General features: G+C 72.3%; 37 protein-coding genes and 1 pseudogene (1 of these 38 only partly in view). 19 read left to right on the plus strand and 19 right to left on the minus strand.

Features of this window, described 5'->3' with window-relative positions:
- A protein-coding gene (locus HHX30_RS24355) for an acyl-CoA dehydrogenase family protein (protein ID WP_169984283.1) crosses the window boundary here: on the minus strand, positions 1 to 1,158 show its 5' portion. Its footprint begins 15 nt before the window's first position; 1,158 of the gene's 1,173 nt are visible here — the first part of the coding sequence; its start codon is at positions 1,156 to 1,158; its stop codon lies off the left edge, out of view.
- Positions 1,158 to 2,237, minus strand: a complete 1,080-nt coding sequence (locus tag HHX30_RS24360) for an acyl-CoA dehydrogenase family protein (RefSeq protein WP_169984284.1) — start codon at positions 2,235 to 2,237, stop codon at positions 1,158 to 1,160. The genes HHX30_RS24355 and HHX30_RS24360 overlap by 1 nt, the downstream gene beginning before the upstream one ends.
- A gap of 210 nt (positions 2,238 to 2,447) precedes the next feature.
- On the opposite strand from HHX30_RS24360, the gene HHX30_RS24365 reads away from it, so the two are divergent.
- The 3 genes from HHX30_RS24365 (at position 2,448) to HHX30_RS24375 (ending at position 4,428) form a co-directional block, all read left to right on the plus strand.
- On the plus strand, positions 2,448 to 3,104 hold the full coding sequence (locus tag HHX30_RS24365) for a TetR family transcriptional regulator (protein ID WP_169984285.1): 657 nt from the start codon (positions 2,448 to 2,450) through the stop codon (positions 3,102 to 3,104).
- 180 nt (positions 3,105 to 3,284) lie between these two features.
- On the plus strand, positions 3,285 to 4,133 hold the full coding sequence (locus HHX30_RS24370) for a hypothetical protein (RefSeq protein WP_169984286.1): 849 nt from the start codon (positions 3,285 to 3,287) through the stop codon (positions 4,131 to 4,133).
- A 124-nt stretch (positions 4,134 to 4,257) separates the two neighbouring features.
- On the plus strand, positions 4,258 to 4,428 hold the full coding sequence (locus HHX30_RS24375) for a hypothetical protein (protein WP_169984287.1): 171 nt from the start codon (positions 4,258 to 4,260) through the stop codon (positions 4,426 to 4,428).
- Here the strand turns inward: HHX30_RS24375 and HHX30_RS24380 are convergent.
- Genes HHX30_RS24380 through HHX30_RS24395 form a run of 4 tightly spaced genes read right to left on the minus strand, consistent with a single transcriptional unit; the run spans position 4,388 to position 7,983 of the window.
- Positions 4,388 to 5,101 carry a VOC family protein gene (locus HHX30_RS24380; protein WP_169984288.1) on the minus strand — a complete coding sequence of 238 codons (714 nt, stop codon included), beginning with the start codon at positions 5,099 to 5,101 and terminating at the stop codon, positions 4,388 to 4,390. The genes HHX30_RS24375 and HHX30_RS24380 overlap by 41 nt on opposite strands.
- Complete coding sequence (locus tag HHX30_RS24385) at positions 5,088 to 5,873, minus strand: alpha/beta fold hydrolase (protein ID WP_169984289.1); 786 nt, start codon at positions 5,871 to 5,873, stop codon at positions 5,088 to 5,090. Before HHX30_RS24385 ends, HHX30_RS24380 begins: the two co-directional genes overlap by 14 nt.
- Complete coding sequence (locus HHX30_RS24390; protein WP_169984290.1) at positions 5,873 to 6,802, minus strand: Rieske 2Fe-2S domain-containing protein; 930 nt, start codon at positions 6,800 to 6,802, stop codon at positions 5,873 to 5,875. The genes HHX30_RS24385 and HHX30_RS24390 overlap by 1 nt, the downstream gene beginning before the upstream one ends.
- Entirely contained in the window at positions 6,799 to 7,983 is a 1,185-nt protein-coding gene (locus HHX30_RS24395) for an FAD-dependent oxidoreductase (RefSeq protein WP_169984291.1), read from the minus strand. Before HHX30_RS24395 ends, HHX30_RS24390 begins: the two co-directional genes overlap by 4 nt.
- A 117-nt stretch (positions 7,984 to 8,100) precedes the next feature.
- On the opposite strand from HHX30_RS24395, the gene HHX30_RS24400 reads away from it, so the two are divergent.
- The gene (locus HHX30_RS24400) at positions 8,101 to 9,264 is read left to right on the plus strand and encodes a cytochrome P450 (protein ID WP_169984292.1); all 1,164 of its coding nucleotides are present in this window, start codon (positions 8,101 to 8,103) and stop codon (positions 9,262 to 9,264) included.
- Positions 9,265 to 9,276: 12 nt separating this feature from the next.
- Here the strand turns inward: HHX30_RS24400 and HHX30_RS24405 are convergent, their stop codons facing one another.
- The 3 genes from HHX30_RS24405 to HHX30_RS24415 are packed head-to-tail and all read right to left on the minus strand — an operon-like array spanning position 9,277 to position 11,499.
- Positions 9,277 to 10,134 (minus strand): ABC transporter permease, encoded by an 858-nt coding sequence (locus HHX30_RS24405; RefSeq protein WP_169984293.1) that lies wholly within the window; start codon positions 10,132 to 10,134, stop codon positions 9,277 to 9,279.
- On the minus strand, positions 10,134 to 11,078 hold the full coding sequence (locus tag HHX30_RS24410; protein ID WP_169984294.1) for an ABC transporter ATP-binding protein: 945 nt from the start codon (positions 11,076 to 11,078) through the stop codon (positions 10,134 to 10,136). The genes HHX30_RS24405 and HHX30_RS24410 overlap by 1 nt, the downstream gene beginning before the upstream one ends.
- 28 nt (positions 11,079 to 11,106) lie before the next feature.
- Complete coding sequence (locus HHX30_RS24415; protein ID WP_211592441.1) at positions 11,107 to 11,499, minus strand: hypothetical protein; 393 nt, start codon at positions 11,497 to 11,499, stop codon at positions 11,107 to 11,109.
- Positions 11,500 to 11,798: 299 nt separating this feature from the next.
- On the opposite strand from HHX30_RS24415, the gene HHX30_RS24420 reads away from it, so the two are divergent.
- Genes HHX30_RS24420 through HHX30_RS24430 form a run of 3 tightly spaced genes read left to right on the plus strand, consistent with a single transcriptional unit; the run spans position 11,799 to position 14,070 of the window.
- Positions 11,799 to 13,049 carry a cytochrome P450 gene (locus HHX30_RS24420; protein ID WP_169984295.1) on the plus strand — a complete coding sequence of 417 codons (1,251 nt, stop codon included), beginning with the start codon at positions 11,799 to 11,801 and terminating at the stop codon, positions 13,047 to 13,049.
- Entirely contained in the window at positions 13,046 to 13,888 is an 843-nt protein-coding gene (locus HHX30_RS24425) for a methyltransferase domain-containing protein (RefSeq protein WP_169984296.1), read from the plus strand. The genes HHX30_RS24420 and HHX30_RS24425 overlap by 4 nt, the downstream gene beginning before the upstream one ends.
- Positions 13,885 to 14,070, plus strand: coding sequence for a hypothetical protein (locus HHX30_RS24430; protein ID WP_169984297.1), 186 nt, complete (start codon positions 13,885 to 13,887; stop codon positions 14,068 to 14,070). The genes HHX30_RS24425 and HHX30_RS24430 overlap by 4 nt, the downstream gene beginning before the upstream one ends.
- Before the next feature lie 71 nt (positions 14,071 to 14,141).
- On the opposite strand, the gene HHX30_RS24435 is transcribed toward HHX30_RS24430, so the two are convergent.
- The 5 genes from HHX30_RS24435 to HHX30_RS24455 are packed head-to-tail and all read right to left on the minus strand — an operon-like array spanning position 14,142 to position 23,919.
- Complete coding sequence (locus tag HHX30_RS24435) at positions 14,142 to 17,117, minus strand: NHLP bacteriocin export ABC transporter permease/ATPase subunit (protein WP_169984298.1); 2,976 nt, start codon at positions 17,115 to 17,117, stop codon at positions 14,142 to 14,144.
- Positions 17,114 to 19,366 (minus strand): NHLP family bacteriocin export ABC transporter peptidase/permease/ATPase subunit, encoded by a 2,253-nt coding sequence (locus tag HHX30_RS24440; RefSeq protein ID WP_283246857.1) that lies wholly within the window; start codon positions 19,364 to 19,366, stop codon positions 17,114 to 17,116. Before HHX30_RS24440 ends, HHX30_RS24435 begins: the two co-directional genes overlap by 4 nt.
- An 11-nt stretch (positions 19,367 to 19,377) precedes the next feature.
- Positions 19,378 to 20,190, minus strand: a complete 813-nt coding sequence (locus HHX30_RS41925) for a biotin/lipoyl-containing protein (protein WP_169984300.1) — start codon at positions 20,188 to 20,190, stop codon at positions 19,378 to 19,380.
- Positions 20,187 to 21,647 carry a SagB family peptide dehydrogenase gene (locus tag HHX30_RS24450; protein ID WP_169984301.1) on the minus strand — a complete coding sequence of 487 codons (1,461 nt, stop codon included), beginning with the start codon at positions 21,645 to 21,647 and terminating at the stop codon, positions 20,187 to 20,189. The genes HHX30_RS41925 and HHX30_RS24450 overlap by 4 nt, the downstream gene beginning before the upstream one ends.
- Before the next feature lie 16 nt (positions 21,648 to 21,663).
- Positions 21,664 to 23,919, minus strand: coding sequence for a TOMM precursor leader peptide-binding protein (locus tag HHX30_RS24455; protein ID WP_169984302.1), 2,256 nt, complete (start codon positions 23,917 to 23,919; stop codon positions 21,664 to 21,666).
- A gap of 436 nt (positions 23,920 to 24,355) precedes the next feature.
- On the opposite strand from HHX30_RS24455, the gene HHX30_RS24460 reads away from it, so the two are divergent.
- Together HHX30_RS24460 and HHX30_RS24465 are read left to right on the plus strand one after the other, a co-directional pair.
- Complete coding sequence (locus HHX30_RS24460) at positions 24,356 to 27,187, plus strand: AAA family ATPase (RefSeq protein ID WP_169984303.1); 2,832 nt, start codon at positions 24,356 to 24,358, stop codon at positions 27,185 to 27,187.
- A gap of 167 nt (positions 27,188 to 27,354) precedes the next feature.
- Positions 27,355 to 28,554 carry a cytochrome P450 gene (locus HHX30_RS24465; protein ID WP_169984304.1) on the plus strand — a complete coding sequence of 400 codons (1,200 nt, stop codon included), beginning with the start codon at positions 27,355 to 27,357 and terminating at the stop codon, positions 28,552 to 28,554.
- 122 nt (positions 28,555 to 28,676) lie between these two features.
- Here the strand turns inward: HHX30_RS24465 and HHX30_RS24470 are convergent, their stop codons facing one another.
- The gene (locus tag HHX30_RS24470) at positions 28,677 to 29,000 is read right to left on the minus strand and encodes a hypothetical protein (protein WP_169984305.1); all 324 of its coding nucleotides are present in this window, start codon (positions 28,998 to 29,000) and stop codon (positions 28,677 to 28,679) included.
- A 105-nt stretch (positions 29,001 to 29,105) separates the two neighbouring features.
- Between HHX30_RS24470 and HHX30_RS24475 the strand changes: the two genes are divergently transcribed.
- Positions 29,106 to 30,917 carry a hypothetical protein gene (locus tag HHX30_RS24475; RefSeq protein WP_169984306.1) on the plus strand — a complete coding sequence of 604 codons (1,812 nt, stop codon included), beginning with the start codon at positions 29,106 to 29,108 and terminating at the stop codon, positions 30,915 to 30,917.
- Between the two features lie 26 nt (positions 30,918 to 30,943).
- Here the strand turns inward: HHX30_RS24475 and HHX30_RS24480 are convergent, their stop codons facing one another.
- Positions 30,944 to 31,969, minus strand: coding sequence for a GDP-mannose 4,6-dehydratase (locus HHX30_RS24480; protein WP_169984307.1), 1,026 nt, complete (start codon positions 31,967 to 31,969; stop codon positions 30,944 to 30,946).
- A 255-nt stretch (positions 31,970 to 32,224) separates the two neighbouring features.
- On the opposite strand from HHX30_RS24480, the gene HHX30_RS24485 reads away from it, so the two are divergent.
- The 3 genes from HHX30_RS24485 to HHX30_RS24495 are packed head-to-tail and all read left to right on the plus strand — an operon-like array spanning position 32,225 to position 35,269.
- Positions 32,225 to 33,466 carry a glycosyltransferase family 4 protein gene (locus HHX30_RS24485; RefSeq protein ID WP_169984308.1) on the plus strand — a complete coding sequence of 414 codons (1,242 nt, stop codon included), beginning with the start codon at positions 32,225 to 32,227 and terminating at the stop codon, positions 33,464 to 33,466.
- Between the two features lie 31 nt (positions 33,467 to 33,497).
- Positions 33,498 to 34,211, plus strand: a complete 714-nt coding sequence (locus tag HHX30_RS24490) for a methyltransferase domain-containing protein (RefSeq protein WP_310741983.1) — start codon at positions 33,498 to 33,500, stop codon at positions 34,209 to 34,211.
- Positions 34,208 to 35,269: a prenyltransferase gene (locus HHX30_RS24495; protein WP_169984309.1), complete on the plus strand. Its 1,062-nt coding sequence runs from the start codon at positions 34,208 to 34,210 to the stop codon at positions 35,267 to 35,269. The genes HHX30_RS24490 and HHX30_RS24495 overlap by 4 nt, the downstream gene beginning before the upstream one ends.
- Positions 35,270 to 35,290: 21 nt before the next feature.
- Here HHX30_RS24495 and HHX30_RS24500 read toward each other — a convergent pair whose 3' ends face one another.
- Positions 35,291 to 35,671: a helix-turn-helix domain-containing protein gene (locus tag HHX30_RS24500; protein ID WP_169984310.1), complete on the minus strand. Its 381-nt coding sequence runs from the start codon at positions 35,669 to 35,671 to the stop codon at positions 35,291 to 35,293.
- 98 nt (positions 35,672 to 35,769) lie between these two features.
- On the opposite strand from HHX30_RS24500, the gene HHX30_RS24505 reads away from it, so the two are divergent.
- Entirely contained in the window at positions 35,770 to 36,177 is a 408-nt protein-coding gene (locus HHX30_RS24505; protein WP_169984311.1) for a RidA family protein, read from the plus strand.
- A gap of 20 nt (positions 36,178 to 36,197) precedes the next feature.
- On the opposite strand, the gene HHX30_RS24510 is transcribed toward HHX30_RS24505, so the two are convergent.
- On the minus strand, positions 36,198 to 36,827 hold the full coding sequence (locus HHX30_RS24510; protein WP_249350372.1) for a class I SAM-dependent methyltransferase: 630 nt from the start codon (positions 36,825 to 36,827) through the stop codon (positions 36,198 to 36,200).
- Positions 36,828 to 36,908: 81 nt separating this feature from the next.
- Here HHX30_RS24510 and HHX30_RS24515 point away from each other — a divergent pair, with 81 nt between their 5' ends.
- The 5 genes from HHX30_RS24515 to HHX30_RS24535 all read left to right on the plus strand — a co-directional run bounded on the left by HHX30_RS24515 (position 36,909) and on the right by HHX30_RS24535 (position 40,801).
- Positions 36,909 to 37,373 (plus strand): pyridoxamine 5'-phosphate oxidase family protein, encoded by a 465-nt coding sequence (locus tag HHX30_RS24515; RefSeq protein ID WP_169984312.1) that lies wholly within the window; start codon positions 36,909 to 36,911, stop codon positions 37,371 to 37,373.
- A gap of 38 nt (positions 37,374 to 37,411) precedes the next feature.
- The gene (locus tag HHX30_RS24520; protein ID WP_169984313.1) at positions 37,412 to 37,606 is read left to right on the plus strand and encodes a ferredoxin; all 195 of its coding nucleotides are present in this window, start codon (positions 37,412 to 37,414) and stop codon (positions 37,604 to 37,606) included.
- 40 nt (positions 37,607 to 37,646) lie between these two features.
- Positions 37,647 to 38,732, plus strand: a complete 1,086-nt coding sequence (locus HHX30_RS24525; protein WP_169984314.1) for a Zn-dependent alcohol dehydrogenase — start codon at positions 37,647 to 37,649, stop codon at positions 38,730 to 38,732.
- Positions 38,733 to 38,803: 71 nt separating this feature from the next.
- Complete coding sequence (locus HHX30_RS24530; protein WP_169984315.1) at positions 38,804 to 39,298, plus strand: MSMEG_6728 family protein; 495 nt, start codon at positions 38,804 to 38,806, stop codon at positions 39,296 to 39,298.
- Positions 39,299 to 39,355: 57 nt separating this feature from the next.
- Entirely contained in the window at positions 39,356 to 40,801 is a 1,446-nt protein-coding gene (locus HHX30_RS24535; RefSeq protein WP_211592443.1) for an ATP-binding protein, read from the plus strand.
- 72 nt (positions 40,802 to 40,873) lie between these two features.
- On the opposite strand, the pseudogene HHX30_RS24540 reads toward HHX30_RS24535, so the two are convergent.
- Positions 40,874 to 41,038 (minus strand): annotated as a pseudogene (locus HHX30_RS24540) (sugar phosphate isomerase/epimerase); the annotation flags it as partial.

The following is a 41,038-nucleotide window of genomic DNA, read 5'->3' on the forward strand; positions in this document are numbered from 1 at the left end:
GGGCAGGCCGAGGCCGAGCATCGCGATCAGCTCGCGCTGCACCTCGTTGACGCCGCCGCCGAAGGTGAGCACGAGCGCGCCCTTGGCGCCCCGGTCCACCCGTACGGCCAGGTCCCGGGTCTCCTCGTCGTACGGGTCGCCGAAGCGGGCCAGCGTGTCGCCGACGATGCGGCCGACCTCCTGCATCCGCTCCGAGGCGTAGATCTTGGTGGCCGACGCGTCGGGCGCGCCCAGCCAGCCGAGGTCCATCGATGCCGCGACCTGCCAGTTCAGCAGCTCGTTCGTGCGGAAGTAGACGTACACCTCGGCGACGGCCCGCCGTACGCCGGGGTGATCCCACAGCGGCGCGCCGTCACGGCCCCGGCCGGTCTTCGCCCAGCGGGTGAAACGGTCGAGGGTGTGCCCGATGTTGCCGGCCGGCCCGAGCGTCACGCGCTCGTGGTTGAGCTGGCTGACGATCAGGTCCCAGCCCTTGTTCACCTCGCCGACGACCATGTCGAGCGGGACGCGCACGTCCGAATAGTACGTCGCGTTGGTGTGGTGGCGGCCGTCCATGGTGATGATCGGCGTCCAGGAGAACCCGGGGTCCGCGCAGTCGACGATCATCATGGTGATCCCGCGGTGCTTCTTCGCCGCCGGATCGGTGCGCGCGGCCAGCCAGACGTAGTCGGCGTGGTGCGCGCCCGAGGTGAACACCTTCTGCCCGTTCACCACGTAGTGGTCGCCGTCCGGCACCGCCGTCGTCCGCAGCGAGGCCAGGTCGGTGCCCGCCTCCGGCTCGCTGTAGCCGACGGCGAAGTGGCACTCTCCGGCCAGGATGCGCGGCAGGAAGAACTCCCTCTGGGCGTCCGTGCCGTACTGCATGATCGTCGGGCCGACCGTCTGCAGCGTGATCAACGGGTAGGGCACCTCGGCTCGGGTGACCTCGTTGGCGAAGATCTGCTGCTCGACCGGGCCGTAGCCGCCCCCGCCGTACTCCTTCGGCCACCCGAGGCCGAGCTTGCCGTCACGGCCCAGCCTGCGGCAGTGCGCCATGTACGCCTCGCCGAACGGGTCCCGGGCGATCTCGGCGCGCTGCTCGCCGGTCAGGCAGGTCGCGAAGTAGTCCCGCAGCTCGTCGCGGAGCCGCCGCTGCTCCGTCGTCAGGTCGATGAACATCAGACCAGGGCTCCGATCAGGTCGAGCTGGGCCTGCTCGCCGCCCAGCAGGTGGGCGAGGTGCGTGCCCAGGCCGAAGTAGCGGTGCAGCGGATAGGTCAGGTCGAGGCCGATGCCGCCGTGCAGGTGCTGGCAGGTGTAGAGCGCACGCACGGCGTCTCCGGCCGCGTTGCGGGCGGCGACGGCCAGGTCACGCGCCGCGGGCAGCCCCTCGGTCAGCCGCCACACCCCCGTCCACATCGCCACGTCGAGCGCGCGTGAGGCGATGTAGACGTCGGCGATCTGCATGGTCACGGCCTGGAACTCGGCGAGCACCCGGCCGAACTGCCTGCGCGCGGCGATGTGGCCCTTGGTGAGCGCGAGCGCGCCGGCCAGGACTCCGGAGGCGGTGGCGGTCACGCCCGCCAGGGTGTTCAGCCGCAACGCGGCGACGGCCGCGCCACCCGCCGCCTCGCCCGCCTCCCCTACCATCTCGCCCGGTGTGTCCTCCAGGACGACCGCGGCCGCGGGCTCCCCGGCCGGCGACGTGACCGGCAGCAGTCGCGCGTCCCCCGGCCGTACCAGGTACAGCCCGAGGCCGTCGGCGGACCGCGCGGGCACGAGGATGGCCGACGCCTCGGCGGCGTACGGGACGATCCCGGGCCGTCCGGTGATCCTTCCCTCTCTGGCGATCGCGGCCGGTGGGTCGCCCGGGGCCGCCCCCGCCTCGCGGAAGGCGACGGTCAGCACCTCCTCCCCCTCGGCGAACGGCGCGAGCGCCCGCCGCTGGTCGCGGGAACCATGCCCGGCGACGGTCAGCGCGGCGATCAGGCCGGGCAGCACCGGGACCGGCGCGACGCGGGCTCCCGCCTCCCGCAGGATCACCGCCGCCGCGAGCGGGCCGAGCCCGGCTCCGCCCGCCTCGGGCGGCAGGCACGCGCCGAGCAGGCCCGCCTGCGCCAGTGCCTTCCACGCCGCCGCGTCGTACGGCCGGCCGCCGCGCTCGTGCGCCTCGATCCTGGCCTGGTCCGCCTCCCGGTCCAGCACCGACGCGGCCAGCGCCCGCAACTCCGCATGGGTCTCGTCGAGATCGAAGTCCACCGGACCTCCCGGGTGTTCCGCGGATCTGCCTGCGGGGGTGAGACACCACCCCAAACCGGAAACTAGAACAGATTCTAATATCTGTCCATAGGGCGGCCGGCGAACCGGCGGCGACACGCGACGGAAACACAACGGTCATATGCCCGTCAGCGCTTTTTGTGACTGGCGGGTAACCATCCGGAAGGAGCGGAAATCAGATAACGTGTTCCTATGCGCACTTCGCATGCTCTCGCCGACGCTCCGCCACCGCTCCCCGAAGGCCCCTCCGGCGTGGGCGGCCATCCGGCCCCGGCGACTCCCGGGGTCCGCACCCGGAGCCAGCACCAACGGCGCCGGCGCATCGTTCAGGCGGCGGCCGCCCTCGCCTCCCGCGGAGGCGTCGAGGCGATGCAGATGCGCACGGTCGCCGAGCGCGCCGGCGTCGCCCTGGGAACGCTCTACCGCTACTTCCCCTCGAAGATGGACCTGGTCGTGGCGGTGGTCGGCGAGGAGATCGACCTGCTGGAATCCAGCATGGACAGGCGTCCGCCGACCGCCGAGAACCCGGCCGGCCGCGCCGTCGACGTGCTGATGCGGGCCACGCGGGGTTTGATGCGCGAGCCGGAGCTCGCCGACGCGCTCATCCGCTCCCTGATCATGGCCGAGGTGGAGGCGCCGTTCGGCGACCGGATGGCGAGCCTGCTGCTCCGCGTCGCCACCGACGGCCGCACGGTGGACATCCCCGCGGACGACCAGCTCGCGCTCACCGGCTCCCTCGCGGGCGTCTGGGTGCAGGAGTTGCTGGAGATGCTGCGCGGACGGCGCACCTACGAACAGATCCAGCACCGCATCGAGATCGCCGCCGAGCGGCTACTGGCGGGTTTCTAGATTTCCTTTACCGGCCGGTGAGACTTCGCATCCGCCCGGTGACACGACGTCGATAACCGCAGGTAAGACGGCGATGTCAGACGAACCTGCCACTAGAACAAGTTCCAGCCTTATTGGAATAAAATTCCAATCACGGGAAAGCGCCTGGACCGGGTGCCCGGGTTCTGCTTCCATGGCAGGGTGACGCGCACCCCCGAGATCCCGGCGGCCCGGCGGGACGCCGCCACACCGCGCACCGCCTCCCTCCGCGCCGCCTGGGGGCCGCTGGCCCTGTCGTACGCCACGGCGCAGTTGGTCGAGGTGTTCCTGCACGAAGGGTCGCACGCGCTGGCCGCCCGCGCGATGGGGTTCCATCCTGCCATCGGCCAGTTCGTCGAGTTGCACGTGCCCTCGGCGGAACGGGCGCAGGAGGCGCTGGTGGCCGCCGCGGGCCCGGTCGGCAGCCTCGTCACCGGCCTCGTCTGCTGGGCGCTGTACCGCCGCCGCGGGCCCTCCTATCCCCGGCTGCTGCTGATGTGGCTGGCGATGACCGGCGTCGCCGCGTTCCTGGGCTACCTGGTGGTCATGCCGTTGCTCGCACCGGGCGACACCGGCGTCCTGGCCCGCCTCTACCACGTGCCCGTCGCCGTCCAGTTCCTCGTCGCCGCCGCCGGGATGGCTCTGCTCTATCTGGTCACCCGGCCGCTCAGCCGGATGTACCTCGACTCGCTGCCCGCGAGCGTGCCGCTGGACACCCCGCGCGACCGCAAGGCGGCCGTGACCCGCCTGTGGGTCCCCTACTTCCTGGGCCTGGCGCTGCTGGTGCCCGCCGCCCTCGGCGGCGACCCCGAGGTGGTCTTCTACGGCATCCTCGGCTGCTGGGGACCGGGAATGGCGCTGGTCGGATTCATGACGCCCAATGCGGGCCGGCCGTACGAACGGCGGGAGAGGACGGAAACGGACTGGCGGCTTCCCGTGTGGGCGTTTCTCGCCTATGCGGCGGTGGTCGCGTTCTATCTGCTCGTGCTGCGGCCCGGCCTGCATATCTGACGACGGAAATACGCATACGTACGTCCCCGCGATCCCGATGCGTAATAACCGGAATCACGCTGGACGGCCCACCGGAAATGCCCGATGATGCGTTCGCCGAATTCTTTTCCCTCGGGGAGACGCCATGGGACTGCGCAACATCCGCCTCATCGTGCCGCTGGTGTACGCGATCGCGGTCGTCGTGTCACTGATGATCGACAGGACCGTGGGCGCGGTCGTCGTGGTCGTGGGGGCGATCCTCGTGGCCGCGTTCTTCATCTGGTTCCGCCCGCGGAGCGGGGCCGGCCGTCCCTGACGCCGAACAGCGCGCCCCAAGGGTCGCGCAACACCGCCTCGCGGCCGTCGTGCCCCTGCCCGGCCACGCTGCCGCCCGCCCGTTCGGCGGCTGAGACCGCCGAGGGCACGTCGTCCACGAGGAAGTAGGACACCCACTGCGGGGACGCCCCGTGCGGCATCCCGCGCACCTCCCGCCCGGGCGGCGTCTCCTCGCCGAAGAGCCCGGCGTAGAAGACGCGGGCCGCGGCGGGGTCGGCCGCCCACAGCTCGTGGCCGCAGGTCGCGCCGGACTCGTCGACCAGCACGATGCCCTGCGCCCAGTGCCCCTGCCAGAAACCGACCGACGCGCCCGCCGGGTCGACCGCGAACAGGAACCGCCCGTTCGCGCCGGCGCCGAGCGGCCCGAACACCACGGTGCCGCCCAGGGCCGCCACCCGCCCGGCCACCGCCTCGGCGTCCTTCGCCGCCAGGTAGGTGTTCCAGGCGGCCGTCATCCCCCGTCCCCGCGGCACCTGGCCGAACCCGCCGACGACCTCCCCGCCCCGCCGCGCCAGGCGGTAGCCGTACTCCTCGGGCTCGTCGAACGTCCAGCGGAACAGGCCCGCGTAGAAATCGCGCGCGCCATCGGGGTCGGCCGCCATGTAGTCCACCCAGCAGGGCGCGCCCTGCGCGTACGTCTCACGCCTCGGCACCGTCTCGGCTCCTTTCCAGGTGCGGCCGGATGAGCCGCGCGGCGGCCTCCGGGCGCTCGATCATGCACAGGTGACCCGCGTCGGCCATCCGCGCCACCCGGCACCGCGGAACCACCGCGCCCAGCCGCTCGGCGTTGGCCGCGAACGTCGGCATCTCGGCGTCCCCGACGAGGACCAGCGTGTCGGCCCGGATCGCGCCGAGCGCCCGGTCGGTGTGCGTGTGCCGGTGGAAGGCCGCCATCGCGCCCGTGCGCAGCTCGTCCCAGCCGTGTCTGGCGATGACCGACCGCAGGCTCGCCCGCAGCCGGGGGTGCGCCTGGGTGCCCCGGAAGATGTCGGGCGGCGAGGACATCCACACGTCCGCCAGGGCGGCGCCGTCGGCGCCGGCCCGCCGCAGGGCCATCAGCTCGCGGTAGCGCGGGGCCGTCCCCGCCTCGCTGGGGGCGCCCGCGATGGTGGGCGCTCCGACGACGAGACGTCGTACGACGTCGGGCGCGTCGATGGCGAGCTGGATCCCGGCCAGCGACCCGAAGGACAGCGCGACGACGTCGTGCGCCCCCTCCGCCCGCGCGACGGCCGCGAGCTCGTCGGCCAGACCCGGCAGCGTCGTGCCCGGCGGCATCGGGCCCGACCCGCCGTGGCCGGGCAGGTCGACGCCGACGTGCCGCCTGCCGGGCAGCAGCGCCCACAGGTCGCGCCAGGTGGAGGAGTCCATCGTGTAGCCGTGGATCCACAGCACGGCCGGGCCGGCGCCGCTCGCGTGCACCCGCATCACGCCGCTCCCCCCGCCCCGGTCGTGGCAGGGGCTCCGGGATGCGCGACGGCGCCGAAGGTGGCGCAGAACCGGCGGAAGGCCAGCACGGGCCGGTCGCCGGCGTCGTACCGCTGCGGCGCGCCGGGATCGAGATGGTCCCAGACGACGCGGTCCTGCTCGAAGGCGTACCGCGCGCCGTGGACCAGCGCGTCGAGCGCCTCGGCCCGCTCCGGCGGCAACGCGATGGCGACCCGCCCGACGCAGCCCTCGGGAGTCGGCACGGCACCCGTGATGATCGTGTACGGCGCGTCCGCGGTGCCCAGTTCCGTCACCACGAGGCTGGGGCTGAAGGCCCGGGCGTAGAACCGTGAGGCGAAGTCGAGGCGGCGCTCCCGCTCCCATGGCGGGGCCTTGGTGCGGAACTCCCCCTCGATCGCCAGCTCGCCGTCGGGGCCGGGCGCGACGCGCATGCCGATCACGCGCGGCACGAGGTGGACCTGGTGGAAGTGCTCCGCGTCGAAGGCGTTCTCCACCACGTACTCCGAGGGGACCGCCACCGGCTGGATCACCGCACCGACGACCAGGTTGCCGTCCGCCACCTCTTTGATGGTCCGCTGGAAGCCCCGGTCGTCGTCCGCGGACAGCCGCACGAACACCGCCGCGCCCGCCCGCTCGACGGCGTACTCGGCGACCGACCAGCGCCTGGCCGTGTCCCCGAGCGCCACCCGCTTGCCGTGGAAGGGGCAGATGACGCAGTCACCGTCCAGTTTGCCGCCGTGGCCGAGCGACGCCCCCCGGTGCGGGCACAGCCCGTCGAACACGCGGACACCCGACCCGTCCCGTACGGCGAGCAGCCTGCGCCCGCCGAGCCGCAGGGGCGTCAGTCCCTCGGCCAGCTCCTCCTCGAACGCCAGCAGATACCAGCCCGTGTGCACCGCAACACTCATCGCCCTACCGCCTCCAGGACCTCTCCGGCCGCGCGCCTTCCGCTGGCCATCGCCGCCTGCACCATCGGGACGCCGGCCGCCGTGGCCTCGCCCGCGAAGAACACCGTTTCGCTCACCGGTTCCGCCCAAGCGGCCCGCGCCCACAGGGCGCCGACGCGGGGGTAGGTGAACGCCCCTGTCGCCCAGGCGTCCGCGCCCCAGTCGGCCGCCTCGACGTGCTCGGGCCGGGCGTCCCCGGCCCAGGGCAGCACCCGGCCCAGCGGGGGCGGTCCCTCGCGCGCCGCTTCGCGCGCCCGCGCGGCGGCCCCGGCCTTGGCCACCACCAGGACCCGTGTGCTGCCTGCGGTGGAGGTCACGAATCCCAGGCCGCCCTCGGCGTCGAACACGACGGCCGACTCCGGGGCGGGCCGGCAGAGCGTGAGCACCGCGCACCACGCGTCGCCGAGGCGCAGCGACTCGGCCGCCGCCCGCTTGCGGGCCGGCAGGTCCGCGATCGCGAGAGCCCCGCCGGCGACGACGGGCGGAGGCACGGTCACCACGGCCGCCGCAGCCATGACCGCGCCTTCGTCGAGGCGGGCCTCCACCCGGCCGCGCGACCACGTGATGCTCCTGACCGGGCTCCCGCAGTGCACGTCGAGCCCGCGGGCCAGTGCGCCGGGCAGCAGGTCGAACCCTCCGCGGACGGCGAAGCGGCCCTCGCCGACGTCGTCGGCGCGGCGTCCCGCCGCCATGCCCGCCGTGCTGAGCGACTCCGGGTCGGCCGCCCAGTTCTGCCGCAGCCACTCGGCCTGGTCGCCGCGGGTGAGCCGCCCGGCCGCGGGCACGTCCTCCCCCTGCCCGTCCAGCAGGCTCTGCTCCACGGCCCACGGCGGGTTGCCCAGCCGGGCGAGCACGCCCAGCGGCAGCACCCGGCCCGCCGTCGCGACGAGCGCCCGGCCGGGGCTGACCGGTTCGGCCGCGTCCGGTTCCAGCACGTCCCAGACCGGATTGCGGTCGCCGTGGACCACCTGGGCGCCAAGCTCGATGGCCGGCTCGTCGCCGCCCGGCCGGTGCGTGCGCACCCGGCCGCCGACGCGGTCCCTGGCCTCGACCACCGCGACGGCCAGCCCGGCGTCACGCAACCGCCGCGCCGCGGTCAGCCCGCTCACCCCCGCGCCGACGACCACTACATCGACCCGCATCGCAGCCTCCCATAGGCCCGTTCGGTCAGCAGTTGCTCGCATTGATCCCGATGGCGGCCGCCCTGTAGTAGCGTGGCGATGCCGTGATCTTGTGTCCTCAGCCCCGAAGGACCGCCGATGACAGCTCTCCGCCGGCTTCCCGCCGGTCTGGCCCATCCGTTCTCGCCGGCCGGCAGGGCCGATCCGTACCCCGCGTACGACTGGCTGCGGGCCAACGACCCGGTCCACTTCGACGTGACGTCCCGGATGTGGCTGCTGACGGCCCACGAGCACTGCGCGAGCGCGCTCAAGGATCCCCGGTTCTCGGCGGCCCTGGGCCAGCGCGAGCGGGTGCGGGACGACGACCTGCCCGCCTCGATGCTGACCACCGACCCCCCTGACCACAACCGGCTGCGCGCCCCCGGCACGGCCCTGCTCGGACCCGCCGCGGTGCGCGAGCTCGCCGGCGATCTCGCCGCCGTCGTCGACGGCCTGCTCGACGGGCTCGCGGGCGCGGCCGAGGTCACCCGGCATATCGGCGAGCCGTTCGCGACCGGCGTGCTGGCCCGGACGCTGCTGTTGCCGCCCGAGGACGAGACGGCCTTCGCGGACCTGGCGCGCCGGGCCTCGGTCAACCTCGACCCGCTGGCGGGGCCCCAGGCCGCGCGGGAGGGCCGCGCGGCCATGGGCGAGCTGACCCGTTTCCTCGACGCGCACGTGGCGCGCGGGCCCGGGGGGTCGATCGCGCGGCTGGCCGCGGACGAGCGGCTGACCCGGCCGGAGATGCTGGGCATCCTCTCGCTGGCCGTCGTCGGCGGCTGGCGCCCGCTGGCCGAGATGGTGGGCAACGCGCTGTTCTGGCTGCTGCCCCGTCCCGAGGCGCTGGCCGCCCTGCGCGACGGCGGCGACGACCTGGCCCGTACGGCGGTCGACGAGCTGCTGCGGCTGGAGGCCCCGATTCCCTTCACGGCGAGGGTGACGACCGCCGAGGTGTCCTTCGGGCGCGCGGTGATCCCCGCCGGGGCGCGGGTGCTCGCGGTGGTCGCGGCGGCCAACCGGGACCCGGACGTCTTCGACCGTCCGGGCGACCTGGTGCTGACCCGGTCTCCCAATCCCCACCTCGCCTTCGGCGCCGGCACCCATTTCTGTCTGGGCGCGCCCCTCGTCCGGCAGGCCGGCGCGCTGCTGCTGCGCGGCCTGGCCGAGCGCTTCCCCGCGATCCGCGCGGACGGAGACCCGCCGGCCTGGGCGCCCGTGCTCGTGCCGCGGCGGCTGGGCGAGTTCCGGATCCGGCTCTCCTGACCCGAGGGGTGGTCAGCGGACGTTCGGCCCACGCCAGCGGAAGGTCAGGAAGCTCAGCGCGAGCCCGGCCAGGCACCACGCGGCCAGCACCAGCGCGACGCGGTCGAGCTCCCACACGCCCGCGGGCTCGACACGGGCGAAGTCGTTCGGCAGGAACACCGAGCGCAGCCCCTGGGTCATCCACTTGAGCGGGAACAGCGCCGCCACCGTCTGCATCCACGACGGCAGCTGGCTGTAGGGGAAGAACACCCCCGAGATGAACTGCAGCACCAGGAACGGCAGCGTGACGATGGCCGACGCCGACCGGGCGTTGGGGATGACCGAGCTGAAGGCCACGGCCAGCAGCGTGCAGGCCACGGCCCCGAGCATCAGCACCCACACGAGCGTCTCCCAGCGGGCGGCGGTCGAGGGCAGCGGCAGCCCGAACGCCAGCACGCCGACGGCCAGCAGCAGCAGCGTCTCCAGGGTGCCGGTCACGGCCACCCTCGCCACCTTGCCGACGAAGTAGGCGGACTTCGGCATCGGGCTGGAGGCCAGCCTGCGGATCATCCCGGTGTCGCGCTCGATCGCGATGCTGATGGCCAGCCCGTTGAAGCTGACGCTCATCACGCCGCAGGCGATGATGCCCGCGATGAACATCTGCTTGAAGTCGGTGTGGGTGCCGGGCACGGTCCCCGAGAAGATGGAGCCGAGGACGACCAGCAGCACGACGGGCAGCAGCAGGGTGAAGACCAGCGACTGCCGGTTGCGGAAGAACGACTTGAGCTCGACCGACGACCGCGAGACGGCCGCCCGCCACACGGCGGAGCGGACGGGATCGAGCACCACCGCGCCGCCTTCGCTGGTGAGGGCCGCGTTGGGAGCGCTCATCACACGACACCGCCTTCCTGGTTGCTCCGGATGAGGTCCAGGTAGATCTCCTCCAGCGACGGCCGGTGGATGCGCAGGTCCGGCAGTTCGCGGACGCCGGAGGAGGCCGCCCAGGGCAGCAGCGCGGCCATGGCCTCGGTGGGATGGTGCGTACGCACGACGACCAGGCCCTCCGCCTCCTCCACCACGGCGTCGCCCGGCAGCGCGGGCAGGCTCGCGCCGAGCCCGTCCGTCCTGGCGAAGCTCACCGCCGCGGGCGTCGCGCGCCGGCCGCCCAGCTCCGTCACCGGGCCCGACTCGACGACCCGCCCGTTGACGATGACGGCCGCGCGCTGCGCCAGCGCCTCGACCTCGTCCAGGTAGTGGGTGGTCAGCACGGTGGTCTTGCCCCGGCCGGTGAAATAGCGGACGAGGTCCCACGCCTCACGGCGGGCGACGGGGTCGAGCCCCGTCGTCGGCTCGTCCAGGAAGATCAGATCGGGGTCTCCGACGACGCCGACCGCGACGTCGAGCCGCCGCGCCTGGCCGCCGGAGAGCGTCTGCGCCTGCTTGCGCGCCTGCTTGCCGAGGCCGACCATGTCGATCACCTCGGCCACCGGCAGCGGCGCGGGATAGAACGACGCGAAGTGCTCGACCACCTCGCGCACGGTCAGGTCGGTGTACGCCCCCGTCGTCTGGGGGACGACGCCGATCCGGGCGCGCCACTCGGGCGCGTCCTCGGCCGGGTCGCGGCCGAGGACGCGCACGTCGCCGGAGGTCCGCCGGCGAACGCCCACCAGGATCTCCACCGTGGTGGTCTTGCCGGCGCCGTTCGGCCCGAGGAGGGCGAACACCTCGCCGCTCCGCACGTCGAGGTCCACCTCCTCGACCGCGTTCACCGGACCGTACCGCTTGCGCAGGGAGCGCACGTGGACGGGATTCGCCTGGTCGGCGACCGTGGACATGGCCTGGTCCTCCGAGTGGGTCGTGATGTCAGGTGCAGCAGCAGCAGGGGCAGCAGCAGCAGTTGATGTCGATCGCTTCCTGCGCGCTCGCGCCGGCCGCGATGGAGTCGAGGTCGCCCTCGCTCAGCTCGGCCATGTCGACCTGCGGCGTCTCGGGGATGTGCAGCTCGAACCGGCCCGTCTCGAGGCCCCGCTCCCAGAGCGCGACCTGTACGTCGATGTTGCTGTCGTGGTGGCCCTCGGGGATGTTGCGGACGAGCACGACCTCGGCTCCCGCGGGCAGCTCCAGACCGGACTCGGCCAGGGCCGAGCGGGGGTCGGAGTCCAGCCGCGCCGAGTATTCCTCACTCGACCACGCCGTGATCAGAACGCGGGTGTACGCGTTCACGAATTCCGCGCGCTGCCTCGGGTCCAAAGACATGACATGCCTCCCGGCTTTTTCGCGGCGTTGTGTTTCGCCGCTTTCAAAATGGAGTCTTACACGGCCGGGAAGTCCGGGACAGACTTAATTTTCGCGCCGGGGCATAAGTATTGAGGCCGTGCACGACGGAGACTATGCTCCGATCAGGAAATATCACCCGGTACGTATTGGCCGTGAATCGCATGCGCAATTCCCCGGAGAATACGTATTACTGAAAACTGGGGGTGGGCATGGCCGGTACGCACAATCGATACGTATCCCTGCCACCGGGGCCGCAGGGCGCCCAGAGTCTGCGCGCGATGCGGGAGGCCCCGCTGCGCTTCGTCACCGAGATGGCCGCCTACGGCGACGTGACCAGGCACGAGACGGAGACCGGGCCGGTCTACATGCTGCACCGGCCCGACCTGGCCCGGCACGTGCTGAAGGACAACGGCGCCAACTACACCAAGGACCGCACGCCCGACGACGACATGCTGCGTCCTCTGCTCGGCAACGGCCTGCTGACCAGCGGCGGCGAGGAGTGGGCCCGGCAGCGCAAGATGATCGCCCCGGCCTTCCGCCCGACCGAGGTCGAGCGGTTCGACCAGATCATGACCGACGCCGCGGCCGGCCTGACCGAGCGGTGGCGGCGGGCCGGTGAGGAGGGCGCGGCGGTCCGGGTCGACCACGACCTGACTTCTCTCACGCTCACCGTCCTCGCACGGGCCATGCTCGGCGCCGACATCGCGGGCGTCGGAGACGGCTTCGGACGGGCGGTGGACGAGGTCAACCGTTTCATCGGCCACTTCGACCCCGCGTCCGAGGGAGGCGGCAGGGAGGGGTTCCGCCGGGCGAAGGCGTTCCTCGACGGTGTCACGCGGGCGATCGTGGCCGCCCGGCGGGCCACCGGCCAGGAGGGCGACGACCTGCTCGGCGCGATGCTGGCCTCGGGGCACGCGATGACCGCGACCGACCTGCGCGACCAGGTGCTGACGATCGTCATGGCCGGGCACGAGACCACGGCCAAGGCGCTGACCTGGACGCTCTATCTCCTCGACCGCCATCCCGACGTCGCGCGTGCGGTGCGCGCGGAGGTGGACGAGGTGCTGGGCGAGGACCGGACCGCCACCGCGGCCGACCTGCCCCGGCTGGCGGCCTGCCAGCGGGCGATCAAGGAGGCCATGCGGCTGTACCCGCCCGTGTGGCTCATCTCCCGGCGCTCCGTCGAGGCCGACGTCGTCGGCGGCTACCCGATACCGCCCGGCACGCTCGTGTGCGTCAGCCCGTACGTACTCCACCGGGATCCGCGGTACTGGCACGACCCGGAGACGTACGTACCGGACCGGTTCACGGCCGAGCACACCCACGCGGGGCACCAGTACCTCCCCTTCGGCGGTGGTCCGCGGGTGTGCGTGGGCCGCCACTTCGCGATGGTCGAGGCCACCCTCGTGCTGGCCGTACTGCTGCGCGGCGTGCGCCCGGAGCTCGTCCCCGGCTTCCCCGTCGAGCCCGAGGCCCTCGTCACGCTGCGCCCCCGGCACGGCATGCTGATGGTCCCGAGGCCCAGATGAGCGGGGCGAGCGGGGTGAGCGCCGGCTCCTACGACCCGGCCACGACGACCGCCGGAGGCCTGTCCGGCGAGCTGGCACGGCTGGAGGCCCAGGCGGAGCTCTCCTTCGACGAGGAGCTGCGGGTCCTGCTCGACGTCGGCGTCCCCGCCCCCCTGCTGGAGCTCGGGGCGGGCTCGGGCGCCGTCACGCGGCGGCTGCGGGCCGCGCTGCCGGACCTGCCCATCGTGGCCGCCGACATCGACACCGCGCTGCTGGCGCACGCGGCGGACGCCCGGGTCCCCCTGATGGGCTGCGACGCCGTACGGCTGCCGCTGGCGGACGGCGTGGTGGGCACGGTCCTGCTGCGGTACGTCCTGCAGCACGTGGCCGACCCCGCGGCGGTGGTGGCCGAGGCCCTGCGGGTGCTGCGGCCGGGCGGGCGGCTGGTCGTGATCGAGGTGGACAGCATGCTGTGGGGCCTGGCCGACCCGATGTACCCGGAACTGGCCGGCGTCCACGGCCGCATGGCCGGGGCGCAGCGCCAGGCCGGAGGCGACCGGCTGATCGGCCGCAAGCTCACCCGGATCCTGCGCCGCGCGGGCTTCCGCGAGGTGGTGCTGCGGCCGTTCGCCACCACCAACGACGACCGCCCCACCGAGGCGTTCGCCCCCCACATGGGGCCGGAGCGGCTGGCGCCGCTGGTCGCCTCCGGGGCCCTGTCCCTGCCCGAGCTCGCCCTGGCGGCCGACCGGTGGCGGCGTTTCCGCGCCGACCCCGACGCCTGGGTCATGTTGCTCGGCCTCGTCGTCGCCGGGACCGCACCGGGTGGTCCCGCCGAGTCCGAACGGAGTACGTCATGAGCCCCTTCTGGAAGATCTTTCTAGCGATCTTCTGCTACATCAGCGGCCTGGTGGGCCTCGGGCTGGCCATCGCCAACGCCAGCGTGAAGCCGCCCGCCACCACCCACGCCTTCGTGTACGGCGGGCTCGGCGTGGTGTTCCTCATCGCCGGCATCGCGATGAGCCGCAAGCCCCGCTACTGAGCACCGCTACCGGGCACACGGGCGCCGCCGGCGGACCCCGGGTCCGCCGGCGGCGCACACGTCTCCGGTCGTCAGATCTGCCGGCGGGCCAGCCGGGCGAACATCCCGCCGGCGTCCTCCAGCAGCTCGTGGTATCTGCCCTGCTGGACGACGCGCCCGCGGTCGAGCACCACGATCCTGTCGGCGTCCCTGATCGTCGAGAGCCGGTGGGCGATCACGACCCGGGTGGCGTTGAGCTGGCGGGTGCTCTCCGTGACGATCTTCTGGGTGGGGTTGTCCAGCGCGCTGGTCGCCTCGTCGAACAGCACGATGCGGGGGTGCGAGACGAGAGCGCGCGCGATCATGATGCGCTGGCGCTGCCCGCCCGACAGCGTGTTGGTGCCCTCCGACAGCACCGTGTGCATGCCCATGGGCATGTTCGCGATGTCGTCGGCGATGCCCGCCATGCCGGCGGCGTCCCACGCGTCGTCGGTCGTGTGATCGGTGCTGCCGATGATGTTGGTCTTGATGTCGCCGGCCAGCAGCGCGCTGTTCTGCAGGACCACCCCGCACTGGCGGCGCACCGCGCCGATGTCCAGCTCGCCCAGGTCCTGGCCGTCGTACAGGACCGTGCCCGAGCTCGGCGACTCGAAGCCCAGCAGCAGCCGCAGGATCGTCGACTTGCCGCTGCCGGTCGGGCCGACGACGGCGACGAACTCACCGGGCTCGATCGACACGTCCACCTCGTCCAGGACGAGCGGCCCGTCCTCGCCGTACCGGAACGACACCCGCGACAGCTCGATCCGGCCCGACAACTCGCCCGGATCGGCCTTGCCCGTGTGCTCCTCCGGCTCGGCCGCCAGGATCGGCCGCATCCGCTCCAGCATGGGCACCACGCTCATCGCGGTGATCGCCGCGCCGGTGAACTGCAGCACCGAGGCCAGCAGCAGGTTGAACGCGGCGAAGAACGCCAGGAACGCGGGAACGGCCACCTGCCCGAGCATCGGCCCGGCCACCACGGCGAAGACGATGACCGAGGCGACCAGGGGGAAGCCGGCGTTGAAGGTCGTGACGAAGTTCTGCACCCGGCGGGCGGACACGCCGATGCTGCGCGCCCTGAGGAACTGCGACGCCCAGACCCCGAAGGCCCGGTCCTCGGCCGCCGCCACCCGCAGCTTCGGCACCGCCGTAAGAAGCTGGAAGACCCGTGACGACAACCGCTGCTCGTGCGTGTAGAGCCTGCGCTGCAGGCGCACCTCGAAACAGCCCGCGACCGCGCACACGAGCACTCCGGCCAGCACGAGCGCCGTCGCGATCAGCGCCAGCCCCACGTCGTAGAAGTAGACGAGCACGAGGTTGGCCAGCCCGGCGAACAGGCCGAGGGCCGCCGTCGTCATGACGCCGGACAGCGTCTCCTGCACCACGCTGACGCCGAGGACCGTGGTGCCCAGCTCGGCGGTGGAGTAGTTGGTGAAGAACGTCGCCGGCAGCGACAGCAGCCGCATCCACGCGCCGGCCTGCAGGCGTGCCGACGACCTGCCCTCGATGCGCAGCGCGGCGAAGTTCTGCACCACCGACAGCGCGGCCGCCACGAGCGAGCCCGCGATCACCAGCAGCGCGCCCTGCACGATCATCTCGCGCTCGGCCCTGGCCACGTACGTGCCGAGCACGAGGCCGGTCATGGCGGGCACCAGCAGGCCGATGATGGCCACCAGTGTGCCCAGGCTGAGCAGGGTCCACAGGTCCTTGCGGTTCTTGGCGAGCCCGAACCGCAGCAGCCCGCCCACCCCGGCGACGGTGGGCGGCAGCGGCTCGTACAGCACGTCGGCGTGCCGGGTCAGGGTGCCGGCCACCGCCGCCGTGACCGGGGTGACGCGCTCCTCCCCCGGCGCGGCCATGACGTAGCGCGACCCGATGGGCAGCAGCGCCACCGGCGCCCCGTCGGAGGTGAGGTAGCCCACCATCGGCCCGATGTCCCGCCGCCACCAGCGGTCGTCCAGCCTGATCCTGCGAGTGCGCACGCCGGAGGCGAGCGCGATGGCCTGGAGCGGGTCGATCCGGCCGCCGTGCGCCCCTCCCTGCGGGGGTGCGGTCACCGAGAAGCCGGCGTGCGAGGCCACCAGGCGCGCGGCGGCCAGTGCGGGCGGATCCCCCGCGACGTCGGCGAGGCGGACCCGCGCCTCGGTGTCGCGCACCAGCGTGTCGAACCCGCGGGCGGTGGTGCGCAGCACGTCCCCGCCCCGCTCGGCCCGGCTCGTCAGCACCTTCAGCTCGGCGGAGTTCCGGCGTTCGACCCGCCGGTCGATCGTGTAGAGGAAGCGGGTGGTGTACTCGACCCACCGGTGCCACAGCGCGCCCTCGCCGAGCAGGTCGAGGGTCGACCGGGCGCGCAGCCGGGCCGGGCCGAGCGCCACCAGCCAGTCCCGCTCGGTGACGCAGACCTCGGCGCCCGCGCTGAGCTGACCGGCGACGCCCTCGGGCATCTCGACCACGCCGTCCTCGACGGTGATCCACTGGACGCCGTCGACCGAACGGACGGCCTCGCCCTCGCGGACGACGACGGGCTCGTGCGGCACCAGCGGGACGAAGTCGCGCGGGGGCAGCGTGTCGCGGATCGACGCGGCGAGCGCCACCACCCCGGCATCCAGGCCCCGCACGAACTCGCGCACCGCCAGGCCGTACTCACGGGTGGACAGGGCGCGGACCGCCTTGCCCGATCGGGACGGGCCGTGGACGCGCCGGGCCGACAGGCCCTCCAGCCGGGCCAGCGGCAGGCGCGACACGCGGGTGCCGAGCACCGGCCGCCCGACGATGCTGTGCCTGGGTCCCCGGGGCGAGCCGAGCATCAGCGTGCCCTGCCGCACCCGGCACAGGTAGTTCCACCTGCCGACCGGCCTGCCGTTCTCCAGGCGTACGGCGAACAGGTCGACCGCGCCGTGCTCGACCAGCAGCACCTCGCGCAGGTCGGCGAGCACGAGCAGCCGGTCGGCCGAGTAGTCGACGGGCGTGGCCGCGTCGGTGAAGAACGACGAGAACGCCGGGGATTCCGCCACGGTCGAGACGCTCATTGGTCCGCTCCCTCGCCGCCCGTCCGGGCGTTCTCGATCAGCCGCGCGTAGTGCCCGCCGAGGCGCACCAGGTCCTCGTGTATGCCGCGCTCCACCACCTCGCCCTCGTGCAGCACGAGGATCTCGTCGGCGTCCCGTACGGTCGACAGCCGGTGAGCGATGATCAGGCAGGCGCATCCCCGGCGGCGCAGGTTGTCGGCGATCACCCGCTCGGTCTCCGGGTCCAGCGCGCTGGTCGCCTCGTCGAGGACGAGCAGGGTCGGCTGCGCGGCCAGCGCCCTGGCCAGCTCCATCCGCTGACGCTGGCCGCCGCTGAAGTTGCGCCCGCCCTCGCGCACCCCGCTGTTGAGCCCGCCGGGGCGGGCGGAGATGACGTCGAAGATGGCCGCGTCGTGCAGCGCGGCGGTGACGACCTCGTCGGAGACGTCGTCGCTCCACAACGTGAGGTTGTCGCGCACCGTGCCCTCGAACAGCGAGATGTCCTGGTCCACGTACGCGATCGAGGCCGCCAGCTCGGTCCGCGAGATCTCCTGGCGGTCGCGCCCGTCGAGCAGCACCCGGCCCGACGTGGGCCCGTACAGCCCCGCCGCGAGCCTGCCGATCGTCGACTTGCCGCTTCCCGAGCTCCCCACGATCGCCACCCGGCGGCCGGGCACCACCGAGAACGACACCTGTCTGATCACCGGCTTGGCCAGCGGGTTGTAGCCGAACGTCACCTCGTCGAAGGTGATCGACCCGTCGAGGCGGCTGCCCAAGGGCCTGTCCTCACGGTCGAAGACGGGCGAGCGGGGGTGGCGTTCCACGTCGTACAGGCGCGTGATGTCGGCCGAGATGTACTGGAGGCGCCCGCCGAGGTTGGTGAGCTGGGTGACCGGCCGCGACAGTGCGCCGAGCAGGCTCTGGAAGGCCACCAGCAGGCCGACGCTGACCGCGCCGTCCACCACCCGCAGGCCGCCGACGAGCAGGATGAGCCCGCTGTTGACCCCGGCGAGCAGCGGTGGCACGACCGTGATGACCGCGCTGGGCACACCCAGCCGCTGCCGGGCGGTCACGGCCTTGGCCAGGAAACCGGCCCATCTCTGGAACGCGCCGGGCTCGGCGCCGGTGGCCTTGACGGTCTCCACGAGCTGCAGCGTGTTGAAGGTGGCCGAGGTGAGGTTGCCGAGGTCGGCCCGCAAAGCGGCCACCGCGTCGGTCCTGGCCCTCGACACCTGCCGCAGGACCACGATGTTGAGCAGCGCCATGCCCACGCCGATGAGGCCGAGCAGCAGGTCGTACCGGATCAGCACGACCGCGTAGAAGAGCACCAGGACGAGGTTGACGACGGTGATCGCCAGATCCCTGGACAGGATTTCGGCGACCGAGTCGTTGGCCGACACCCGCCTGGAGACCTCGGCGGGCCTGCGTTGCAGGAAGAACTCCACCGGCAGGCGCAGCAGATGACGGAAGAAACGGGCGGAGCTGACCAGCCCCATCCGTATCTCCATCCGCAGCAGGTAGTGCCGCTGGACCGAGGTCAGCACGAACATCGCCAGGGCGGTCATCGACATCGCCAGCAGCAGCGGCAGGATGAAGCCGGGACTGCGGCCGGTGAGGATGTGGTCGATGAACACCCGGCTGAACGCCGGCGCGATGATCCCAGGCACGACCAGCAGCAGGCTCGCCAGCAGCACCAGCGGCAGCGCCCGGCCGGTGGGCATGCGGCGCGACAGCAGCGCCTCGGCCACCCGGGTGGGGCGGCCGCCGGGCCGGAACCCGGGCCCGGGCTCGAAGGTCAGCACGATGCCGGTGAAGCCCGAGTCGAACTCGTCCCAGTCGAGCAGGCGGGGACCGCTCGCGGGGTCGTTGACCGCCACCGCCTGCCTGCCGAAGCGGGTGCGAATGCCCTCGACGACCATGAAGTGCTGGAACGCCCAGAAGATGATCGCCGGTTTGACGACGTCACGCAGGTCGTCCAGCTCCATCTGGAAGCCCTTGGCCTCCAGCCCGTACTTGCGTGCGGCGGCGATCACGCTGGACGCCTTGGCACCGTCCCGGGACACCGCGCAGGCGGCCCGCAGCTCCTCCAACGGCACGAATTTGCCGTAGTGGCCGAGGATCATGGCGAGGGCGGCCGCCCCGCACTCGACGGCCTCCATCTGGATGACGGTCGGTGTGCTCCCGCGCCGGCCGCCCCTTCGGGGATGAGCGCGCCTGCGTGGGGCGCGAGGCGGCTGGGCGTCGGCGCGGGGCGCCGTGACCTGGCTCATCCGTCTCCTTCTCAGCGTCCGAGGAGCAGGTTGAAGGGGGTCTGGCTGCTGAGCGTGACCGTGCCCGTCACCGTGACCTGCGACCGCAGCTTCGTCGGGGGACCGGTCTCGGTCGTCCAGGAGTAGCCGGAGGGGGTCGCCGCGTCGGGGAGGAGGTCGACGACCACCAGGCGGGGCGGCTGCGCGGTGACGTAGCCGCGGGCCGCGAGGTCCCCGCCGACGAGGCCGGCGACGCCCTCCGCCATCAGCGGGTAGGGGCTGATCGAGGTCACCTTGCCGCGCAGCAGCCCGAACACGCCGGGCGGGGCGTCGGCGACCGCGAGGTCGACCATCCGGCCGGGGGCGATGCCGAGCGCGTGGTCGCCCGGCACGAACAGCATCGCGACCATGCGGTCGTGGGGGTCGTCGGTCCGCTCCATCGCGAGCAGCCCGTCGCCCTCGCGGACCATCGCGCCCACGCTCGCCGACGTGGTGACGACCTCGCCGGCGAACGGGCTGCTCACGGTGCGCACGGTGCCGTCGGCCCGCAGGACCTCCGCCACCGCCTGACCACGCACCACCCGCAGGCCGGGGCTCACCATCATGGTCCGCACGGTCCCGGTGTAGGGGCTCTGCAGCTCGGCGGTGCCCGCCGGGCGGGTCAGCAGCCCCTTGGCGGTGACGGTGACGGGCAACCGGCCGACGAACGACCACGCCCCCGCGGCGACGACCACGATCAGCACGACGAACGTGGCGATCCAGCCGCGCGGGGAAGCGAGCAGCGTCGGGGAGTCGAGCTCGTCGGGCTCCCGCATCCGCTGCAGGGCCTTCAACCGGAACTTCACATCGGCACCCCCGTCCGCCACTGCGGCGGCGTCCCCGCCGCGGCCCCCGGCCTGCTGCCGAGCACGAGCTCGCCCACGCTGCCCTCCGCGTGCGGGTCGAGGCCGCTGGCCGCGGCGAACTCCGCCGCGTCCCCGCCGCCGAGTCCGCAGACCGCCAGGCCCATGGCCGTGGCCACCAGGTAGAAGGTCTGGTACAGCACGCCGACGTGCTTGAGGATCAGCGAGTACGCGATGGTCTCGTACTTCCACATCACCCGGCCGAAGCGGGCCGTCACGAGGAGCAGGACCTGGGGGTCGTCGGTCATCATCGCCGCCGACCTGGCCCGGTCGAGCAGCGTGCGGGTCGCGGGGCCGGGATCGGCCACCCGTTCCAGCGCGTGCGCGCCGGCGGCGTAGTGCCACAGCCCGGGCTCCAGGCCCTCGCAGGAGACGACGAGGGGATAGACCTCCAGCTCGTGGACGGCGCCTCCGGACGGGTAGGGCCGGTCGGCCAGCTCCTGGCCGTCCTCACCGGTGAACGTGCTCCGCTGGCGCATCGTGCGGTAGAGCAGCTCGCCGAGGCGATCCAGGGTGATCGGGGCGGCGGCGTCGTGCTCGCGGATCGAGCGGCGTGCCTCCAGCACCTCGGTGAGACCGGCCTCGGTCTTCGCGATCGCGTCCAGGTCAGGAGGCTCCAGGGGGATCCTGGGCCCGGGGAACGCGGGCGGCGTCACGGGCAGCGGATCCCACACGCCCCGCATGGGATAGCTGCCGCCGTAACGCCCGCTCGTGCGTGGCTCCCTGGTGCGGGTGTGCAGCCACAGGTCGGCCGGCGACCACTGGGCGAGCGGCGCCGCGCCGCGCTCGGGGTCCTCCCCCTCCGGCGTCAGCCGCACCAGCAGTCCGGCGTCGGCGAACAGGCCGAGGACCGCCGCCGTGGTCGCGTCCGCCAGTCCTGGGCAGACGAGCACGGCCGGCGTCGTCCAGTCCGCGAGCAGGCCGAGCAGCGGGGCGGCGGCCGGGGCGAGCTCCACCCCGAGCGGACTGCGGGGCGCGCGCACCACGAGCCTGCCGTCCTCCGGCGCCGCGACGGCGAACCTCGAAAGGCGCACCCTGGCGTCCGCGGCGAGAGGCGCGGCCGCGCGCAGGGGACCGCCGCCGTAGGGGCGCAGCACGGCGACCGGGTCACCGCCTGACGACGTCACCGCCCGCTCCAGCAGCGCCCCCGCCGACAGCTTGCGCAGCAGCAGGTGCCAGCGCAGCAGCCCGCCCTCGCCGTCGTGTGAGGTGACGATCCCGGCCAGTTCCTCCTCGCTCACGCCGCCGCCCGCGAGCGCGCGCAGCGCGGCGACCGCGCCCGGCGGCAGACCGCGCAGCGCGGCCGGGCCGAACGGCGTGGCCAGGGTGAGCGCCCCCGGCGTCCCCTCCGGTTCCGACAGGCCCGCGTCGCGGCGCAGCCGCAGCTGAACGGTGTGCATCGCTCTCCCCTATCGGTCAGAAGAAGACGCTGGTGGGGTTGAGCTCCTCCTCCATGGCCGGCCGCGTCCGCCAGCCGAGGGCCACCGGGACGTCGTACAGACGGCCGGGGCCGAGCCGGCGCCAGAAGTGGCGCATGCCGGGAACCAGCACCCGGGCCACGCTGAGCTCAAGGTCGGGCCTGGTCTGGTCGAGCACGATCATCTCCAGGCCGCAGGCGGCGGCCCTGGAGACGCAGGTCTCGACGTCGGCCGCGAGGTCGGTGTCCTGCGGCACCACGTAGTCCGCGAGCGTGCGGGGACGCTGCGCGGGGTCGGGCAGCAGCCAGGGGTCGCTCTCGACGGTGGTCTCCTTCCACCAGCGGAGCGTGGCGATGTCGTCGTCGTGGTAGATCGTCTCGCCGTTCTCGTCCCTGCGGCGTACGGAGGGGAGGAACTGGTTGACCTCGGTCAGCGTCCGCAGCGCGGCGATCCGGGGATCGAGGTGGGCGCCGAACCCCACGATGATGTCCTGCACCGGGTGGTCGAGCCGGTGGGAGACGCCGGCGAAGGCCGGCACGCCGAGGTCGGTGGTCAGGTCGAGCAGCCACAGGCTGCGGCCCATGTCCGCGTAGAACTCGCGCAGCGTGTCGACGTAGGGCTCGTTGAGCGAGTCGAGGTCGAAGGCGGGCCTGCGGGCCCGGTTGTACCACCACAGCGCGACCGCGTCCCGCTCCACCACCTCGCAGAACCCCTGCAGGATCGCCTCCTCCAGGGTGTTGCCCGAGGCGCTGCCGTTGGAGTCGCCGACGCAGTAGAAGTGACGTTCCAGGTCGGGGTGGCCGTACCAGGCGTATCCGGCGGGGATCAGCCGCTCCTCGTCGGCGGTCAGCGACCAGGCCCGCGACCAGTCCAGCGGCAGGTCGGTGCGGAACCTCTCGGGCACCAGGTGCAGCCGGTGCGAGGGGTCGCTGTTCCAGGCGGACCGGTCGCCGTACTGCTTGTCCGAGAACAGCAGCAGGTCGTCCGGGTGGACCGCGAGGCCCTCCCCGATGTCGGCGTAGGCCGCCTTGAGCACCGGCTCCTCGCCGCGCCACACGCCCGAGTAGCGCTCGATCGCCTCGCACAGCGCGCTGACCTTGGCCTGGACCTCGGTCCGGCCCTTGCCGCCGCTCTGACCGCGCAGGTTGCGGCGCAGCAGGTCCATGTTGTCGCCGAGCATCGCGAAGTTGTGACCCGCGGTGTAGCTGTAGGTCACACCGTTGTCCTCGCCGGTCCACGGGCGCAGCCCGGTGACCGCGCCCAGATAAGGGCTGATGTGCCGCTCGAGCCGGGCGTACGTCGCCGAGGGCTGCTCGACCCGGTAGCCGCCGTCGGTCACGTGCCGGGCGGTCCGCGAGGCCAGCGCCACCTTCGGCTCGCGCTCGCGGATCAGCGAGGGATCGCCGCACACCGGGCACTGCGGCAGCCGGATCAGCTGGTGCTCGGCGGTGGTGAGCGTGCGCAGGTCGACCGTGATCATCGTGCCCTGCAGCGTCGAGGGTTTGCCGGTGGCGGCGGTCCGCACGAGCTCGGCCGCGAGCAGCCCGCCCACCGCCGCCACGCCGCCCGGCAGGGCCTCGCGCACCGGATGGGTCGGCCGCCCGCCGCCCCGCTTGCCCGCCAGGTAACGCTCGACCTGCCGGTTGCCCTCGAGCCGCTGGGACATGCAGGCCCAGCAGCCCGTGTCACCCGGCTGGAACAGCGGTCCGAGCCAGGCCACGGTGCCGGCCGGCCTGACCAGCACCCAGGGCCGCCCGGCCGCCAGGCACTCGGCGTTGAGCTCCTCCAGACCCGGGTCCAGGTAGTCGTCGACCACCGCCACGACCATGCCGTCGCCGTGCGGATCCGTGCGCAGCCCGTGCTCGCGCAGCAGCGCCTCGACCGGTCCGGGGTCGACGCCCGTGCCCGCGAACACGCGGAAGGAGGTCTGCTCCAGGGCCGTGACGACGGCCGCGGGGTCGATGCCCTGCGCGTCCCAGAAAGCGAGCACCGGGTCGGTCAGGGCCGGCCGGCCCTCGACCAGGTGACCGGCGGCCTCATAGCGCCGGATGGCGAGGACCGCCTGGGCCGGTGACAGTTCGCCGGCCAGTGCCTGGACGATGTCCATCACCGTGTGCCGGCCGTCGAGATAGGGAAGGACGCGGCCCGAGCCCGCGCCGCGTACGAGATAGTGCTGGCCCTCCGCCAGAAGGAAGACTTTCGCGTCGTCGAGGACTTCGGTGGTGAAGTGCGCCTTTAGCCGTGGCCGTTCCATGCCCCCCGCCATTCACTGCGCGATTAGCCGATGAGCGGAGAATTCCATTGGATTCAGGAGGAAGTAAAGACGTATTTATCGCCATACGGATATATACGTACGCATCGCCCGCACAACGCGGAATCCGGACTGGTGCGTACGGCGATGCGTATGCGCCGGCCGCGCGGCGGAATACGTATGCCCCACGGGCTCCGACGGCATCGGGCGCCGGGCCGTCGCGGCGATTCGGCCGCCCGAATTCCCGGACGCGTGAGGGTTCCGGCTACGAATGGGCGATTCACCCCAGTCATCGGACCGGAAATCCTGACGGGAATCAACCACTACTTGTCGGTGATTGTGTGTTTACTCGACTAGATTTCACGTATTGACAGAAGGCCGACCCTGTCCGGCATGATCCGTGTGTCGAGAAAAATAAGCATGTGGTCCGGGGGTAGGGATGGCCTCAGGGCGGCCGGTACTACTGCACCGTGACAAGGAGCTAGAGGTCGTCGACGACGTACTGGCCGGGCTTTCCGATGGGCGGCCCGCCGTACTGGTGATTCAGGGCACCCGGGGAATCGGGAAGACCCGGCTGCTGCACGCGGCGCTGGCGCGCAGGCCGGGTGGAGTGGTCCTGAGCGCCCGGGGTCACGCCGACGAGCGCTCCTTCGCGTTCGGCATCGTCCGTCAGTTGTTCGACCCGATGATGAGCGGCTCGGGACGGGCCGAGCTCGGCGTCCCCGCCGCCGTCCTCGAGGCGAACGTGCACGCGCCCGCGATGACGGCCGTGACGTACGACGGGAGCGCGCCGGGCGTGCCCGCCACGCTGCTCGACGACCTCTACCGGGCCACCCGCTCGCTGACCGCGGGACAGCCGCTCATCATCGCGGTCGACGACCTCAACCATGCCGACCCTCAGTCGGCGCAGTGGTGCTCCTACATCGCCCGGCGGCTCGACGGCCTGCCCATCGCGATGATCCTGACCTGCGACGCGGACGACCGCAGCGCCGGCGAGACGGTCCGGGACATCCTGGCGCTGCCGTACGCGCGGTCGCTGAGGCCCTCAGCGCTGTGCCGGAAATGCGCCGCCACGCTCGTCGAGTCGGCGCTGGGCGCCTCCGTGGACGACGAGATCGTGAGCGCCTGTCACCGCCTCACCAAGGGCAACCCGCTGCTCCTGCTGGAGACGGCGGCACGGCTGGCCGCCGCCGACGTCCTGCCGGACCGCTCGGAGCTGCCCAGGGTGCAGCGGATCGGCGCCATCGCTCTGTCGGAGACCGTCCTCGAATGGCTCGGCGGCAGGTATCCGTCCATCCTCACCCTCCTGCAGAGCCTGGCCATCATCGCGCCGTACGCGGGGCTGGAGACGGCGGCGATGCTGGCCGGGTACGGCGCGGTCGCGGCCGAGGAGGCGGGACAGGCACTCGCGGGGGCGGGCCTGCTGGAGGGCAGCCCCCCGCAGCGGTTCACGCACGACCTCGTCCAGTCGACGATCCTCGCGCGGATGGATCCCCGCGCGCGCGACGAGTTGCACCGGCGGGCGGCCTCGCTGCTGCACCGCCTCGGCTCGCCGCCCAAGCGGTCGGCCCGGCACCTGCTGTCGGCCAGTCCCACCGGTGACCCGTGGGCCGTGTCGGTGCTGCGCGAGGCCGCGCGGGAGGCGGTCTCCGAGAACGCCTGGGAGGACGCGACCCGCTACCTCCACCGGGCACTCGCCACGGCCAAGGGCCAGACCGTTCTCCAGGTGACCGCCGAGCTGGGCGCCGTCGTGGTGCACCTCGACATCCCCGCCTGCCTGCGGCACTTCCGCACCGTGACCGCACTCGCCGACGGCGTCGGCGAGCGGGCCGACTCCCTGGCTCCCTTCGCCACCACCCTGCTCACGCTCAACTCCCCGGAGGCCGCCTCGGCCTTCTGCGACGTCGCCCGCGGTCTCGACGACGACCCGGACGGCCGGCTTCCCGACCGCCGCGAGGTGCTGCTGAGGCTCAGCGCGCAGGCGCTGCTCACCGGCCAGTCGTACGGCTCACGCGCGGCGATGCGCCACCTCGGCACCGGCACCAGCGCCGGAGCACAGGACTACCTCGCCACCGCCGCGCTGTCCGGCGCGGCCAGGGGAAAGCACCGCGAGCGCACCCTGGCCCTGGCCCGGCGCTGCCTCGACGCGGGCGGGCCGATCCCGCCGACGCTGGTCATCGCGCTGCTGTGGGCGGGCCGCGTGGACGAGGCGGCGTACTGGTCGGAGCAGGTGGCCGCCGACGCGCGGGCGCACGCCTCGGTGACCGGGCAGGCCCTCGCCGTCACGCTGCTGTCGGACGTCGCCTACCGCAGGGGGGAGCTGCGCGCGTCGCTGGCGCACGCGCGTGAGGCCATCCTCTTCGCGCGGGCGTCGCACGCCTTCGGACTGCACGCCGCCGCGGTGTCCTGCGCGGCCCGCGCGCTCCTCGAGCGCGACGAACTCGACGTCGCACACGCGCTGTTCGACGAGGTCGCCGCGCGCGAGCCGGTGCATCCCTTCCTGCACGGAGCCCTGCTGGAGGCCCAGGGCCGGGTCTCGATCGCCAGGGGCGACGTACGCGAGGGGCTGCGGGCCCTGCTGGAGGCCGGGCGGCAGCTGCTGTCGGCCGGGGTGGTCAACCCGGCCTGCGGGGGCTGGCGCGGCCAGGCGGCGCTGGCCTACATGCGGCTCGGCCAGCGCGTGACCGCCCGCCGCCTGGCCGAGGAGGAACTGGAGCTGGCCCGGGCCTGGGGCGCCCCCTACGGCATCGGCCGCGCGCTGAGCACCATGAGCACGACCGCCGAGGGTGATCGCCGCCTCGACCTGCTCACCGAGGCGCTGACCGTGCTCGACGGGGCCGAGGGCGGCATGGAACGCCTCCGCGCGATGGTGCGCATGGGCATCGCCCTGCAGGCCGCCGGGGATGCGCGCCGGGCCCACGACACGCTCAGCGAGGCGTACGCGCTCGCCGACGGCCGCGGCGCCGTGCGACTCGCCGCGCTCGCCGAGCGCAGCCTCGCCGGCACCGGCGGACGGCCCCGCGGCGGGCATGCCGGTGGCCCGTCACCGCTGACGGCCGGGGAGATGCGGGTCACCGACCTGGTCCTGCGCGGCTTGAGCAACCTCCAGGTCGCGACGGAGCTGTCCATCAGCAAGCGGACCGTGGACACCCACCTGGCCCGCATCTACCGCAAGCTCGGCATCCACACCCGTGCCGAGCTGGCGGAGATCGTCAAACGGCTGCGCGAACGCCACGCCGGCACGGGCCGGTGGCCCGGCCAGGAGGAATAGGACGCGCCAGCGCTCCGTCACCTCCGGGTCCCTTGACGGGCCGTCGCACGCGTACTAGAACACGTTTCAGATCGATTTCAGGTCGAGCAGGCGTCGACCACACGTACCGCGCCGACAGGGCGATCATCCCTCTTACCAAGGGCAGCCGAACCCGATTAGGTGGATGCATGGAAATCAACCTCGTCGACAAGGACCTTTACACGCGCAGCGGGGTCCCGCACGAGCAACTCCGCTGGCTCAGGGACAACGCGCCCGTCTACTGGCACGAGGGGCAGGACGACTGGCCCGGATTCTGGGCGATCACCAAGCACGCGGACGTCGTCCACGTCTCCCGCCATTCCGATCTGTTCTCCTCGGCCCGCAAGCTGGCGCTGTTCGACGAGATGCCCGAGGAGCAACGCGAGCTCCAGCGCCTGATGATGCTCAACCAGGACCCGCCCGACCACACCCGGCGCCGCTCGCTGGTCAACCGGGGTTTCACCCCGCGCCAGATCGGGCGGCTGGAGGAGCACATCCGCGACATCTGCCACGCGCTGGTGGACGAGGTCCGGGACAAGCCCGAGGTCGACTTCGTGCGGGACATCGCCGCGCCGCTCCCGCTGTACGTGATCTGCGAGCTGCTCGGCGCGCCGGTCGAGGACCGGGACAAGATCTTCGAGTGGTCCAACCGCATGATCGGCAGCGACGACCCCGACTACTCCACCAGCCCGGAGGAGGGGCAGGCCGCCGCCCTCGAGGTCTACTCGTACGCCCACACCCTCGCCGAGGCACGCAGGCAGGAGCCCCGCGACGACATCGTCACCAAGCTGCTGCAGCCCGACGAGGACGGGCAGACGCTGAGCGAGGACGAGTTCGACCTGTTCGTCCTGCTGCTCATCGTGGCGGGCAACGAGACCACCAGGAACGCGGCGTCCGGCGGCATGCTGACCCTCTTCGAGCATCCGGACCAGTGGAAGCGCCTGGTGGACGACCCCTCCCTCGCCAGGACGGCCGCCGACGAGATCGTCCGCTGGGTGTCCCCGGTCAACCTGTTCCGGCGTACGGCCACCGCGGACAGCGAGATCCGCGGCCAGAAGATCGCCGAGGGCGACAAGGTGGTGGTCTTCTACGCGTCGGCCAACCGGGACGCCGACGTGTTCGAGCGGCCCGACGAGTTCGACATCGGCCGCGATCCCAACCCCCAGATCGGGTTCGGCGGGGGCGGGGCGCACTTCTGCCTCGGCAACCACCTGGCCAAGCTGGAGCTTCGGGTGCTGTTCGAGGTGCTGGCCCAGCGCCTGCCCGGCATCCGGCAGGCCGGCGAGGCCAAGCGGCTGAGGTCCAACTTCATCAACGGCATCAAGACGCTGCCCGTCACCCTCGGCTGACGGGCAGCGCCGGCAGCGGGGGCATCGCCCCCGCGTCGCGGGCATGCGTTCCGAAGGGGGATCCATGCGCTCTTCCCGGACGTCGTCCGGCATCACGGTGGTGTGACCCGGTGGACGCCGGCTCAGACGTTGACGATCGTGACGCCCCCGATCTCGGAGATGTGCGCGTCACACTGCGCGGCCGACACGCCGCTGCCGTAGACGATCGATCCTCTGGCGTAGTAGTGGCTGCCGTTGAAGCGGTCGCAGGTGAGCTGGAGATACCACCCCGATCCGGTGCTGTTCCAGCAGTCGGCGGCCACGCGTCCGATGGACAGGTTGTAGCCGAACCGGCAGTTGGCCGGGTCGACGGCGGCCTGGGCGGGCTGGGCGGTCACAGCGAGGACGCTCATCGCACCGATGACGACGGCGGCGGCGCCGGCGCGTGCGCGGATGGCACTGAACATGATCACCTCTCCGTTCTCGACGTGATCCGAACGTATCGGCTCGCTTCTCCGGCGAAGTCTCAAGCGGGTCTCAACCTCCCCGCCTCCGCCCAGGGCGGCTCGCACGTGGTGCCGGCAGTCCTGGAGGAGGCCGCCCGTGGTGTCGTCGCGGCGCTGGGCGAGGCGGGCGCCGAGCACGCGTCGGCGATCGTCAACGTCGTGGGCCCGCTCGGGGTCGGCAAGAGCCGTCTGCTCACGACGCTGTCATCCGGATTCGTCGACCTCGCCCGCACGCCGGCCGGGGCCCACCCCGGCGGGCCCGCACCGCTCGCCATCGACGGCGTCGACACCGGCCGTCGCGCGGAGGCGGCGGCACGTTTCCTGGACGGCGCCGGGCACGGCCGGTTTCTGATCGCCAGCCGGCTGCCCCTGGTCTCGCGGCCCGGGTGGGCGCACAGGCCGCTCGTCACCGTCGAGCTCGGGCCGTGGTCGCCCACGGACATCCGCGGGCTGGCCTCCGCGCTCGGGGTGACCGACCCGGCCTGCGCCGACCTGGTCGTACGGCTCAGCGGCGGGATCCCACTCGTGGCGGACTCACTGTGCCGAGCGATCATGAGAGACGGCGCACCGGGTCCTGAGGGCGCGCTGGCCGACGCGGCCGCCACCGAGGTGCTGCTCCGCCTGGGCGTGGAGGCCCGGGGGATTCCTCCCGGGGCGCTGCCGATCGTGGCCGCCGTCGACGGAGTGGACGAGGATCTCCTCACCGCCCTGACACGGCTGCCGCCCGGGGCCTTCACCCGGTTGAGAGGGTTGAGCGTGATCCGCCCGGACCGTCACGGGCTGACCGTCGCCGAGCCGTACCGCACGCTCTTCGATCTCGCCTATCGCTGGCGTCACCCGGTCCTCCGCGACGACATGGCCGCGCGCGCCGCCGAGCACCGTCACCGTCAACTGGCCCGCACCGCCGACCCACCGCTGCGGGCCCGCCTCGCGGACCAGGTGCTCTATCTGTCGGGAAACCGGCGCGCGCGCCGGGACCTGTACGCCGACGGGCGCGGCGAGTTCTCAGTGCGCCGCGCCGACGCCGGCGACGACGAGACGATCGGCCGCCTGATCCGGTTATGGGGCGACGCCGAGGGCCTGGCGGAACGCCAGGTGGAGCGGATGCGGGATCTGTGGCTCTCCGGCGCCGACCACGGTTTCCATCTCGCGGTGGACACCGACGACCACGCGGTGGGAATGGTCAACCTCACGCCGCTGGATCCGGACGCCGCACCGGCACTGGAGCCGCTGCTCCAGCAGCACGCGGACAGTGTGCTGAACCCCGGACGCTCCGGATCGGTCGTCGGCATGATGGCGGTCGAGCCGGGGTTCGCCCGCGCTCAGCCCGCACTCGTCCGCCACATCCTCACCACGGGGATGGCCGGCGGCCGGCTCGTGGTGTCCACGCCGTGGATCCCCTACCAGGAGATGGCGGCGCGCTTCGGCCTGCGCCGCATGGGCGACACGCGGCACGACGTCTACCGGTGCGGCCGGCCGAGCGCCCTCTACGCCCACACGTTCACGGCGCAGAACCTGCCCGGGTGGCTGCGGCGGATGCAGGACCCTCACTCCGGGGGACCGGACCGGACGGCCGAACTCGTCCGCACCGCGTTGCGGGAGCTCCGCACACGGAATCGGACGGCCGCCTCGGGCCCGCGTCCGGCGCCCGCGCTCGCCGACCTCCTGCGGCAGGCCGTGGAGGCGCTCGCGTCGTCGGCGTCCGCCGTGGACGCCGAAGCCGGACAGATCCTCCGCCTGTACTACCTCACCCGCGCCGGAGGCCACGACCTCCTCGCGCATCGCCTCCACCTGTCCAGGGCCACCTACTTCCGCCGTCTCGAATATGGCATCGGCAAGGTCGCGGAGGCGGTGAGCCGGGCTCTCACTCCGCCGTAGCCCCCATCAGCCCCCTGCCGGGGGTGTCAGGCCCAGGAGGAGTCCTGCTCGGGGTCGCCGCCGTCGGCGAGCAGGCGCAGGTCGGCCTCGACCATCATCCCCACGAGCTCCTCGAACGACACCGTCGGCTCCCAGCCGAGCTGCGTGCGGGCCTTCTTCGGGTCCGCGCACAGCAGGTCGACCTCCGCCGGGCGGTGCAGGGCCGCGTCGCAGACGACGTACCGCTCCCAGTCCAGATCGGCGGCGGCGAACGCCGCCTCGACCAGTTCGCGCACCGAGTGGGTGCGCCCGGTGCCGATGACGTAGTCCTCGGGCTCGGCGGCCGACAGCATCATGTGCATGGCGCGGACGAAGTCGCCGGCGAATCCCCAGTCGCGGCGCGCCTCCAGGTTGCCCAGGCGCAGTTCCGCGGCCATGCCGAGCTTGATCCGCGCGACGCCGAGCGAGACCTTGCGGGTGACGAACTCGGCCCCCCGCCGGGGCGACTCGTGGTTGAACAGGATCCCCGACACCGCGAACATCCCGTACGACTCGCGGTAGTTCTGCGTAAGGAAGTGCCCGTACGCCTTGGCCACGCCGTACGGCGACCTGGGGTGGAAGGGGGTGCGCTCGGTCTGCGGCGTCTCCCTGACCTGGCCGAACATCTCCGAGGACGACGCCTGGTAGAAGCGGATCTGCCCGGCCGCCGAGCCCCGCGAGGCGGTGATCCCCGAGCAGACGCGGATGGCCTCGAGCACGCGGAGCACGCCCATGCCGGTCACCTCGCCGGTCAGCTCGGCCTGCTCCCACGACATCGGCACGAACGAGATCGCGCCCAGGTTGTAGACCTCGTCCGGCTGCACCTTCTCCACGGCCGAGATCAGCGACCCCTGGTCGAGCAGGTCGCCGCGGACCAGCCGTACGTCCTGCAGGAGCCGGCGCACCCGCGGGACGCGGGGGTTGGCCTGCCCCCGGACCAGGCCCCAGACCTCGTATCCCTCGCTCAGCAGGTGTTCCGCGAGATAGGAGCCGTCCTGACCGGTGATGCCGGTGATCAGCGCACGCCTGGCCAACGGATCCTCCTCGTAGCGCCCAACTTGGCCTATGAGAGGCGAATGTACCGCCCTGCCCGGCCGTGTCCTACATATGCACTGCTAGAACGTGTTACACCGAATCTCGTTCGGGTAAGCTAACACCCCAGGTCGGGCAGGGTGACAGTCGATCGAGGACCCTTTCCACCTCACCTACCCCATCTAAGGTCAAATGGTAGTGTTCCTGGCAGCAGCCCCACGGGGCACGGCGGGAAACCGGCTGGAAAGGGGTGCCTCTTGGCGGAGAGGCTGCGAGTCGCGCTGCTGTCCTACCGCAGCAAGCCCACCTGCGGCGGCCAGGGGGTGTACCTGCGCCACATCAGCCGCGAGCTCGTCGCTCTGGGCCACCACGTCGAGGTCTTCTCGGGCCAGCCGTACCCGGAGCTGGACGAGGGCGTGATCCTCAACAAGGTGCCGAGCCTGGACCTCTACCGCGACGAGGACCCGTTCCGCACGCCGAAGCTCGACGAATACCGCGACTGGATCGACGCGCTCGAGGTCGCCACGATGTGGACGGCCGGCTTCCCCGAGCCGCTGACGTTCAGCCTGCGGGCCTACCGCGAGCTGAAGAGGCGGCGGGGCGACTTCGACGTCGTCCAGGACAACCAGACGCTGGGCTACGGCCTGCTCGGCATCAAGAAGCTGCTCCCCGTGGTCGGCACGATCCACCACCCGATCAGCGTGGACCGGCGGATCGAGCTGAAGGCCGCCAAGGGCTGGAAGCGGCTGTCGATGCGCCGCTGGTACGGCTTCGTGCGCATGCAGAGCATCGTGGCGCCGCGGCTCAGCCCGATCCTGACGGTCAGCGAGTCGTCGCTGGCCGACATCCACCGCGACTTCGACGTGCCGCAGTCCAACATGCGGCTGATCCCGCTCGGGGTCGACACGCGGTTCTTCCACCCCCGGCCGGAACTGCCGAAGCGGGACAGTTCGATCGTCGCCGTGGCCAGCGCCGACTCGCCCATGAAGGGCGTGGCGACCCTGCTGCGGGCGGTCGCCAAGCTCGCCACCGAGCGCGAGGTCAACCTCACCGTCGTGAGCAGGCCCACCCCCGGAGGGCCCACGGAACAGCTCGTCAACGAGCTGTCCCTGCACGACCGCGTACGGTTCGTGCACGGCATCCCCGACGAGGAGCTGGCCGAGCTCATCGCCACCTCCGACGTCGCGGTGGTCCCCTCGCTGTACGAGGGGTTCTCGCTGCCGGCCGTCGAGCACATGGCGTGCGGCACGCCGCTGGTCGCCTCGCGTACGGGCGCCCTGCCCGAGGTGGTCGGCGACGCGGCCGTGCAGGTGACGCCGGGCGACCCCGAGGAGCTGGCCGCCGTGCTGCGCCGCCTGCTCGACTCCCCCGAGGAGCGCGCCGAGTTCGGCCGGCGCGGCTACGAGCGCGTCATGGAGCGCTACGCGTGGCCGGTGGTCGCCCGCCGCACGGTCGAGGCCTACCACGAGGCCATCGCCGCCCACACCCCCTCGCGGTGACTCCCCAGAACTGACGAAAGGCAGGCAGCGAGTGCTGACCGTCGACTTCAACCGGCTGCCCGTCGGACCGGGCGACCGTGTCCTCGACCTCGGGGCCGGTGGTGGCCGGCACGCCTTCGAGGTGCTGCGCCGGGGCGCCGACGTGGTCGCCTTCGACATGGACGCCGCCGAGATGGAGAGCGTGGCGGCCATGTTCGCGGCCATGGACAAGGAGGGCGAGGTGCCGGCGGGCGCGACCGGCGACACCGTGGTCGGCGACGCCCTCGACATGCCGTTCCCCGACGCGTCGTTCGACCGCGTCATCGCCGCCGAGGTGCTGGAGCACATCCCCGACGACATGGCCGCGATGCGCGAGATCGTACGCGTGCTGAAGCCGGGCGGCCGGGCCGCGATCACGGTGCCGAGTTTCCTGCCCGAGCGGATCTGCTGGGCCCTGTCGGAGGACTACCACACGGCCCCCGGCGGACATATCCGGATTTATACGTTGGCGGAGCTCCAGGCGAAGCTGAAGGCCTCCGGGCTCGATGTCGGCGGCCACCACTACGCCCACGGCCTGCACTCGCCGTACTGGTGGATCAAGTGCGCGGTCGGGGTGAACGACGACGGGCACCCGCTGGCCAAGGCCTACCACGAGCTTCTCGTCTGGGACATCATGAAGCGCCCCCTCGCCACCCGGCTGGCCGAGGCCGTGCTCAACCCCCTGATCGGCAAGAGCGTGGTGGTCTACGTCCGGAAGCCCGCATGAGGCGGCTGCCGGACGTTTCGGGAATCATCACCCCAGAGCAGGTCGTCCGTACGGCCGAGAGCATCGCCGCGATCCAGGACGAGCAGGGTGGCGTGCCCTGGCCCGAGGGCCACATCGACGCGTGGAACCACATCGAGTGCCTGATGGCGCTGACCGTCGCCGGGCTGCGCGAGGAGGCCCGCAAGGGCTACGACTGGCTCGTACGGCACCAGCGACCGGACGGCTCCTGGCCGATGAAGGTGCGCGACGGCGAGCCCGCCGAGGCGGCCGGGGAGTCCAACCATGCGGCGTACATCGCGGTGGGGGTCTGGCACGACCTGCTGGTGACCGGCGACGAGGACTTCGCCCGGTCGATGTGGCCGGTGGTGACCCGGGCCCTCGACTTCGTCATCGGCCTGCAGACCGCGCGCGGCGAGGTGCTGTGGCAGCGCGACGCCGAGGGCCGTCCGGCGGAGTACGCCCTGCTCACCGGATCCTCCTCCATTTACCAGGGCCTGCGGTGCGGGGCGCTGCTCGCCGAACGGCTGGGCGACCCGCAGCCCGACTGGGAGCTCGCCGCCGACCAGCTCGGCCACGTGATCGCCGACCACCCGGAGGCGTTCGCCGACAAGAGCCGGTTCTCGATGGACTGGTACTACCCCGTGCTCGGCGGCGCCGTACGCGGCGCGGCGGCGGTCCGGCGCCTCGACCTGGAGTGGGACACCTTCGTCGTGCCCGGCCTCGGCGCGCGCTGCGTCTCCGACCAGCCCTGGGTGACCGGCGCGGAGTCGTGCGAACTGGTGCTCGCGCTCGACGCCGCCGGGTTACGGGAGCGCGCGCTGGCGGTGTTCGCCGACATGCAGCACCTGCGCCACGAGGACGGTTCCTACTGGACCGGATGGCAGTTCGTGAACGAGCGGCACTTCCCCGACGAGCGGTCGGGCTACACGGCCGCCGCGGTGGTGCTCGCCGCGGACGCCCTCGCCCGCGCGACCCCCGGCTCGGGGATCTTCCGCGACGCCGGCGGCCGGGAGGCCCGCATCACCGGCGAGTGCGGCTGCGAGCGCGCCCGCGCCTGACAAGCCGGCCGCACGCGGCTGTCAGCCGTCGAAGCGGCTGCGAGAGGCCTCGATGTCACCGAGGTACCGGTGGGTCCAGTCGCACATTCCGTCGACGACCGCCCGCAGAGCGCGGCCCGGCTCGGTGAGGGTGTAGTCGACCCGCGGCGGCACGGTGGGGTGCACGGTCCGCTCGACCAGGCCGTTGCGCTCCAGCATGCGCAGATTCTGGGTGAGCATCTTGTGGCTGACGCCCTCGATCTCGTCGCGCAACTCGCTGAAGCGCCGGGTGCGATCGCCGATGGATTCGATGATCAGCAACGCCCACTTGTTCGCGATGTCCGAGAAGATCTCCCGCGCCAGAGAGTCCGCGCGCGTCAGGTCCGCTTCCTCCGGCGAGCCGCTGAACTGCTTGGTCACCATGAGGTTCCCCTGTCACTGAAAAGTGCGTTCTTCCTTGTCAGCCGCCACTCTCCTACAGTTCCTCAGTAACCACAAGAGACTATAGAGGAGGTGGCAGCATGGCCATCACCCTGCTGAACCCCATGGGACTCCCCGAGATCGACGCCTACCGGCAGGTGTCGGTCGCGACCGGGTCGAAGCTGGTCTTCGTCGCCGGACAGGTCGCCTGGGACGCCGACGGGGTCACGGTCGGCGAAGGCGACCTCGCCGCCCAGGTCGAGCAGTGCTACCTCAACGTCGCCACCGCTCTGGCCGGGGCCGGCGCTTCCTTCGACGACGTGGCGAAACTGACCGTCTACGTCGTCGACTGGGCTCCCGCCAAGATGCCGCTGTTCCTGGAGGGGGTCGCCCGGGCCTCCGCGAAGCTGGGGGTCACCCCGGTGCCGCCCGGCACGCTGCTGGGCGTCGCCGCGCTGGACGTACCCGAGCATCTGGTCGAGGTCGAGGCCGTCGCGGTCGTCGGCTGAACGCGTGCCGGGACGCTCCGTCAGAGGCGTTCCAGCACGCGGAGCGACCCGGTCACGCGCACCTCGCGGAAGGCGCCCGACTCCAGCGCGCGCCGGTAGACCCGGTACGGCGCCTGCCCGCCTTCGGCCGGGTCGGGGTAGATGTCGTGGAAGACCAGCGCGCCGCCCTTCATCACGTGCGGCGCCCACCCCTCGTAGTCGGCCGTCACCGGCTCCTCCGAGTGGGCGCCGTCGATAAACAGCACGGCCAGCGGGGTCGACCAGTGACGGGCGACCGTCGCCGAGGCGCCCACGATCGCGATCACCTCGTCCTCCAGGCCGGCGGCGGCGATCGTGTCCCGGAAGAACGGTAGCGAGTCCATCCGCCCGGTCCTCGGGTCCACCAGCTCGGGATCGTGGTGCGGCCAGCCCGGCTGGATCTCCTCCGATCCCCTGTGGTGGTCCACCGTGAAGACCACCGTGCCCGCCCGCCGCGCCCCGGCGCCCAGGTAGATCGCCGACTTGCCGCAGTACGTACCGATCTCGCAGATCGGGCCGCGGGAGCCGTACGCGCAGGCGATCTCGTAGAGCGCCTCGCCCTCGGCGGGCGGCATGAAACCGCGCGCCTCCTCGGCGGCGCGGCGCAGGTCGTCGGGCATCGGAGTCAGCATGAGGCGCACCCTACCCAACGACCCGAATGATGTTCGGCCTGCCCCTTGTCCGCCCTGATGCAACGTGTTCTACTTTGCTTCGTGAACCAGCGCGCCCGTATCGCGATGAGCGAGGAAGAGATCGCCGGGCTCCTGCGGGACGCCCGCAAGCTCCAGCTCGGCACGATCAACCCGGACGGCACGCCCCACCTGGTCACGATGTTCTACGGGCTGGACGACGGCCGCGTCACGTTCTGGACGTACGGCAAGTCGCAGAAGGCCCGCAACATCGAGCGCGATCCTCGGGTGAGCTGCCTGATCGAGACCGGGGAGGAGTACGCGCAGCTGCGCGGCGTGCTCGTCTACGGGAAGGCGCGACCGATCGACGACCCCGCGGCCGTCCTGGAGATCGGCCTGGACGTCACCCGGCGGATGACCGGCATGCCCGTCGACGGCCCCGAGGCGCGGGGCTACGTCGAGCACACCGCGCGCAAGCGCGTGGCCTACGTGGTCGAGCCGGTTCGCGTCGTCTCCTGGGACCACCGCAAGCTCGGCGATAGCGTGTGAACTCCAGCGTGACGTGACGCCCAGGAGGAGGACGCGCCATGAAGATCAAGGTCGATTACGACGTGTGCGAGGCCAACGCCGTCTGCATGGGCCTGGCACCGGAGGTCTTCGAAGTCGACGACGAGGACAACCTCCACGTGCTGATGCCCGAGCCGCCCGCCGAACTGCTCGACCGGGTCCGCCACGCGGTCCGGTCCTGCCCCAAGGCCGCGCTGTCGCTCGACGACGAGTGACCGCGCGGAACTCCACCCCCGGAAACACCAGGAGGTCCCCATGCGCGGCGCGCTTCTGCACGCGGTCGGCGACGAAAAGCTCGACATCAGAGACGACTTCACGCTGACGCCGGTGGGCCCGGGTGACGTCCGGGTGCGGGTCAGGGCCACCGGCGTCTGCCACTCCGACCTCTCGGTGCTCACCGGGATGCTTCCGCAGCCGCTCCCGATCATTCCCGGCCACGAGGGTGCGGGCGAGGTCGTCGAGGTGGGCGACGGCGTGACCACCGTGCAGCCGGGCGACCACGTCATCATCAACTGGACGCCCGCCTGCGGCGACTGCCCGAGCTGCAACGTCGGTCAGCCGAACCTCTGCATGACGTACATGATGAAGAGCTTCACCGAGCCCCGCTTCCGGTTCGGCGGCGAGACCCCGGCGTTCGGCATGGCCGGGTGCGGCACCTGGGCCGAGGAGATCATCGTGCCGTGGCAGGGCGCGATCAAGGTCGACCCGGACGTGCCGTACGAGGCGGCGGCGCTGATCGGCTGCGGCATCACGACGGGCGTCGGCGCGGTGCTCAACACCGCGAAGGTGCGCCCCGGCGCGACCGTGGCGGTCGTCGGCTGCGGCGGCGTCGGCCTGTCGGTGATCCAGGGCGCGCGCATCTCCGGCGCGACCACGATCCTCGCGATCGACCCGCTGGAGTCCAAGCACGCGCTCGCGAAGAAGGTGGGCGCCACCCACGCCTGCACCCCCGACCAGCTCATGGACGCCATCGGCACGCTCACCGGCGGCCAGGGCTTCGACCACGGCTTCGAGGTGGTCGGCAAGTCGGCCGCCATCATGACGGCCTGGCAGGCGACGCGGCGCGGCGGCGACGTCATCGTCGTCGGCGCGGGCGCCATGGACGACCAGGTGCCGCTGACCGCCTTCTCCCTGCTGTTCGAGGGCAAGAACATCCTCAGCTCGCTGTACGGCGACGCCGACGTCCGCCGGGACTTCCCGCGCTTCGTGAACCTCTACAAGGCGGGCAAGCTCGACCTGGAGAGCATGATCAGCTCCCGGATCAGGATCGGCGACCTGAACGAGGCCGTCGCCGCCCTGCGCGGCGGCGAGGTGCTCCGGCAGATCGTCCTGTTCGACTGACACCTCCTCCGCCGGAGATCTCCCTGCGTGCGGGGATATCTCCGGCGGACCCGGGTAGCCAGACCGGCGTCATGCAGACGTTCCTGCCGTACCCGGACTTCTCGGCCACCGCCCGCGTCCTCGACCCGCTCCGCCTCGGCAAGCAGCGGGTCGAGGCCCTGCAGGTCCTGCGTACGCTCACCGTCCCCGGGTACGGCTGGCGGCACCATCCGGTGGCGCACATGTGGGCCGGCTACGAGGAGGCGCTGGTCCGCTACGGCCTGGAGATCGTCGCGGCCTGGTGCGACCTGGGCCGGGCCGACACCTGCGCCGGGACGATGAGCAGGGAGCTGCTCGAGTGCCGGGGCATCGGGACACCCCGAACCCAGACGGCCCTCGCGGAGGCGGGCGAACTGCCGCCGTGGCTCGGCGACCACGCCCTCCACCTCAGTCACCGCTCGGCCCTGCTGCGCAAGGATCCGGACTTCTACGGCCCGAAGTTCCCCGGCGACCCCGACGACCTTCCCTACGTCTGGCCCGACTCCGACCGCGTCAACGCCCTGCTCCCACCCCGCCGTACCCTCTAGCACCCGGGCAGGCCTGTAGATTGCATCTACGTAGATGTCATCTACATAAGGAGTGCGGTGGGCGCGGTTCCTTTCATCGGCCGGCGGCGAGAGCTGGCCGCCCTGACCAAGCGCCTCGACCGGGTGAGCCGGACGGGCGCCGGCTCCGCCATGGCCATCAGGGGACGCAGGCAGGTCGGCAAGTCCCGGCTCGTTCAGGAGTTCTGCGACAGGGCAGGGGTGCCGTACCTCTTCTTCACCGCCACGAAGGGGATGTCGCCGGTTGAGGCGGTCGCGGAGTTCTGCGCCGAACTCAGGGAGTCGTGCCTACCCGCCGATCCCGAGCAGGTCGTCCGCGTCACCAGTGGAAGCTGGCCGGAGGCGTTTCGCGTGCTGCACGCGGCGATCCCGCCGACCCCCTCCATCGTCGTCGTCGACGAGATGCCCTGGCTGACGGAACAGGACGACCTGTTCGACGGCGCGCTGCAGACGGCCTGGGACAGACTCCTGTCCGTCAAGCCCGTTCTCCTGCTCCTGCTCGGCAGCGATCTGCACATGATGGAGCGGCTGACCGCCTACGACCGGCCGTTTTACGGGCGGGCCGACACCATGGCACTCGACCCGCTCGATCCCGCGGAGACCGCCGGGGCACTGGGCCTGACCGGAGGCGATGCGATCGACGCGTACCTCGCCAGCGGGGGGCTGCCCGGGGTCCTGCGTGCCTGGCCGCACGGCACTCCCCCGATGGAGTTCATCCGGCAGGAGTGCGAGGACCCCGCGTCCGCCCTCTTCGGCGTACCCGAATCCGTCCTTCTCGCCGAGTTCCCCTCGCCCGACCAGGCCCGCCGGGTGCTGGAAGCGGTCGGCAGCGGCGACAGGACCCACGCCGCCATCGCCGCGACGGCGGGCGGACGCGAGGGTCCGTTGCAGTCCGGGTCGCTCTCCCCTCTCCTGCGCAGGCTCACCGGCGAGAAGCGCGTCCTGGCGATGGACGAACCGCTGTCCGTCCAGCCGGGGAAGCCGGCGCTGTACCGCATACGGGACCACAACCTGCGGATGTACCTCGGCGTCCTGCGCGCCGCGGCGGAACACTCCCGTCGGGGACGCCCCGACCTCGCCTTCCGGCTCGTACGGCGACGCTGGGCGAGTCTGCGCGGCCGGGCCGTCGAACCGGTCGTCAGACAGGCCCTGGGCATGGCCGCCGCGGCGGGAGAGCTGCCCTGGCCGGACGCGGAGGCCGTCGGCGGCTGGTGGAACCGCCGGTTCTCCCCGGAGGTGGACCTGGTCGGCGCGGACCGGGCGCCGGTGGCACGGCGGGTGCTGTTCGCGGGTTCGATCAAGTGGCTCGGCACGCCGTTCGACGGCCACGACCTGGCCGCACTGCGCCGCGACGCCGTACAGGTGCCGGGGTTCGACCCGGAGGCGGGCGGCCTCGCGGTGGTGTCACTGTCCGGAATCCGGCCCGACGTGGAGGGCGTCGGCCTGGCGTGGAACGCCGGCGACGTGGTCGCGGCGTGGGGATGAGGACATGACGAAGGGCCGGGCCGCGCGGGTGCGCGACCCGGCCCCGGGCCTCACGGGAGCTGGGGAGAGTGGTCAGCTCTCGGAGGAGAAGGCGGCGTCGAAGGCGGCGTCGGGTGGGGTGATGGCGTTGAGGGAGCGGATGTAGGCGAGGGATTCGGGTGCGCCGTGCAGCCGGTCCATGCCCGCGTCCTCCCACTCGATGGAGATGGGGCCGTCGTAGCCGATGTGGTTGAGTGC

This window comes from Microbispora sp. H10836, assembly GCF_012999525.1.
Classification (GTDB): Bacteria; Actinomycetota; Actinomycetes; order Streptosporangiales; family Streptosporangiaceae; genus Microbispora.

Bases quoted from the DNA above. Each gene is read 5' to 3' on its own strand.
- HHX30_RS24375 (WP_169984287.1), top strand. From the start codon at position 4,258: ATGGGACTGCGCAACATCCGCCTCATCGTGCCGCTGGTGTACGCGATC.
- HHX30_RS24525 (WP_169984314.1), top strand. From the start codon at position 37,647: ATGCGCGGCGCGCTTCTGCACGCGGTCGGCGACGAAAAGCTCGACATC.
- HHX30_RS24495 (WP_169984309.1), top strand. From the start codon at position 34,208: ATGAGGCGGCTGCCGGACGTTTCGGGAATCATCACCCCAGAGCAGGTC.
- HHX30_RS24430 (WP_169984297.1), top strand. From the start codon at position 13,885: ATGAGCCCCTTCTGGAAGATCTTTCTAGCGATCTTCTGCTACATCAGC.
- HHX30_RS24450 (WP_169984301.1), bottom strand. From the start codon at position 21,647: ATGCACACCGTTCAGCTGCGGCTGCGCCGCGACGCGGGCCTGTCGGAA.
- HHX30_RS24530 (WP_169984315.1), top strand. From the start codon at position 38,804: ATGCAGACGTTCCTGCCGTACCCGGACTTCTCGGCCACCGCCCGCGTC.
- HHX30_RS24385 (WP_169984289.1), bottom strand. From the start codon at position 5,873: ATGCGGGTGCACGCGAGCGGCGCCGGCCCGGCCGTGCTGTGGATCCAC.
- HHX30_RS24390 (WP_169984290.1), bottom strand. From the start codon at position 6,802: ATGAGTGTTGCGGTGCACACGGGCTGGTATCTGCTGGCGTTCGAGGAG.
- HHX30_RS24400 (WP_169984292.1), top strand. From the start codon at position 8,101: ATGACAGCTCTCCGCCGGCTTCCCGCCGGTCTGGCCCATCCGTTCTCG.
- HHX30_RS24465 (WP_169984304.1), top strand. From the start codon at position 27,355: ATGGAAATCAACCTCGTCGACAAGGACCTTTACACGCGCAGCGGGGTC.
- HHX30_RS24410 (WP_169984294.1), bottom strand. From the start codon at position 11,078: ATGTCCACGGTCGCCGACCAGGCGAATCCCGTCCACGTGCGCTCCCTG.
- HHX30_RS24415 (WP_211592441.1), bottom strand. From the start codon at position 11,499: ATGTCTTTGGACCCGAGGCAGCGCGCGGAATTCGTGAACGCGTACACC.
- HHX30_RS24455 (WP_169984302.1), bottom strand. From the start codon at position 23,919: ATGGAACGGCCACGGCTAAAGGCGCACTTCACCACCGAAGTCCTCGAC.
- HHX30_RS24395 (WP_169984291.1), bottom strand. From the start codon at position 7,983: ATGCGGGTCGATGTAGTGGTCGTCGGCGCGGGGGTGAGCGGGCTGACC.
- HHX30_RS24470 (WP_169984305.1), bottom strand. From the start codon at position 29,000: ATGTTCAGTGCCATCCGCGCACGCGCCGGCGCCGCCGCCGTCGTCATC.
- HHX30_RS24500 (WP_169984310.1), bottom strand. From the start codon at position 35,671: ATGGTGACCAAGCAGTTCAGCGGCTCGCCGGAGGAAGCGGACCTGACG.
- HHX30_RS24505 (WP_169984311.1), top strand. From the start codon at position 35,770: ATGGCCATCACCCTGCTGAACCCCATGGGACTCCCCGAGATCGACGCC.
- HHX30_RS24425 (WP_169984296.1), top strand. From the start codon at position 13,046: ATGAGCGGGGCGAGCGGGGTGAGCGCCGGCTCCTACGACCCGGCCACG.
- HHX30_RS24365 (WP_169984285.1), top strand. From the start codon at position 2,448: ATGCGCACTTCGCATGCTCTCGCCGACGCTCCGCCACCGCTCCCCGAA.
- HHX30_RS24460 (WP_169984303.1), top strand. From the start codon at position 24,356: ATGGCCTCAGGGCGGCCGGTACTACTGCACCGTGACAAGGAGCTAGAG.
- HHX30_RS24440 (WP_283246857.1), bottom strand. From the start codon at position 19,366: ATGAGCCAGGTCACGGCGCCCCGCGCCGACGCCCAGCCGCCTCGCGCC.
- HHX30_RS24435 (WP_169984298.1), bottom strand. From the start codon at position 17,117: ATGAGCGTCTCGACCGTGGCGGAATCCCCGGCGTTCTCGTCGTTCTTC.
- HHX30_RS24510 (WP_249350372.1), bottom strand. From the start codon at position 36,827: ATGCTGACTCCGATGCCCGACGACCTGCGCCGCGCCGCCGAGGAGGCG.
- HHX30_RS24405 (WP_169984293.1), bottom strand. From the start codon at position 10,134: ATGAGCGCTCCCAACGCGGCCCTCACCAGCGAAGGCGGCGCGGTGGTG.
- HHX30_RS24420 (WP_169984295.1), top strand. From the start codon at position 11,799: ATGCGGGAGGCCCCGCTGCGCTTCGTCACCGAGATGGCCGCCTACGGC.
- HHX30_RS24520 (WP_169984313.1), top strand. From the start codon at position 37,412: ATGAAGATCAAGGTCGATTACGACGTGTGCGAGGCCAACGCCGTCTGC.